The 57671-nt window shown below is 58.2% G+C and carries 54 protein-coding genes (1 of these 54 running past the window's edge); 25 read left to right on the top strand and 29 right to left on the bottom strand.

The annotated features are described in order from the left end of the window. From LAT62_RS02965 to LAT62_RS02955, 3 genes are all read right to left on the bottom strand, one after another. Positions 1-402 carry the 5' portion of an ABC transporter permease gene (locus LAT62_RS02965; RefSeq protein ID WP_293378720.1) on the bottom strand. The gene continues 558 nt to the left of window position 1, outside the view, so only the first 402 of its 960 coding nucleotides appear in the window; its start codon is at positions 400-402; its stop codon lies off the left edge, out of view. 13 nt (positions 403-415) lie between these two features. Beyond that, on the bottom strand, positions 416-1423 hold the full coding sequence (locus LAT62_RS02960) for an ABC transporter permease (protein ID WP_293378717.1): 1008 nt from the start codon (positions 1421-1423) through the stop codon (positions 416-418). 106 nt (positions 1424-1529) lie between these two features. After that, positions 1530-2471: a sugar ABC transporter substrate-binding protein gene (locus LAT62_RS02955; protein WP_293378714.1), complete on the bottom strand. Its 942-nt coding sequence runs from the start codon at positions 2469-2471 to the stop codon at positions 1530-1532. 260 nt (positions 2472-2731) lie between these two features. Here LAT62_RS02955 and LAT62_RS02950 point away from each other — a divergent pair, with 260 nt between their 5' ends. From LAT62_RS02950 to LAT62_RS02935, 4 genes are all read left to right on the top strand, one after another. Then, on the top strand, positions 2732-4495 hold the full coding sequence (locus LAT62_RS02950) for an extracellular solute-binding protein (protein ID WP_293378711.1): 1764 nt from the start codon (positions 2732-2734) through the stop codon (positions 4493-4495). Between the two features lie 24 nt (positions 4496-4519). After that, the gene (locus LAT62_RS02945; protein WP_293378708.1) at positions 4520-5188 is read left to right on the top strand and encodes an HAD family hydrolase; all 669 of its coding nucleotides are present in this window, start codon (positions 4520-4522) and stop codon (positions 5186-5188) included. Between the two features lie 192 nt (positions 5189-5380). Then, positions 5381-5845, top strand: a complete 465-nt coding sequence (locus LAT62_RS02940; protein ID WP_293378705.1) for a 6,7-dimethyl-8-ribityllumazine synthase — start codon at positions 5381-5383, stop codon at positions 5843-5845. Between the two features lie 89 nt (positions 5846-5934). Continuing rightward, entirely contained in the window at positions 5935-6258 is a 324-nt protein-coding gene (locus tag LAT62_RS02935) for a TfoX/Sxy family protein (protein ID WP_293378702.1), read from the top strand. A gap of 18 nt (positions 6259-6276) precedes the next feature. On the opposite strand, the gene LAT62_RS02930 is transcribed toward LAT62_RS02935, so the two are convergent. The 3 genes from LAT62_RS02930 to LAT62_RS02920 all read right to left on the bottom strand — a co-directional run bounded on the left by LAT62_RS02930 (position 6277) and on the right by LAT62_RS02920 (position 8058). Beyond that, on the bottom strand, positions 6277-6678 hold the full coding sequence (locus LAT62_RS02930; RefSeq protein WP_293378699.1) for a VOC family protein: 402 nt from the start codon (positions 6676-6678) through the stop codon (positions 6277-6279). A gap of 32 nt (positions 6679-6710) precedes the next feature. Then, positions 6711-7565, bottom strand: coding sequence for a helix-turn-helix transcriptional regulator (locus LAT62_RS02925; RefSeq protein ID WP_293378696.1), 855 nt, complete (start codon positions 7563-7565; stop codon positions 6711-6713). Between the two features lie 76 nt (positions 7566-7641). Continuing rightward, on the bottom strand, positions 7642-8058 hold the full coding sequence (locus LAT62_RS02920) for a nucleotidyltransferase domain-containing protein (RefSeq protein ID WP_293378693.1): 417 nt from the start codon (positions 8056-8058) through the stop codon (positions 7642-7644). A gap of 446 nt (positions 8059-8504) precedes the next feature. Between LAT62_RS02920 and LAT62_RS02915 the strand changes: the two genes are divergently transcribed. Next, positions 8505-9455 carry a LysR family transcriptional regulator gene (locus tag LAT62_RS02915; protein WP_293378690.1) on the top strand — a complete coding sequence of 317 codons (951 nt, stop codon included), beginning with the start codon at positions 8505-8507 and terminating at the stop codon, positions 9453-9455. On the opposite strand, the gene LAT62_RS02910 is transcribed toward LAT62_RS02915, so the two are convergent. After that, on the bottom strand, positions 9426-10331 hold the full coding sequence (locus LAT62_RS02910) for an alpha/beta hydrolase (protein WP_293378687.1): 906 nt from the start codon (positions 10329-10331) through the stop codon (positions 9426-9428). The genes LAT62_RS02915 and LAT62_RS02910 overlap by 30 nt on opposite strands. 105 nt (positions 10332-10436) lie before the next feature. Here LAT62_RS02910 and LAT62_RS02905 point away from each other — a divergent pair, with 105 nt between their 5' ends. Further along, on the top strand, positions 10437-11264 hold the full coding sequence (locus LAT62_RS02905) for a LysR family transcriptional regulator (protein ID WP_293378684.1): 828 nt from the start codon (positions 10437-10439) through the stop codon (positions 11262-11264). Positions 11265-11308: 44 nt separating this feature from the next. Here LAT62_RS02905 and LAT62_RS02900 read toward each other — a convergent pair whose 3' ends face one another. Further along, positions 11309-12796: a diguanylate cyclase gene (locus LAT62_RS02900; RefSeq protein ID WP_293378681.1), complete on the bottom strand. Its 1488-nt coding sequence runs from the start codon at positions 12794-12796 to the stop codon at positions 11309-11311. Positions 12797-13037: 241 nt separating this feature from the next. Here LAT62_RS02900 and LAT62_RS02895 point away from each other — a divergent pair, with 241 nt between their 5' ends. After that, the gene (locus LAT62_RS02895; protein ID WP_293378677.1) at positions 13038-15257 is read left to right on the top strand and encodes a fatty acid desaturase; all 2220 of its coding nucleotides are present in this window, start codon (positions 13038-13040) and stop codon (positions 15255-15257) included. Between the two features lie 12 nt (positions 15258-15269). Here LAT62_RS02895 and LAT62_RS02890 read toward each other — a convergent pair whose 3' ends face one another. The 8 genes from LAT62_RS02890 to LAT62_RS02855 form a co-directional block, all read right to left on the bottom strand. Then, the gene (locus tag LAT62_RS02890; protein WP_293378674.1) at positions 15270-16205 is read right to left on the bottom strand and encodes a LysR family transcriptional regulator; all 936 of its coding nucleotides are present in this window, start codon (positions 16203-16205) and stop codon (positions 15270-15272) included. 81 nt (positions 16206-16286) lie between these two features. After that, positions 16287-17921 carry an acyl-CoA synthetase gene (locus LAT62_RS02885; RefSeq protein WP_293378767.1) on the bottom strand — a complete coding sequence of 545 codons (1635 nt, stop codon included), beginning with the start codon at positions 17919-17921 and terminating at the stop codon, positions 16287-16289. Positions 17922-17931: 10 nt separating this feature from the next. Further along, a complete protein-coding gene (locus tag LAT62_RS02880; protein ID WP_293378671.1) occupies positions 17932-18732 on the bottom strand; it encodes an enoyl-CoA hydratase in 801 nt (266 codons plus the stop codon). Positions 18733-18757: 25 nt separating this feature from the next. Further along, a complete protein-coding gene (locus tag LAT62_RS02875) occupies positions 18758-19207 on the bottom strand; it encodes an OsmC family protein (RefSeq protein WP_293378668.1) in 450 nt (149 codons plus the stop codon). 117 nt (positions 19208-19324) lie between these two features. Beyond that, positions 19325-19843 (bottom strand): Lrp/AsnC family transcriptional regulator, encoded by a 519-nt coding sequence (locus LAT62_RS02870; RefSeq protein ID WP_293378665.1) that lies wholly within the window; start codon positions 19841-19843, stop codon positions 19325-19327. A 125-nt stretch (positions 19844-19968) separates the two neighbouring features. Then, positions 19969-21231 (bottom strand): glycine cleavage T C-terminal barrel domain-containing protein, encoded by a 1263-nt coding sequence (locus LAT62_RS02865; RefSeq protein ID WP_293378662.1) that lies wholly within the window; start codon positions 21229-21231, stop codon positions 19969-19971. A 297-nt stretch (positions 21232-21528) separates the two neighbouring features. Then, entirely contained in the window at positions 21529-21810 is a 282-nt protein-coding gene (locus tag LAT62_RS02860; RefSeq protein WP_293378659.1) for a GlsB/YeaQ/YmgE family stress response membrane protein, read from the bottom strand. A gap of 111 nt (positions 21811-21921) precedes the next feature. Beyond that, complete coding sequence (locus LAT62_RS02855; protein ID WP_293378656.1) at positions 21922-22107, bottom strand: hypothetical protein; 186 nt, start codon at positions 22105-22107, stop codon at positions 21922-21924. 161 nt (positions 22108-22268) lie between these two features. Here LAT62_RS02855 and LAT62_RS02850 point away from each other — a divergent pair, with 161 nt between their 5' ends. Together LAT62_RS02850 and LAT62_RS02845 are read left to right on the top strand one after the other, a co-directional pair. After that, on the top strand, positions 22269-23432 hold the full coding sequence (locus LAT62_RS02850; RefSeq protein WP_293378653.1) for an AI-2E family transporter: 1164 nt from the start codon (positions 22269-22271) through the stop codon (positions 23430-23432). 40 nt (positions 23433-23472) lie between these two features. After that, a complete protein-coding gene (locus tag LAT62_RS02845; RefSeq protein WP_293378650.1) occupies positions 23473-24093 on the top strand; it encodes a hypothetical protein in 621 nt (206 codons plus the stop codon). Between the two features lie 19 nt (positions 24094-24112). Here the strand turns inward: LAT62_RS02845 and LAT62_RS02840 are convergent, their stop codons facing one another. Further along, a complete protein-coding gene (locus LAT62_RS02840) occupies positions 24113-24559 on the bottom strand; it encodes a PRC-barrel domain-containing protein (RefSeq protein ID WP_293378646.1) in 447 nt (148 codons plus the stop codon). Between the two features lie 677 nt (positions 24560-25236). Here LAT62_RS02840 and LAT62_RS02835 point away from each other — a divergent pair. Then, on the top strand, positions 25237-25956 hold the full coding sequence (locus LAT62_RS02835; RefSeq protein WP_293378643.1) for a Crp/Fnr family transcriptional regulator: 720 nt from the start codon (positions 25237-25239) through the stop codon (positions 25954-25956). A gap of 2 nt (positions 25957-25958) precedes the next feature. Here LAT62_RS02835 and LAT62_RS02830 read toward each other — a convergent pair whose 3' ends face one another. Genes LAT62_RS02830 through LAT62_RS02820 form a run of 3 tightly spaced genes read right to left on the bottom strand, consistent with a single transcriptional unit; the run spans position 25959 to position 28377 of the window. Continuing rightward, positions 25959-27005 (bottom strand): diguanylate cyclase, encoded by a 1047-nt coding sequence (locus LAT62_RS02830; protein ID WP_293378639.1) that lies wholly within the window; start codon positions 27003-27005, stop codon positions 25959-25961. Between the two features lie 2 nt (positions 27006-27007). After that, positions 27008-27982 carry an OmpA family protein gene (locus LAT62_RS02825; protein ID WP_293378636.1) on the bottom strand — a complete coding sequence of 325 codons (975 nt, stop codon included), beginning with the start codon at positions 27980-27982 and terminating at the stop codon, positions 27008-27010. Next, the gene (locus tag LAT62_RS02820; protein ID WP_293378633.1) at positions 27979-28377 is read right to left on the bottom strand and encodes a DUF4398 domain-containing protein; all 399 of its coding nucleotides are present in this window, start codon (positions 28375-28377) and stop codon (positions 27979-27981) included. Before LAT62_RS02820 ends, LAT62_RS02825 begins: the two co-directional genes overlap by 4 nt. A 240-nt stretch (positions 28378-28617) precedes the next feature. Here LAT62_RS02820 and LAT62_RS02815 point away from each other — a divergent pair, with 240 nt between their 5' ends. Next, the gene (locus tag LAT62_RS02815) at positions 28618-29244 is read left to right on the top strand and encodes a PAS domain-containing protein (RefSeq protein ID WP_293378630.1); all 627 of its coding nucleotides are present in this window, start codon (positions 28618-28620) and stop codon (positions 29242-29244) included. Continuing rightward, positions 29244-31781 carry a chemotaxis protein CheB gene (locus LAT62_RS02810; protein ID WP_293378627.1) on the top strand — a complete coding sequence of 846 codons (2538 nt, stop codon included), beginning with the start codon at positions 29244-29246 and terminating at the stop codon, positions 31779-31781. The genes LAT62_RS02815 and LAT62_RS02810 overlap by 1 nt, the downstream gene beginning before the upstream one ends. An 85-nt stretch (positions 31782-31866) precedes the next feature. On the opposite strand, the gene LAT62_RS02805 is transcribed toward LAT62_RS02810, so the two are convergent. The 4 genes from LAT62_RS02805 to glcC all read right to left on the bottom strand — a co-directional run bounded on the left by LAT62_RS02805 (position 31867) and on the right by glcC (position 35887). Next, entirely contained in the window at positions 31867-32691 is an 825-nt protein-coding gene (locus LAT62_RS02805; protein ID WP_293378624.1) for an OmpA family protein, read from the bottom strand. Further along, entirely contained in the window at positions 32691-33068 is a 378-nt protein-coding gene (locus LAT62_RS02800; RefSeq protein WP_293378621.1) for a DUF4398 domain-containing protein, read from the bottom strand. Before LAT62_RS02800 ends, LAT62_RS02805 begins: the two co-directional genes overlap by 1 nt. A 191-nt stretch (positions 33069-33259) precedes the next feature. Then, entirely contained in the window at positions 33260-34870 is a 1611-nt protein-coding gene (locus LAT62_RS02795; protein ID WP_293378618.1) for a diguanylate cyclase, read from the bottom strand. A 237-nt stretch (positions 34871-35107) separates the two neighbouring features. After that, a complete protein-coding gene (gene glcC / locus LAT62_RS02790) occupies positions 35108-35887 on the bottom strand; it encodes a transcriptional regulator GlcC (RefSeq protein ID WP_293378615.1) in 780 nt (259 codons plus the stop codon). Between the two features lie 189 nt (positions 35888-36076). Here glcC and LAT62_RS02785 point away from each other — a divergent pair, with 189 nt between their 5' ends. From LAT62_RS02785 to LAT62_RS02740, 10 genes are all read left to right on the top strand, one after another. Next, positions 36077-38251, top strand: coding sequence for a malate synthase G (locus LAT62_RS02785; RefSeq protein ID WP_293378612.1), 2175 nt, complete (start codon positions 36077-36079; stop codon positions 38249-38251). A gap of 23 nt (positions 38252-38274) precedes the next feature. After that, the gene (locus LAT62_RS02780) at positions 38275-38700 is read left to right on the top strand and encodes a heme-binding protein (protein ID WP_293378609.1); all 426 of its coding nucleotides are present in this window, start codon (positions 38275-38277) and stop codon (positions 38698-38700) included. A gap of 16 nt (positions 38701-38716) precedes the next feature. Further along, positions 38717-40204 (top strand): FAD-linked oxidase C-terminal domain-containing protein, encoded by a 1488-nt coding sequence (locus LAT62_RS02775; RefSeq protein ID WP_293378606.1) that lies wholly within the window; start codon positions 38717-38719, stop codon positions 40202-40204. After that, positions 40201-41262 carry a glycolate oxidase subunit GlcE gene (gene glcE, locus LAT62_RS02770; protein ID WP_293378604.1) on the top strand — a complete coding sequence of 354 codons (1062 nt, stop codon included), beginning with the start codon at positions 40201-40203 and terminating at the stop codon, positions 41260-41262. The genes LAT62_RS02775 and glcE overlap by 4 nt, the downstream gene beginning before the upstream one ends. A 12-nt stretch (positions 41263-41274) precedes the next feature. Continuing rightward, positions 41275-42492, top strand: a complete 1218-nt coding sequence (gene glcF, locus LAT62_RS02765; RefSeq protein ID WP_293378601.1) for a glycolate oxidase subunit GlcF — start codon at positions 41275-41277, stop codon at positions 42490-42492. 201 nt (positions 42493-42693) lie between these two features. After that, positions 42694-43215 carry a hypothetical protein gene (locus tag LAT62_RS02760; protein WP_293378599.1) on the top strand — a complete coding sequence of 174 codons (522 nt, stop codon included), beginning with the start codon at positions 42694-42696 and terminating at the stop codon, positions 43213-43215. 85 nt (positions 43216-43300) lie between these two features. After that, the gene (locus LAT62_RS02755) at positions 43301-44272 is read left to right on the top strand and encodes an alpha/beta fold hydrolase (protein ID WP_293378597.1); all 972 of its coding nucleotides are present in this window, start codon (positions 43301-43303) and stop codon (positions 44270-44272) included. Between the two features lie 47 nt (positions 44273-44319). After that, a complete protein-coding gene (gene tusA, locus LAT62_RS02750; protein WP_293378594.1) occupies positions 44320-44583 on the top strand; it encodes a sulfurtransferase TusA in 264 nt (87 codons plus the stop codon). Between the two features lie 84 nt (positions 44584-44667). Next, entirely contained in the window at positions 44668-45855 is a 1188-nt protein-coding gene (locus LAT62_RS02745; protein ID WP_293378591.1) for a DEAD/DEAH box helicase, read from the top strand. Beyond that, complete coding sequence (locus LAT62_RS02740; RefSeq protein ID WP_293378589.1) at positions 45839-47029, top strand: 4-phosphoerythronate dehydrogenase; 1191 nt, start codon at positions 45839-45841, stop codon at positions 47027-47029. The genes LAT62_RS02745 and LAT62_RS02740 overlap by 17 nt, the downstream gene beginning before the upstream one ends. Positions 47030-47184: 155 nt before the next feature. Here the strand turns inward: LAT62_RS02740 and LAT62_RS02735 are convergent, their stop codons facing one another. From LAT62_RS02735 to LAT62_RS02725, 3 genes are all read right to left on the bottom strand, one after another. Continuing rightward, positions 47185-47646: a hypothetical protein gene (locus tag LAT62_RS02735; protein WP_293378586.1), complete on the bottom strand. Its 462-nt coding sequence runs from the start codon at positions 47644-47646 to the stop codon at positions 47185-47187. Next, positions 47627-48841, bottom strand: a complete 1215-nt coding sequence (locus LAT62_RS02730) for a pyridoxal phosphate-dependent aminotransferase (RefSeq protein WP_293378583.1) — start codon at positions 48839-48841, stop codon at positions 47627-47629. The genes LAT62_RS02735 and LAT62_RS02730 overlap by 20 nt, the downstream gene beginning before the upstream one ends. Positions 48842-48968: 127 nt before the next feature. Continuing rightward, entirely contained in the window at positions 48969-49751 is a 783-nt protein-coding gene (locus LAT62_RS02725) for a hypothetical protein (RefSeq protein ID WP_293378580.1), read from the bottom strand. Positions 49752-50096: 345 nt separating this feature from the next. On the opposite strand from LAT62_RS02725, the gene LAT62_RS02720 reads away from it, so the two are divergent. Further along, entirely contained in the window at positions 50097-50921 is an 825-nt protein-coding gene (locus LAT62_RS02720; RefSeq protein ID WP_293378577.1) for a mannosyl-3-phosphoglycerate phosphatase, read from the top strand. A 33-nt stretch (positions 50922-50954) separates the two neighbouring features. Next, complete coding sequence (locus LAT62_RS02715) at positions 50955-52166, top strand: glycosyl transferase (protein WP_293378574.1); 1212 nt, start codon at positions 50955-50957, stop codon at positions 52164-52166. A gap of 12 nt (positions 52167-52178) precedes the next feature. Here LAT62_RS02715 and LAT62_RS02710 read toward each other — a convergent pair whose 3' ends face one another. Beyond that, positions 52179-54320 (bottom strand): hypothetical protein, encoded by a 2142-nt coding sequence (locus tag LAT62_RS02710; protein WP_293378571.1) that lies wholly within the window; start codon positions 54318-54320, stop codon positions 52179-52181. A 30-nt stretch (positions 54321-54350) separates the two neighbouring features. Then, the gene (locus LAT62_RS02705; RefSeq protein WP_293378569.1) at positions 54351-55988 is read right to left on the bottom strand and encodes a methyl-accepting chemotaxis protein; all 1638 of its coding nucleotides are present in this window, start codon (positions 55986-55988) and stop codon (positions 54351-54353) included. A gap of 221 nt (positions 55989-56209) precedes the next feature. Between LAT62_RS02705 and LAT62_RS02700 the strand changes: the two genes are divergently transcribed. Beyond that, positions 56210-57671, top strand: a 1462-nt coding sequence (locus LAT62_RS02700) for a penicillin acylase family protein (protein WP_293378566.1), incomplete at its 3' end; no start/stop codon positions are given.

Genomic DNA, 57671 nt, shown 5'->3' with positions numbered 1-57671 from the left:
GAACACCAGGCCCCGTACACCTTGCATGGCGCCCAAGGTGACGATGAACGCATTGACACCGGTCTTCCAAACGATCATGCCGTTGAGAAACCCCAAGGCAGTGCCGGTGGCCAATGCGATCAGGATGGCCATTGGAATACCGACATATTGCTGAAGATCTACCGCCAGCACAGCAGACAAGGCCACAACGGCGCCGACCGACAGATCAATGTTGCCGTTGATCATGACGTAGGTCATGCCCAGTGCGATCAGGCCAATGGTGGAGGTCTGAATCAGAATGTTGAAGAGGTTGCTCGCCGTGAAGAAGTATTCGGACATGAAACCGAAAAAGACCAGCAAAACAATGACAAACAACCAGATTGGCTGCACGCGTCTTATCATGGATAGTATTGTTGAATTCATTATTCCCACCAGATCAAGAATGCGTTGTGAACAGTTTTTTGCGCTGGTTGGCCAGATCCATCCAAACCGCAACAATAATAACCACCCAGGTAACCAGCCACTGGGTGTAGTAGGGCTGTCCCATCAGCAAGAGGCCGTTCTGGATAAATCCGAGAATGAGCACTCCGATGACGGTTTTCCAGATGCCGCCGGAGCCGCCCAGCAAGCTGGTGCCGCCCAGAATGACCCCGGCCAGGACCAGCAGTTCGTACCCCTGGCCCACGTTGTTCTGTGACCCCATCACGCGGGATCCGAGGATCAGGGCCGCACAGGCGACACAGAAGGCAGAAATCAGATAGGTACTGAAGACCATTCGGTTGCTTCGAATACCGGAATAAAGTGAGCCGACAGGGTTGCCACCAATGGCAAAAACCTTGCGTCCGTAGCTGGTCATTTTCAGAATCACATGCATGATCGCGGCGAGCAGAAAGAACATGACAATCGGTGTTGCAATGCCCATTACCGAGCCACGACCAAAAAACCCGAACCAGGTGGGCCGGTTGGTGATATCCACATTCTGTCCGCCGGTGTAGATCAGCGTTATGCCCTGAATGGCAGAGAGCATGGCCAATGTCACAATGAGCGAATTCAGCTTCAGATACCCGATCAGCACTCCGTTGACGGCACCCAGCAGGAGTGTGAAAAAGAACATCATGGGAATGGCCAGTTCCGGACCCACCTTGTCATGCAGATCAACCACCAGCACGGTGGCAAACGACAGCATTGAGCCTACTGACAAATCGAGATTGCCCCCGATGACCACCACAGTCACGCCGATTGCTATGACGCCGATAATCGAGGCCTGCCGCAGAACCGACATGACGTTACCGGTTGTGAGAAATCGCTCGGAGAGGAGCGAAAAGCCGAGCAGGAACAAGATGAACACCAGCAGAATGCCGTGCTGTGTCAAGAAGGCGAGGATCTTCTCCCGGCTGAAAAAGGGAGACAAGGTCTCCCAGGCAATGACAGGCTTGGTCGCCATAATACAGATACCCCGAATGATGACCTGATTTTGTAATTGTTGGACATTTTCTGCGCGAATCATGAGCGCCGTATACCAACTTGGGTACACGACGCTCATCTGCCAATCAGAAGACCGGCTTGTCAAACTCGTGCATATTGTCCTGAGTGATCTTCGGAGTATCGAAGTAGTTCAGGAAGGGCACCTCTTCGCCGTTTGCCACGGCAATGGCGGTTGCCAGCGCGTTGCGGGCATCTTCCACCGGCGACTGGTAAACGGAACCCCAGTAGTTGCCTTCTTCCATCGCCTCGTAGCCGACTGCAAAGTTGGTAGCGCCCACAAAGATGATTTCGTCGGCACGGTTGGCTGCCAGCGCCGCATTGAGTGCACCCACACCCATGTTGTCATCACCGGAATAAACGCCGTCGATGCGATCATACTTGGTGAGGAAGTTTTCCATCACACTCTGAGAGCGCTCACGGTTCCAGTTGCCGGGTTGAGTTTCCATCAGGGTCACACCCGGGCACATTTCAGCCAGACGCTCTTCGAAGCCCTGGGCGCGCTCCATGGCGGTGGTATATCCGGGCTGTCCGGCGATCTGAACGATTTCACCCTCGCCGCCCAGAGCGTCACACATCATCTCTGCAGAGTAGGCACCCTGAGTGATATTGTCCGGGCCCGAGAATGACTGGATATAGTCGAACCCGGCGTCTGCGATCTGGGAGTTGGTGACCACCACAGGGATCCCTGCACTGTGCGCTTGACGCACAGCAGGCACCACTGCCTGGCCATCAGTCGGCCAGATGATGATCGCATCGACTTGCTGTTGAATCAGGTCCTGCATTTGACCGATCTGACGAGCCACATCACCACCGGCATCCAGCACGATGGTCTCGACGTCGGGGTTTTCTTCTGCAGCCTCGATGAAGGCGCGCTCGTAAGTTGTCTGATAGCTGTCCACGCCAACATTGTTTTGTGTGATGCCAATGCGAAGTGACTGTGCATTCACACTCGCAGACGCGACCAGCATAAGTCCCAGGCTCAATGGAATCAGTTTTTGGTTAGTCATAGCACTTTCCTGTATTGTATTTGTTGTTAAACACATTGCGTCATTGGATAGGGCCTTCGACGCAATGATTTCGATAGTAGGTTTCACTCCGCTGAACCGGCAAGCAATCCGCTGCTGAATAATATCCATATTGGATATTCTACTTGCTCTCCCAGGCAGTGATTTTTCGTGCCACACAGTCATTTCTGAAAGCCTGCCTTTACATACGGTGTGCCAATGGGCAAAGATCAGATCGTCCACATTGGTTATTCAGGTGAGTTATGTCTCAGAATCAACCCGAAGGGCCTTATGATCTGCTGTCCTCCCGGCCCCAGGCCGATATTTCGAATACCGAATTGGCCCGGCTGATACGCTTCGTCGAGCAATTCGAGTCCGAGTCGGAAGCAGCGTTGTCCATGAAATCAGGCTATCGGGAGTTGCGCATGATGGTGCATCTGATGCGCAATCATCTGGAGGGCCGTCTGACTACTCCGACCTCCCTTGCAGCAGCCAGCGGCTTGTCCTATGGCACTGCCATGCGAGGGATAGACAGTATTATAGAACGCGGGCTGATTGTTCGGCGCCCCAGGACACGAACAGGCAAGACATTTTCGCTGCACCCCTCGGATACGTTGATCAATGACTGGCAGGATTTCGCGCAACGCATCAAGACAATGATCGGCACGGCATTTGGTTTCCCGGACAGCGACGTTGGCGCCGGCTTCTTCTTTGGCGCTTCACTGCAGAGCGCGAAGATAATACCGCCACCGACCGTGCTGTCACGGCAACTGGAGCTGAGCGGCCAGTTGCGCATGTTGTTGCATGCGGACCCGACCTTCATGTCCATGCACAACCTCAAAAAACAGATCGAGAATATTTTCGGCACGCCGATCCGCAACAAAGCCCTGTCAATTGACCGATTGCACGACGAGATACGGGCCAATGCGGCCCTGGCTGAATCCAAATATGACATCATTGCGTGCGACCTGCCCTGGTTCGGTGAACTGGCGTCGCAGGATATTCTGCTGCCCCTGGATGACCTGTACGCCGAAGGCAAGCATGACCTCTCGGACTTTCACCCTGAAGCGCTTACCAGCGCCAGCTATGAAGGAAAGCAATACGGTATACCCGTGCAGCCGTCACCCGAATTGCTATGCTATCGGGAAGACATCTTTCGTGAAGCCGGACTGAATCCACCGCACACCATCGAGCAGACTGTCGAAGCCGCAAAACGTTTGAACAGTCCGTCGCGTGGGGTACATGGTATTGCCTGGAATGGCGCGCGCGGCACCCCACTCGGCCACTCTTTCCTGATGATGATGTCGGCCTTTGGTCAGCCGATTCTCAATCTGGAGCGCAGGCACCTGGGTTATTCCTACAGCAAGCTGAAAGCGGACAACTGGCGCCCCATGTTTCAGTCCGAGGCTGCCGAGATGACGCTGGAGTACATGAAGGCCTTGCTGCCGTACTCACCCAGAGGGACACTCGACATGTCCTGGTATGACAGGGCCCAGGTGTATGCTTCAGGGCGTGTTGCCATGGCCTATTGCTACAGCATACTGGCGCCGCTTTTCGAGCTGGACAAATCCTCTCCAGCCTTTGGCCATACCGGTTATCTGCCGCATCCGCATGGCCCTGGAGGCTCACCCATCGCCCCGCTTGGCGGCTATGCACTGGCCATACCGGCCAATGTTGCGCCGGAGCGCAGAAGCGCCATATGGACCGCGATGAAAACCCTGACCTCTGCCGGCCTGAGCAAGCTCTACATTACCAACGGCAGCGTGGTCAGTGCCCGTTTCAGTGTCAGCAGAGATCCTCAGGTGGCACAGGTGTCCCCGGTGATCAGCATTGTCGACAAACTGGCCAGGCAAGACCAACTGCAAGCCTGGCCAAGACCCCCGGTACCGGAAATCAACCAACTGGTACAGATTGCCGGAGAAGAAGTTCATGACGCCTTGTCTGGTAAATCCACCGTTGCCGAAGCACTGAAGAAAGCCCAGAACAGAGCCGATCAGTTGATGCGGGACAATGGGCGGTACAAGTAACTGAGGGATAGAGTGGTGCCCGACATGAACGATGCAACGACAGTGAGTTACGACCTTTATCTTTTCGATCTCGATGGAACCATCAGCGACCCGATTCTGGGCATTGGTCGCTCCTTCAACTATGCGCTCACTCACTTTGGTTACGAGCCCCTGAGCAATGATCAGATTGGCCCCTGCATCGGCCCGCCGCTGGATACGTCGTTCGCGCGGATTACCGGGACCGAGTCGCAGGCTGAAGTGCTTGAGCTGGTTGCGAAATACAGAGAGCGCTATGCGGAGATCGGGTTCGCGGAGAATACGCTGTATCCGGGTGTGAAAGAGGTGCTTGAAACCTTGTATGAACGCGGCACAAGAATGGCAGTTTGTACGTCCAAACGCAGGGATTTTGCTGAGCGCATCCTTGAGCGCTTCGAACTGGCACACCTGCTCAACTTTGTGGACGGTGGGGACGTCGGCATCGAGAAGTGGCAGCAGATTGCAGCCATGCGGGAGGACGGGCGACTGACTGGTAGTGCCCTGATGATTGGGGACCGTGCGGTAGACCTGGAGGCAGCCCGCAGAAATGACATTGTGGGTGGTGCGGTGCTGTGGGGATATGGCTCTGTTGAAGAGCTGCAGTCAGAGTCGCCCGGGCACTGGTTCCGCTCGCCGAAGGACTGGCTGGCAGTGCGTTGCGAAGATTTTCAGGTATAATTCCGGTCGTCCGGCTCAATGCCGGCAGCGTTCTCAGGGCGGGGTGAAATTCCCCACCGGCGGTATCTGACGTAGTCAGGATGAAAGAGATCGCGAACCACCTGATAATTGCCGCGCTTGCGCGGTCGTTGTTGCGTACTCGCGCGCCCTGATTCTGGTCAACCAATGTCATTGCGACTTGCAAGGAAACCCATGAATCAGTCTACCAATACCCGCAACACCTCTGTGGCCGTGATTTCGGCGTCCTGGCACGCCGATATTGTCAATCAGGCCAGCACCACCATAGAAACCGAACTTAAGCTTACCGGCACTGATGTTCTGGTTGAACACATCCGAGTGCCAGGTGCCTATGAAATCCCGCTGCATGCCAAGCTGCTCGCCCAGACGGGCCGTTATGACGCCATCATTGCCTGTGCTCTGGTGGTGGACGGCGGCATCTACCGGCATGATTTTGTGGCTCAGGCGGTAGTCGATGGCCTGATGCGTGCTCAGCTTGATACCGAAGTACCGGTATTCAGTGTGGTACTGACGCCGCATCATTTTCACGAGCATGATGAGCACCTGCAGTATTTCAGGGAGCATTTTGTCAAAAAGGGCAGGGAAGCAGCGCGCGCCTGCCAGGAAACGCTGACCAGTCTCAGAGCCATCACCGGATAAGTGAGCTGGGATGACAATTCAGCCCACCCGCGCAGTTGCCGGGTGGCGGACGCAGCGCGCGCTATGTGATTGCTTCGGAGTCGTGAATCATGAATGAATATATCGAACACCTGCAAGAAGTCTTCGCGCACTTTGGGCCGGTGAGCGCTCGCAAGATGTTTGGCGGCTATGGCCTGTATCACGACGGCGTCATGTTCGGCCTGGTGGCCGACAACACCCTCTACCTGAAGGTAGATGCGATCAACAAGCCTGACTTTGAACAGCTAGGGCTGGGCCCGTTCGAATACAACAAGAACGGCAAGCTGATGAAGATGTCCTACTATCAGGCACACGAGGAAATCATGGACGACCTCGAACTGGCCGCCCAGTGGGCAAGAAGCGCCCATGAAGCCGCGCTCCGGTCGCGAAAGTGATATCAATACCAGCCAGGCCTAGAGGCCCTCACCCGGTGTGAAATCCGGAATGGGTGAAGAGACATCGATAATGCCGCCCTCGGGGCTCTCTAACACCAGGCGGCGCTGGCCGTAGAAGGTGTCTTCCGGCTCCTTGAGTACCGTGAATCCCCGTTCCCGAGCCATTCGGAACACGGCGCCAGCATCCTCGACAACAAACGTCGTAAAAAAGCCCCCGGACTGAGGTTTGACGCCAGTCGGCAGCATGTCGCTGTCGGCACTGAGGATGCCCAGTTCGAGCTGACGTCCAGGTGAGATCAGATGCACGAACCAGTCGCTGTCATAGTCGACCTGAAAATCGAACAGGGTGGTGTAATACGCCTTACTGTTTTCCAGATTATCTGACAGCACATTCAGCAGCAGTCGGTTGATGGCTTCCATCGGGTTTCTCCGGGTCAGTGTTTGACCACAGCTTAGGGCTTTTTGCTGCGCCTTGATTGGAAAAAAGCGACCTCTCTGCCTTCACGTCGCCATCGTATGTCCGGTTTCAGGCCCTTGAAGTAGTCTCCGGGTGTTGTGCCGGACAGGCTGCGAAACTCATTGCTGAGATGGGACTGGTCGTAATAGTCCCCCCGGGTCGCAATGTCCGAGAGGGCGGGGGCCGGGTCGGACTGCATGGCGAGTTGCAGGCGCAGGATGCGCACCAGCTGTTTTGGGGTGTAACCCGTGTAGCGCTTGACCTGGCGTTGCAGATGGCGACTTGAAATGGTCGACGGGTGACTCAGGGCTTCGAGTTCGTCAGCGTCAGAGGCACTGAACAGTTGTCTCAGAAGTCCAATGACCTGTGGCTCTCTGGTCGACCGCCGGGCAAACAGGGGACTGAGCAGGTTCTGAACCAGCGCCAGCCTGTGTTCATTCCGGTCGACGCTGGCCATAGTCGCGGCCAGTTCCTTTGCCGGCTCCCCAAGCAGGTCTCCCGGGGCGAAATATCGATCAATGAAATCAGGCCCTTCAATGCCTGTCAGGTAGGGGATGCTGAAGGGGTAGAGGCAAACACCGAACAGCCCGAAATCCTCGCTGAGGCGATAGGTCAGGCTGGTGGTGGTCTGGGCAATCAGGGCGGACTTGAGTTGCTGGCTGCACTGGCTCGGGTCGGCCTGGCGACAAAAGCCACCGCGAAAAGCGAAGATCAGTTGCGTGCAGCCATCGACCGGAGTTCGGTGGAAATAGGGATCCTCTGCTGATGCGCGACCTTCGAATACCCAGATAAACTTGATGAAAGATTGCAGGTCGGCAGGCGGGGCAAGGAACTCAAAGTTGTCTATCATGTGGTTGTCCTTACCCATGAAGAAAGTGTTTTAAGGGCTTTGTTACCCCTGCCAGGAGCACTTGTTCAGTATCACATCATCGGTCATAGATGTGGCCCTGTTCTCGAATCTGATCAATCAGTGGCTGGCGCCACAAGTCGAGGTCGAACTTTTCACTCAGCACATAAAGCTCGAATTCGTCGGTTGCTGTGCCGGCGGACCAGAGCCGTTGTCCTCCGGTCAGGATCTGGTACTGCATGACGGTCGAGGCGGCTCGCAAATCCACGAGATCCAGATCGATATCCAGCTCATTGGCCAGTTTGTTGCCCAAATCCCAGAGCGTGACCTTCTCGACATAGCCCGCTACCAACACGGCCAGGTCCAGGTCGCTGTCAGGCCCTGCATTCTGTTTTGCCTGGCTTCCGAAACTGTAGATTCCCATCAGCCCGGGCAACGCCTGGCGCAGCCTATTGCAGATGATGGGTGCTGATTTCTCTGGGTTTATCACAGGCATGCCAAGGTCAGATAAGTGCATCAAAGCGTCAGGCAACTGTACCTGCTGCTATGAGTTTAGGCAATTGAAGCGCACTGCTCCTGATCTGCCACGACCAATCCGAATAGGCTGAAGAATCAGGTCTTCCAGAAAGGCTTGTTGGCCTCACGACGCAGCTCCCCGGTTGCGATGCCCACATCTTTTTCCGTGCGGGCCACATCCATCTCCTGCAGTTCCATGCGCAAGCGCGACCGAACGCTGTGGCGCCAGCGCCAAACCCTGAGGGTCGCCCTGACACGCTGCGAAAGTGGCTCCGCAGTTTTGGCCTGTAAGCCACTACTGTCCCGTAAGTTCTCCATTAGGTTGTCCTCCATAAAATATGAATTGAGGCAGGCCTGTAATTGCCATTAAACTGCTCTATAGTGGCTTGTGCCATCAGTCTTTATTGAAGGGGGCGTTCGTATAAAATGAACATAAAGCTGGATAAGCTGCGCTCGTTCGTGCTCGTTGCCGATGAGGGCAACCTGACTCGAGCCGCCAAACGAAGGCACACCACGCCCTCGGCCGTCAGCGAACATTTGCGGCAACTGGAAGACCAGTTCGGCCTGACCCTGTTTGACCGCTCCAGCCGAGGCATGGAACTCACACCGGAAGGCCGAAAACTGCTGCCACCAGCTCGCCAGGCACTGATGCAGATCGCTGAGCTGGACGAGATTGCCCGCCAACTGCGCTGTGAAGCACCAACCACACTGGTGTTGGGTCTGAATGCGCCGCCGGAGTACCTTAAGGTCGATCAGTTGTTGCGTCGGGTGGCTCAGGAAGTGCCCGAAGCCAGACTGGAACTGGTCACCAGTAATTCCTATCTGATCACCGATCAGGTGCGCGAGGGTAAAATGGACTTGGGCTTCATGTACGGCACCCCTGCGCACGAAGCGGTTAAGGCCATTTATCTGGCGGATATCGAGTTCTGTGTGGTCGGCCCGCCCGACAGCGAACTGAGTGCTCTGCCGCCCGACCCGGAAAAGCGTCGCGCTCTGCCCTGGATATGGGCATCCGACAAGTGTCCGATAACGCACTTGATGCCCAACATCATTGGCTTCGAGCGCGAACAGACGCGGGTGGTGTCCGATTCCGAAGACGAGCATGTCACACTGTCAATGATCAGGGCCGGCCTGGGGTACGGTGTGGTGGAAAGAGAGATGTCACAGCACTGGGCTGACCGGGGCAGCGTGCGCATCCTGACAGACCCGCCCATCAGGACTGCTCTCAACCTGGTGGTGCGCCCTGATAGCCGGGAACACAAGCTGATAGCCGCCATCATCGAAGTGGTTCACGGGCTCTGGCAAGACCAGGGCACGACGGCCCCGGAAACGTCGCCGGAATCGGACCTATTGGCCCGCACCTTCATCCAGAAATGACAACACCGCCTTTGCCACCAGCGCCGGCACCTCTCGGTGGGGAAAGTGGCCTATGCCGGGCAGCAGGGTGCGTTGGTAGCGGCCGCTGAAAAAGTGTTCCTTCCGGGCAGAGCTGTCAGGGTGGTTGCAGGTGTCCGTGTCGCCGTGCAAAACGAGGGTAGGGACGTCCAGCACCGGTGCCGGGTTCAGGCTGACCTCATCACCATGATAGTAGGGCATGCCCGTTTCGAATCCCCAGCGGTGGCGGTAGGAGTGCAGTACGACATCCGACCATTCCGGGTTTCTGAACGCTTGCTGGGCTTGCTGAAAGTCGGCTTCTGTATACCATCCGGCGGGCGACCAGGTATCCCACATCATGCGGGTAAAGGCCTCGCGATCCTGCCGCACGGTGTGCGCCCCCCGTTCCGTCGCCATATACCAGTGATACCAGTAGTTGCGCACCTGAACCAGCGACAGCTTTTGCTGCGGATCATTGGTGCCATAACCCACCGACATCATCACCAGATGGCGGGCAACACCGGGCACAAGGCCGCAGGCGTTGCTCGCCGCTCGCGCGCCCCAGTCGTGCCCGATGAGCACAGGCTTGTCCAACTGCAGGGTGTCAATGAACTCAAGCAGGTCTCGGCCCAGTGCCGCGAGCTGGCCTCCGCGTCGGTCCGCCGAGCGAATGGAGGTGGGGCCAAAACCACGCAATGCCGGCGCCAGGACTCGATATCCCGCATCAGCCAGCTTTTCCGCAACGCCCGCCCATCCCTCCGGACAATCCGGCCATCCATGCAACAGCACTGCTGTGTTGACCGGTTCACTCTGCTGCGGCAGCCATTCAAGATACCCGATGTTCAGTGAGTCGGTATTGATCAGATGATAGTCGTTCACTGTGTATCTCCCTTGTCGACTGACAGACACAGAGTATTGGAAAATAGGTTATCAATTGATTAATAATAGGCTCATATTAACAACGATATGTTGTGAGTGTGTTAAATGCCTTTTCATCGGGCCAGCCTGGATATCCAGTTGCTGCAAAGCTTCATTGCCGTGGTGGAGTACGGTGGGTTCGCGTCTGCGGCAGAGCAGTTGGCGCTCACCCCCGCGGCCGTCAGTGGACATATCAAACGACTGGAGCGGTCTGTTGATGTGCCCCTGCTGGCGCGCACAACACGATCTGTTCGACTGACCTCAGAAGGAGAAATGCTGCTCAGCTATGCACGCAGTATTGTTGATCTGGAGCGCGAGGCGCATCAACGGCTAAAGGGCGACACTATTGCAGGACGGGTTCGTATTGGCGCTACAGAGGATTTTGCCAGTGCCTGGTTGCCCGGTGCTCTGAAGGCATTTCATCGCCGTCATCCCAGGGCTTCGGTTGAACTGCGAGTGGGGCTGACGTCACACCTTCTGGCCCGCATGGAAGCAGGAGAGCTGGATATGGTGTTCGGCAAGCAGTGTGACACTGTGCCCAACCAGGGCAGCCTGTTGTGGCGTGAGCCCATGGTATGGGCTTTTTGCGCGAACAGTGAAGGTATTGGTCAACAGGTGGTCCCTCTGGCGGTTTTCCCCGACACCTGTGTGTACCGGCAGGCAGCCACCAATGCACTGAACCATGCTGGCCGGGAATGGCGGATCGCCTGCGAGAGTTTCAGCATGACGGCCTGCCTTGCCGCGGCGCAGGCTGGTCTGGCCGTTGCCCCTGTGGCTGCCAGCCAAATGTCGCCGGGTCTGCGCGCCTTGAGTGAGGCCGAAGGTTTTCCCGAACTACCCACCGTCGGTTTTTTGCGTTCAGCCAGGAGAACAGCGCCGCTGTCCATGCATTAATGGCTGACATAAAAGACATGAGGCTGCATCGCTGAGGCCAGCAGTCACCCCCGCCGCCTTCTGCCATCGTCGCCATACCACTGCTTTTTCTGCTCGTACATGCGCTTGTCCGCCAGTTGCAGCACTGTCTCGGCGGGCGCCTCTTCCGAACTGGCAACGCCAACGCTCAGATGCAGCGTGATGCTGACTGATTTACCCTCAGCGGTAGTCAGTTCGACCTGACGACCGTGAACGCGTGAGAGAATACGCTTCTCGAGCGCCTGGGTACTTTGGCCAGATTCATCATCACAGAGAATGACAAATTCGTCACCACCATATCGATACAGCCTGTCATTGCCTCTGCAGGTCTCCTGCAGCGCGTCTGCCGCCTCTCGAATGAGCTGGTCGCCCGCTTCATGGCCGTGCTGATCGTTGACGCCTTTCAGGTCAATCAGATCAACCAGCAGCACAGCAAAATGCTCAGCGTCATTCTTCTGCTGTCGAGATTGGGCCTCGGCCAGTTCGGCATCCAGTTGTCCGCGGTTGTAGGCCCCGGTCAGGGCATCTTGCTCCGCTGCGACCTTCAGTTCCATGGTCAGCAATTTGTTGCTGATGGCGGTGCCAAGCTGCTTTATCAGCAGCGGCAATGAGGTGTCGTTATCGTCAGGGCTCGGCAGGGCCTGGGTGATCAGAAAGCCGCGCAAGTGGCCAAACTGCTCCGGCAAGGGATAAAGCAGGCAGCGCGCCTGCCCGGCACCGATATCAATTTCGTGCCGATCCGGAAGTTCACTGCCAAGGGCAGCCACCTGAGTTCGAATCAGAGTCTGCTGAGTAGCCACAAGATCGTCTGTAAAGGCCGCAAAGTGCACATCATCTGTCATTTCCTGATCTTTCAGCACGAAACCAAAGGACCGATCGGGGTAAAGCCGTTGCAGTTCGGCCAGAGCCGAGTCCACCATGTCTTCAAAATTGTCCGCGCGATCCGTCAGTTCGGTCAGTGTCAGCATGGACTGAAACACCCGGTTCGAGCGTTCTACAGCCCGCTTGATACGCAACAGCCTCTCGCTCTGTGCGTTGAACGCGAGAGAGACACCGAAAATGTACAGCAGCAATGTCAGTAGAATATAGCCGTTGATCGCCAGGGGTGCCGTGGGTGACCAGGAAAACCCGGAGACCAGCACCACCGCCAGCATGCCCAGCACGAAAAAGCCCATGGCACGCAGGAACTGCAGGGCACCGCCCGTCATGGTGTTGTTCAGCACCACTGTGGTCAGCAGGGCAAATGAAATGACTGCCGAGAATTCCAGGTGCGCTACCCAGAACCCCAACACAAAGGAGTCGACCATCATCGCCCGAAATTCAATGGTGTTTCTGGCCCGGCGCCAGTAGTCGAACCAATAGACAAGGTGGGGGTAAAGCAGGAAATACAGGCCCGCCAGCAGGATATTCCAGTGCGACCACCCCTGTTCCAGGGTCAGCCAACTGACGGCCACAAAGGTAGCCGCGAACCCGAGCGTTCGGGGGAGTCGATTGATTCTGGTCAACAGTGGCATTCGCCAGGTCGACTGCGTTATCTCACGCTCACTCACAGTTTGCCTCTGGCAGCCGATGCAGGTTCAGGCGCTGTCCTGCTTTTTCTAATATTTGAATACGATAAAGCTTTGCACAATTGCCGGTAAAGCACAATTTGAACAGAGATCGACAAGGACTTGAAATACCAGCGATAAAGCTGCTCCAGTCCTGTTTAAGCCCTCCAGTTCGGTCTATCATGGGGTACTAGCCCTGAGGTTACGTATGCACTCTCTGACCGAGTTCCAGGCCACTATCAATGACCAGACCATCAGCGTAGGTGATCGGGAAACTGTGCTCGAAGCCGCTTTGCGCGAGGGCCTGCCCTTTCCGCACAGCTGCCGAGTCGGTGGTTGTGCCAGTTGCAAGTGCCAGCTTACCTCGGGACAGGTGCGCGAGCTGACTGAATCCGGTTACCTGCTGAGCGGACCCGAGCTGGCGAGCGGGCACATTCTGGCCTGCCAGAGTGTGGCCCGAAGCGATCTGACCATCCGCGTTGAACTGCCTGAGAGGGTTGCCGGGCGGGTCACGGCTCAGCAGGCACTGACACCGCGCATAATGCGGCTTGTCGTGCAGCTTGAAGCGACCTTTGACTATCAGGCCGGGCAGTATGCACAGCTTGAACTGGCCAGCCTGCCCGGTGTGGTCAGGCCTTACTCCTTTGCCACGTCGCCACAGGCCGATGGCCAGGTGGTCTTTCTTGTTCAGCACGAACCGGAGGGGCAGTTTTCCGGTGTGGTGCACAGTCGGGATCTGGTCGGTAAGTCGGTTACCCTGACTGGCCCGCTGGGTCAGTTTCAGTTGCAGCCGGGCACGGCCCCGTTATTGTTTTTTGCCACCGGCAGCGGTCTCGCGCCCATTCTGGCCATACTGCACCAGGCTCTGGCAGCAGGCGAGCAGCGCCCGGTGACACTGGTCCTGGGGGCCCGGCATCTGGAAGATCTCTTTGCTCTCGAAGAACTCGACGAGCTGGCCCGTGCATGGCCTGCCGAGATGCGGATTGTGCCAGTGCTGTCAGCACCCCGGGTCGCTGACCACTGGAGCGGTGCCCGCGGGCGCATTACCGACCATATTCCAGACACCATTGTGCCTGATACTCAGGCCTATTGTTGCGGCTCGCCGGCCATGGTTGACCAGGTGGCAGCCTTGCTCGCGCAGAAGGGCGTCGATGAAGACAATATTCATGTAGATCGGTTTACTCCCCAGCCCGGCGCGGCTGCTGAAGATGCCAGCAGGGGGGATGACGCTGAAACCGTCCAAGGTGCAAAGACTGCGTCAGTCTGGCACTACCTGAAATTTGCCCTGTTTCATGTTGTCGGCGTGGTCGCACTGCTCAGTATACTGGCCGGTGGTGCCGCTGTTTCGTTCGGCCTGCTGGCGATTCTCGTATTCTATGTGGCGGGTGATGCCCTGTCAGGCAACGACACCTCGCGGCCAATCTACCGCTACCCCTTTCTATTGACGTTGCAGCTCTGGCTGGCCTTGCCGTTGCTGGCGCTCATTGTCTTTGCTGCGGTTTGGCAGATAAGCCCCGGAGACCCGCTCGGTTTTGGTCAGGTGCTCACGCAGTTGACCGGCTATGACCTGCTGGTCGCCAAGGCTGCGACTGCTCCGGGGCACTGGGTGTCGATGTGGCTGCTGACAGGACTGATGATCGGAATGATCGGTACCATTACCGCGCATGAATTGACCCATCGTACCTGGGACAAGGCCTCACTGTGTATTGGTCGCTGGCTGCTTGCCTTCAGTTTTGACACTGCTTTCTCAATCGAGCATGTCTACGGCCACCACCGCTATGTTGCCACCCGTGAAGACCCCGCCACCGCACCGCGTGGGCGCCATGTCTATCACCATATGGTGGCCTCCACCTGGACGGGCAATCTCAGTGCCTGGCGCATCGAACGGGCTCGCCTGAAGCGGCGGGGGTACAGGCTGTTCGGTCATCATAATGCGGTGTTGCGCGGCTATGCCATGAGCCTGTGTCTGCTCGCCGCTGCGTGGGCCCTGGGTGGCTGGGTCGGTGCTGTGTTCTTCACGTTAGCCGCGCTTTGGGGCAAAGCACTGCTGGAGGTCGTGAACTATATGGAACATTACGGCCTGGTGCGCAATGCGACCACCCCTGTTCAGCCCCGGCACTCATGGAACACCAACAAGCGTCTGAGTTCATGGTCGCTGTTCAACCTGACGCGTCATTCCCACCATCATGCGCAGGGTGAGGCACCGTTCCATGAACTGTCGGCCTATCCCAATGCACCCATGATGATCAGCGGTTACCTTTCGACCATTCTGGTGGCGCTGATCCCGCCGCTGTGGCATCAACTGATGACCCCAAGATTGCTGGCCTGGGATGAGCACTTCGCCAATGAGGAAGAGCGCAAACTGGCTGCAGAAGCCAATGCGAGCAGTGGTGTGGCGAGACTGGTCCGAGCAAGCATCCGCCAATAGACCTGGGCCACCTCAAGTCTCGGGCACGGAGATTTCGCCCAGCAGCCACTCACGGAACTCGCGGGCGATCGGGCGTTCACTGCTGGTCTCGGCACTGACCACAAAGTAGGCCTGCTCGCAGTGAACAGGTCGATCCATGGCGACTTGCAGCTTGCCTGCGTCGAGTTCCGGACTCAGCAGGTCCCTGGAGCCCAGCAGCAAGCCCTGTCCGGCCAGGGCGGCCTCCAGCGTCAGCAGTCCATTGCCAAAGCGCAAGGTTCTGAACGACTTGGCCTGTTCAAGACCTTGCTGCCGCAGCCATTCTCGCCAGCCGCACAGATCTTCAAAGTGGGCCAGGGTGCCATCGCACAGCAGCGGGTTGTCTTTCAGCAATGCCATGTCGCGGGTCTTGGATATCAGGCCAGGCTTGCACATGGGTACCCGCTCCAATGGCATCAGCCGCTGAACTTCCAGGCCCTCATAGTCGCCATAACCCAGACGCACCGATACATCGATACCAGCCCGTTTCATATGAGCCAGTCCGAATCCGCTGCCGCGAGCCTGGTCAACCGAGTGCAGGCTGGCCTGCAGGCGCACTTCGGCCTCCGGGTAGCGGGCATAGAAGCGATGCAGACGGGGTACGATCCACTTGGTGGCGAACAGGGGCTCTGCGCAGACCGTAATGACCTTGCCTTCCTCACTGTGCAGGCGAATCTTGTCGACGGCCTGAGCCAGCGCCTGGAACCCCTCCTGCAGCTCAGGCAGGGCCGCCCGTGCAGCCGGTGTGAGGCTGACGCGGCGATGATGGCGCACGAACAGGTCTACGCCCAGATAATCCTCCAGCGCCTTGATCTGGTGGCTGATGGCCGCCGGGGTGACATTCAACTCTTTCGCTGCCAGGGCGAAGCTTTTGGAGCGGGCAGCCACCTCGAAATAGGAGAGCGCAATAAGCGGGGCGCGTTGTGACATTCCGGATACTCTTCAGGCCAGCCAGGCGCCCGGTAATGGGCGCTACCGCCTGCTACTATAGCAAGCAAAAAAGGCGGGACACTAGCTCCGTTGCCCTTCAGCCAGTCGCTGCCGCAGGACGAACTTCTGGATCTTTCCTGTGGCCGTGGTGGGCAAATACTCGAAGAAGATTTTCTTCGGCGCCTTGAAGCGGCTCATGTTGTTCTTGCAGAAGTCGATCAGTGCCTGCTCCGTCAGCTCACTGCCGTCAATCCGCTGTACGAACGCGGCAGGGACTTCACCCCATTTTTCATCGGGCATGGGGACGACCGCTGCGAGTTCGACTTGCGGGTGGCGCTGGATGATTTCCGCGACCTCCAGAGACGAAATGTTCTCGCCGCCCGATATGATGACATCCTTGGAGCGATCGGAAATCTTGATATACCCATCGGCATGCACAACGGCCAGGTCGCCGGTATGGAACCAGCCCCCCGCAAAGGCTTCTTCCGTTGCCTTCTCGTTGCGCAGGTAACCCTTCATGACAATGTTGCCCCGGAACATGATTTCACCCACCGTCTTGCCGTCCGCCGGCACCGGCTCCAGGGTGTCCGGATCAAGCACTACCACGTCTTCCTGCAGCGGGTAGCTAACACCCTGCCGGCCGTTGAGTTCCACACGCTCTTCCAGGGTGCACTCGGCCCAGTCCTTCTGTTTGGCACACACGGTCGCCGGGCCATAGGTCTCGGTCAGCCCGTAGACGTGGGTCAGTTCGATCCCGATGCGCTCCATCTTGGCCAGCACGGAAGCGGGAGGGGCGGCACCGGCAATCAGGCCGGCCACCTTGTGTTCTATCGGTGTGGACTGCACGGCAGCTTCGGCGAGCATCGAGTGGACAATGGGTGCCCCGCAATAATGAGTGACCCGGTGTTGCCTGATCAGGTGCAGAATACGCTCCGGGTCGACCTTGCGCAGGCAGACGCTGGTGCCACCCAGGGCGGCCAGCGTCCAGGGAAAACACCAGCCGTTGCAGTGAAACATCGGCAGGGTCCACAGGTAGACCACATTCGAGGCCAGCCCCCAGGACAGAATATTGCTGACCGCATTAAGGTAGGCCCCCCGATGGTGTGACACGACGCCTTTGGGGTTGCCCGTTGTGCCGGAGGTGTAGCCCAGGGTGATGGCATCCCACTCATCGATCGGGGCAGAGCAGTCAGTCAGCTCGGTTCGTCCGGCCAGCAGGCTTTCATATTCCAGATCACCCAGCGAGGCACTCTGATCAAATTCCGGGTCGGCCACAGTGATCACCAGCGGTGCTGGCCCCTGTAACTGCGTCAGCGCCTGATTCACCACGTCAATGTACTCCGGGTCTACCAACAGCAGCTTGGTGTCACTGTGGTCGAGGATAAAGGCCACAGTGGCGGCATCCAGGCGGATATTGATGGCGTTCAGTACCGCCCCAGTCATGGGTATTCCGAAATGTGCCTCATACATGGCCGGCACATTGGGCAGCATCACAGAGACAGTGTCTCCGCGACCAATACCGAAGCCTGCCAGCACCGAGGCCAGTTGGCGACACCGCTGCCAGGTCTGTTGCCACGTATAGGTGGTGGCACCATAGATGACGGACGGACTGTCCGGCCAGACCGCAGCAGCCCGCTTGAGAAAGCTCAGCGGCGACAGCGCCACGTGATTGGCAGCTGTCTTTGGCAGCGCCTCGTTGAATGCACTGGGCTCCATCATATCGGGGTCACTCCGGCAGCTGCTTCCAGGTGGGTTTGCGCTTTTCGAGGAACGCATCAATGCCTTCGGACACGTCGTCCGTCATCATGTTGTCCGCCATTACATTGCCGGCCAGCTCATAGGCCTCGGACAGCGACATCTGCCGCTGGGCGTGGAACATGGACTTGCCGAAACGAATGGCAGACGGGCTCTTGCTCAGGATCTTGTCGACTTTCTGCACCACAGCGTCGTCCAGTTCAGCGTCGTCAACAGCGCTGCTGATCAGTCCCCAGTCCTCGGCGGTTTCGGCGTCTATCAGATCGCCTGTGACCAGCATGTCGAAGGCGCGCTTGGCCGACACGTTTCTGGACAGCGCCACCGCAGGAGTCGAGCAGAAGAGGCCCACATTGATACCGGATACACCAAAGCGAGCGGAGCGTCCGGCGATGGCCAGGTCACAGCTGGACACCAGCTGGCAGCCGGCGGCGACGGCAATGCCGTGCACCCGGGCGATCACCGGAACCGGCAGTGACACTATGCTCTGCATCATGGTGCTGCAGCGTCGAAACAGGGTCTGGTAATAGGCCTGATCGGGATGGGCGCGCATCTGCTTCAGGTCATGGCCGGCACAGAACGCCTTGCCTTTGCCGCTGAGTACCACGCAGCGCACGCTGGGATCTTCCGCGATAAGATCAAGCTGGGCTTGCAATACCGTCAGCATGTCTTCCGACAGCGCATTCATCTTGTCCGGATCGTTCATGGTCAGATAAACCGCGCCGTTCCGGTCGGTTCTCTGCAGCAGGTTCGTGGTGTCAGGATGGGTCGACATGGCTTGTCTCCGCGACAGGTCAGCGCTATGAGTGATTGATTTCGACACTGGCCGTGATCGAGTTTCGGATGAAGCAGTTCTTGTGGGCGCTCTCGTGTATGCGCGCCAGTGCTGCCGGGTCCGGCTGCTTGTCGCCGCCGATGACCACTTTGGGGGAAAGCACCACTCGCGTGATTTCCATGCCGCCCTTGCCGGTTTTTTCCAGCCAGGCCTGTGGGCTGTCTTCGTAGGACTCGATGAGGTAGCCCTGATACTCGGCAATCGCCAGGAAGAACAGCATATGGCAGCTGGATACCGCGCTGAGCAGCATTTGTTCCGGATCTGCACACCGGCTGTCGCCTTTGAACTCTGCAGAGGCTGACACCTTGAGCTGCTGGTCGCCGTTCAGCGTCACCAGATGATTGCGCGAGTAGGTGGTTGGATCCGACGCGTGGGGCTGTCGTTGCCAACTGATGGCTGCTTCATGGATAGACATTGCTAAACCCCTGATATCAGTTTATTTATAATTAATTTAACAGGGCGCCATGTGGCGGTAAAACGACGATTTCTAAGCTTTCGGTAAAATAAAGCTAATCCATAATGACAGGGGGTGCTATTCGGAGGTCGTCTCTTGGGCGTCGCTGCGGTTCTTGATGTTCATCAACTGCGACAAGGTCAGTGAGGTCGATTTCACTTCCTTGATAATGACATAGATATAGTAACGGTCTATTCCGATATCTTCGTCAAGCAGCTCCTGTATTACGCATTGGAAAGCGGACAGGCTGGTTGTGACAACCTTGATCACATAATCTGAACCGCCACCCGTCGCATGACATTCGACGATTTCATCTATCGTTTGAATGCGTTTTTCAAAGCGCTCGAAATCGGACTTCTTGTGCGACTTCAGCGCAATGGTGAGAAAAACCCGGGTAAGGTCGATGATCCGGTCGACTTCGACCAGCCCTCGATAGCCCTTGATAAGGCCGGAATTCTTGAGTCTGGTCAGGCGGTTCCAGCAGGGTGTCGGCGACAGGCTGACCAGTTCGGCAAGCCGGTTTTTGCTTATTTGTCCGTGTTGCTGAACAGCACTTAAAATACGGATATCCAGAGCATCCAGTACGACTTTTTTCATATTGATACCGTACGCTTTGCCCAGTCAGTTGCCTCTTGGGAGTCTAATCACCATGGTAGGGTTCTTCAATCATTAAGTGGGCCAAGCGAGAGCATCAAATGCTCTCGCGAGCCCACTTTATCGATTTACTGCAGGCTGTGGTTGCCAGTTGGATCGTAGGTGCTGCCTGAAACGTGCACGCCAGGCAGAGTCTCTGCGGACAACTGCGCCTGACTTTGAGTCTGGGTTGCCGTGACTGCCGTCGTGGGGTTCTTCTGATTGGGTGTATAGAACGGCTTGTCGACCACGGTCGCGGTTCTTGTACCGCTCGGCATCTCAATGTCGACAGTCGTGCCAATAGCGGCAAGGTCTGCCGTCACCATTGCCAGAGCAATGTTCTTCTCCAGTCGCGGAGAATGCACCGCAGACGTCACCATGCCCACGCGCTCTCCGTCCTTTCCGATGGCCCAGAAACGGGTGTTGGGGCCCGACAAGGCCGGCCCGTCAATCACCAGGCCGACTTGCTTGCGTGCCACGCCCTCGTCACGGATGCGCATCAACGCCGCCTTGCCGATGAAATCAGCCTCCATCTCAAGGTCGACCAGTCTGTCCATGCCCAGTTCAAACGGGTTGGTGGTGTGGTCCATATCGGCGTGGTAGGAGAGCATGCCACCTTCGATGCGACGGATAGTCGACGTGTGACCGGGCTTCAGGCCAAACGGTGCACCGGCCGCCATGATCTTTTCCCACAGCTCGTCACCCCTGGAGCCATCGCGCAGATACAGCTCGTAGCCGACTTCACTGGACCAGCCGGTGCGCGACACAATCAGCGGAATGCCGTCCAGGTCATACTCACGCAGCCAGTAGTAGCGCAGATCGGCAATGCTGTCACCGAGCAGTGCTTGCATGATCTCTGCAGATCTCGGGCCCTGCAGCTGCAGTGGCGAAACATCCGGCTCGCAGATATGCACATCCAGGCCCGAGTTGATGGCGACGCCCTGAGCCCACAGCAAGATGTCGCTGTCAGCCACGGATATCCAGAAGTGGTTTTCCGCCAGACGCAGCAGGATGGGGTCATTCAATATCCCGCCATCGGCGTTGGTGATCAGTACATATTTGCATTGACCAACAGCGCACTTTGACAAGTCGCGGGGTGTCAGCATCTGGGTAAATGTCGCTGCATCGGGTCCGGTGATCTCGACCTGACGCTCTACTGCGACATCACAAAGAATGGCGTCGTTGACCAGATTCCAGAAATTCTGCACCGGGTCCCCGAAATCGCGCGGAATATACATGTGGTTATAGACCGAAAACGCGTTCGCGCCCCAACGCAGGGTCGCGTCAAAATAAGGTGATTTGCGAATTTGCGTACCAAAACCAAATTCATTCTGTTGCTGCTGCTGGATCATTGTCTCGTCCTCTTATTGTACCGGCGCGACTAACGCGCACTATGCTTCGCATCACACGCGCACTCAAATAGGTGTGATGAACTTGATAGTATGAGAAACGAGATATGCGTGCGGCCTAAAGAGTGCCGGCAAAATGAATAAAAAGACTATTTTGTGAGCCCCTTTTAGTCTGTGTGGACTTGTACGCCAATTGACCGGTTTGCTGACTGTTTTCCACGCTTTTTCATGGCATTGCCCTCAGGCTGATCTTCTGAGATAAAACCAGAAGATCAGCCCGGAAAGCCGCGCGGGGCTATCCTAGAGCTTGTTGATATTGCGGGTTCTGCCGCGGGTGAACAAGCTTACAATGGCCAGCAGAATAATCGCGCCCATCAGAGCGACAAATAGACTCGTGATGCTGAAACCCTGGCCAAGTTGACCTGAGCCCAGCATGGGGCCGAAAATCCAACCGCCAATTACTGCGCCCAGTATCCCGACCACTACATTCATGATGATGCCCTGTTGGCCAGAGGTCTTCATGATCAGGCTGGCCAGCCAGCCGATGATACCGCCCATTACGAGCCAGATAAGAATATCCATGATCCATGTTCTCCTTGTCGTGCGTTAAGAAGCGAATTGCTCGTTGTCACCTTAAACCAGTCGTTGAGTTCCATCGGTACGTCATCGTACAGAGGTGCAACAATTACCCAGCTAGTCAAAGGTATCCTCAATGGCGTCGCCGGTATCATCTACGGCATCGTCAATGGACTCACCAGCGTCTTCGGCCGGGCCACTGTCACAACCCGCAACCAGGCCACCGGCTCCAAGGGCAAGCAGGGCCGCCAGGGCAATTGCGCGCAGGGACTTCATGTTCAGAATAGTTGTCGTCGTTTTCATATTTTTCGCAGGCTCTTCAGGGAATGAAAGCTGATGATGAAATCACTTTGCACGCCCGTCTGTGCGCTCCGCCGCATAGGCCCTGTGTGTCTCGTCGCACGGACTGGCGCAGTTGCCCTCATTATTGTGGGTTGACCTGTGAACCTACTGTGGCATGACGTATGAGCGTAAACCCTGAAGACCGGCTGTTCGGAACGGTAGAGCGCCGCCTGTTTCGGGTTACGGTGATCATGTTCGTCATGGTTGCCTTCGCGGCGCTCATTGGCTTGGTAGTGTGGATTCTGGCACTGACCCTGTCGTACTTCTTCAATTTGATTGTGCCCTTGGCCGTGGCGGGCATTCTCGCGCTCATTCTCTATCCGCTGGTAGACGTCCTCGGGAAGTGGAGCGGGTGGCCCAGGATGATCGCCACCGTTATTGTTGTAACGATCTTCATGGGGCTGATTGCCGGAGCCGGGCTCCTATTGGTGCCGACTCTATATGGCCAGACCGCGAACTTTATTGAGGCGGCGCCCGGCGTGATAGAAGGATGGGACGGCTATTTGTCCCGGCGTTTTCCCGGCCTGACGGAAATGCTCAAGGCTCGCGTCGAGGATGGCACGCTGGCGGATATGCTGCCTTCCGCCGAAAACACCAGAGAGGCGGTGATGTCCTATGCGGGGCTGCTGGTGACCCTGAGTTTCGTGCCGCTGCTGCTGTTTTTCATGTTGTTGTCGGGAGGTCGGCTGCGCGAAAAGACCGAGGAAGCACTCTCGGTGGCCAGTAAGGCGGTGCAGAAGCGGGTGATGTACTTTATTGATGTCTTTGTCAGCCAGGTGACCGGCTTTTTTCAGGGTCAGCTCGTGATCGCTTTGATCATGGCGATCATGTTGTCCGTCGGGTTTACAATGATCGGCCTCAAAGGCGGCATTCTCGTTGGCCTGGTTCTGGGTTTGCTCAATATCGTTCCCTTTCTCGGCACACTCATTGGTCTGCTTGTCGTTTTGCCGTGGGCTTACTTTCAACCCGATGGTGGCCTGCTATTGCTGGGCCTGAGTCTGTCTGTGTTCCTGGTTGTTCAACTGGTGGAGAGTTGGCTGCTGACGCCGAAGATCATGGCCAACCGGTCGGGGCTCCATCCTGCGCTTATCGTGATCTCGGTCATTTTCTGGGGCATAGCGCTGGGCGGTATTATCGGCATGATACTCGCGGTGCCTCTGACCGCTTTCTTTATCGCAGTATGGAAACAAGCCAAGCCAGGGCTGAGTCGCACCATGGAGCCTGCCAGCAGTTCTCCGGAGATCAATGTGGGCTACCGCACAGAAGAGACACAGGGAAAAAAATAATGTGTGAGAGAGCCATTCTCATGCATGGGAGGGATTCTTTATGCTAATCGTATCGGCTGACGGCCTGGCCAGTGGATCTTCAGGATCCATGCTGGTTTGTGCTCCTTTCGCTGCTGTGCTCTGTTTTGTACTGCTGACTCCTGGCCATGGCATGGATCTTCAGGCGGCGTCACCCTTCTCGGACGATGCGCTCGATGGCGCCTCCAGCTCGACAGAAACACTGACAGAGTTGGCAGCCGACAGCGGCGTTCAAGGCGCCAAGGATCCTATTGATTCATTGTTGCGCAGCGCTCCCGGTGTCGATATCAATCCGCTTGCCGAGGGTGATGGTCATGTCGAATTGTGGGCTTTTTTGATGCGCGATCTGATTGATGACCGACTGAGCGCAGAAGACTACCGTCATGCCGTTCGGCTCGTAGCCAGCCAGACCGGGCTTACCGAGCAGAAGGCACAGGAACGTTTGGCCACGATAGTGACTCAGGCGAGACAGAGCGTCCCTGTTACTGTCACTGAACAGGCAACACCTGAACCAGTCGAGACGACGGCTCCTTCTTCGGCTTTGCTTGCATTCTGGATATTTTCGGCGCTGTTGTTCGGCGTACTGCTGGCCATTGTCTTTATTGTCTCGGGCAGCCGGCACCTGGTGCCCGTGCATCAGTAGCCAGCTGTCCTTTTCATGGTTAGCGAGTCAAATAGGAGTATTCGAAGACGGGTTGAGCAGGGTCCATTTCCGAGAAATTGTCGGATTCATATTCCGGACGATCCTTTGCGATAGCCTCGTTGAAATCAGCGCGCACCTGGTCGTTGTTCACTTGCGTCAATTCATCCAGCGGAATAAGAAATTCGTGAGCGCCAATGCCCATCAGGCCACCCTGCGACACAACGGCATAGACATCATCACTGGTCTTGCTACCGACTACGTTCTTGATCTTGCCGATGGTCTTGCCATCCGAGCCCACGACTTCCGTGTTCTTCAGTTCATTCGGTGTAAGATCGAAAAGAGCGTTTTCCTCTTCACTGATGCGATCAATACCATCTTTGGCGCGAAGGTCATGACTCCATTTGTCGGGTTCATCACCGGAAAGCAGGTCGTTATTCCTTACATCGTCTTCAGCGTTCGGGCCCATGAGTGAGTCTCCATCTTGATGTACTATTGGTCTTCCAAAGGGCTCAGTCATCCCTGCCCCTCTGGTTTTATCTGCGGATATCCATGGCAAGGTGACTGAGCTGTGGGAAGTCTTGCAGAAAGGAACTGGGTGCTCTGTTCGCTGCCGCACTTTCGAGTAGAAAAACAGCGCTGAGAATGGCGGCCCCTGAGCAAGATTTCACAAGCCTGGGTCAACCATATTCTGGGCTTTGCCCGCCATGCGGGACTGGTATGAAGCGGCGTTGCAGGAACCTTGGCGGGAAACCATGCACGAAGCAGAAACCGTGAAATCCGGGCGCCTCGTCGCTGATTATCGGTAGCCCTGTCTGGTGTCTGGTAGAGCCGCCCACTGTCCCTGTTTAACCGTGTTAGTGAAAGCATTTACATTTAACAATAAATTCGAACGTTCCGGCTTGATAGGTGGTACACTGAACGTCCTCCCCCTGCTTCGGTTTGAGGGTGGGTTAAGCTCTCGATGTCGGCCCAAAACGCCGAGGGAGCAAGGGGAGTCCTTCTCACATGGTTGTGAGGAGCAGTACCTGCCAATTTGTTGCATTTTGAGTCTTTCAGCAATGGTGGTGATGTGCGAAGTAAGCACTAGCCAGCAGTCCATTCGGGCAGGTTTTCTTGCTCTACAGGATTTGCCCAAGGACCAGAATGAAAGATGCACACGACCCACTAAGAAACCGCATTTTAGCGGTCCTATCGGAAGACGCCCGACGCCGCATATTACCGAAACTGACCCACGTTGAGATGGCGCTGGGTGAAGTGATTTATGAGTCCGGCCAATCGATTGACTACATCTACTTTCCGATCGACTGTATTGTTTCACTGTTGTACGAAACCATAAGCGGCTCCTCCGCTGAAATCTCGGTGGTCGGTCGTGAAGGCTTGGTCGGGGTGTCCGTGGTGATGGGCAGCGACAGTACGCCCAATCGACTGGTGGTGCAGAGCAAGGGCACCGCCTACAGAATGTTGGCCACGGACCTGAAGCAGGAATTCAACGCCCAATCCGAAATACGCATTCTTACCCTGCGCTTCACCCAGGCCTTGATTACACAGATGTCACAGACTGCGGTATGCAACCGGCACCATGCCATTGAGCAGCAGTTGTGCCGCTGGCTGCTGCTGTCACTGGATCGCCTGGATACCAATCGCCTGGATATGACGCAGGAACTGATCGCCAACATGCTGGGGGTGCGTCGTGAAGGTGTCACGGAAGCTGCGGGCAAACTGCAGCGACTGGGAATTATCGAGTACCGGCGCGGGCATATCACGGTGGTGGACCGCAAGAAGCTTGAGGCCCGCTGCTGCGAGTGCTACGCCGTGGTCAAAAAGGAAACCGATCGTCTGGAAGTTCGTCCGCTGACTCTCTGACTCTACTCGTTGCCTGTCGGTGGTTGCAGGCGGCTTCTTCTGTGACAGGCTTTGACGGTATACATGTCGGCGTCGGCATGGGGCAGGAGCTTATCCAAAGTGGTGCCATGATCCGGGAATATGCTGACGCCGATGCTGAGTTCAAGCGAAATCTCATGGCCACTGTAGTCGCGCAGTTCGGCGGCCGCATAACGGACTTTGTCCACCACGGCAAAAGCCTGCTCGTGATCTGTAAGATCGCTCAAAAGAATCAGGAACTCGTCGCCACCATATCGACAGACAAGATCTGTTGTGCGCACACATTGCACCAGTTTGCGCCCCAGAGACTTGAGTATGGCATCTCCGCTGCTGTGCCCCAGGGTGTCGTTGACCTCCTTGAAGTTGTCCAGATCGACAAACAACATCACCATTTTCTTCTGGTGCCGTTCAGCCAGTGCCGAAGCCTGTTCAAAGCGCTCGGCAAAGGAGTGCCGGTTGAGTAACCCGGTCAGGGCGTCGTGCTGGGCCAGGTAGGCCATGCGGGCTGTTGTTTCGGCGGAATAGCGCGAGTCATGAAACTTCACCAGAGCACCAACAATGACACCAATCCCGTTGCGCAGTGGCTCCGCAGCGTCTTCAATGGCCACTTCACGGCCATCGCGAGTGATCAGCAGGGCACTGTTGTGCAGCCCAACGGCAAAACCGGTGTCCATAACCTGCCGGGCAAGATTGGCTCTGGGCTCGCGGGTTGTAACGTCTATCACCCGAAAGATCTCTTGCACGGGCCGACCAATGGCTTCTTGCCGACTGAAGCCAATCAGCTTCTCGGCGGCCGCGTTCATGTAAGTGATCTTGGCATCAATGTCGGTACTCAGCACCGAATCACCAATAAAGTCGAGCAGCACATGCGCCCAGTCTTTCTGCTCGGTGGCCTTGTCCCTTCTGGTTGGGGCTTTAACCTTGGCTTTCAGATCCTGCACCAGAAAATGGCGGGCCGGAAAGACGCCGCCCTTCAATACTTTCCCGGAGTCAGGCTCCACAGAGTGAAGGTGCTTCCAGAAGTTCAGCATGGTTATTGATCCTGGTTTTCAATGATGACTTCGACACGACGGTTTTGCTGTCGCCCGGTAGCACTGTCATTGCTGGCCACAGGTCGGTCCAGGCCAAAACCGGCTACTGCAATTCGGCTGCGCGGAATACCGTGGTCTGTCAGGTATTCGCGCACAGACTCTGCGCGCTGCACTGACAGAGTCTGATTGAACGCCGCGCTGCCCACATTGTCCGTGTGCCCTTCAATGACCACGTATCGGTCCGGATACTCGTGAAGGAATGCCACCAGGTTATCCAGCGTGTGACCGGAACCACCTTCAAGAGACGAGCTGCCGGTCTCAAAAAGCACATCTCCCAGTGTCAGTACCAGACCACGAGGTGCAGGGCGAGCTTCGAGTTCATCAATCCGGCTCTGCAGGTCAGCTGCCGCCAGTGCCGAGGTTCCGAGTGCAGCGTCCATGTCTTCACGGGTTCTGTCTGATTCATCGGCACGAGCCTGCATTTCAGCGCGCTCACTTTCCGACTCCTCTGCACGGGCCTGCATTTCAGCGCGATCCTCATCCGCTTCCAGAGCTCGGGCCTCCATCTGGGCGCGGGCTCGATCTGCTTCCCGTGTGCGGGCCGCCAGGCGGGCGGCATCGCGCTCTTCGACCATCTGCTGCCGCTCTGATTCAGCCAGCCTTGAAATGGCCTTCGCCCGGGCGATCTCCACTTTCTGGTTGGCCATATAGACCCGATGTTCGCCGAGGGCCCGATCACCACTGTTCAGGGGCTGCTCGGCAAGCCGCACGGCCTCTTCCGCTTCGCGCAGTTCAGTGCGGGCACTGTCGGCTATCTGAGCATCTGATTGCAGTTCGTTCAGTCTGTCCCGAGCTTGTGCAGAGCCATCCGGGCTGACCGGCCCCATGGCGCAGGCAGTCAACAGTAAACTGGCCAGAGCCATAGTGAGTCCGGCCTTGCCGCCGGATCCGACTTTCCTGATTGATATCCTGTTCATTGCTGGTCTCCCTGCCGTTGCATTTCGGTTTCAAGGGCTTCTGCTGCGCGCCGCATGTCTCGATTGACTTCGGTGGCTCGGGCAGACTCGGTTCTGGCCATGGCCAGTTCGGCGGTTATCCGGGCTTGCTGCGCCAGCCAGTCCGCTTCGACCATGGCTTCTGCGATCACGGCCTCTTCAGCTCGGGCGAGTTGCTGCTGGGCTTCTTCAAGTTCGGCCCCAGCATGCTGACGGGCGCCGGCCTGCTCGGCACTGGCGATTGCATCGCGGGCGGCAGTCAGAGACTCGGTAGGAGCGGAGGGTGTTGACGCACAGGCGGCCAGCAGGGCAACCAGTGCCAGACTGCAAAACAGAGAAAAGGGTCTGTGCACAACAGCGGCCAGATAATGATTCATTGCAACTTGCTCCCTTGAATGCGGAGCTGACAGAGGCCCATAGGGGCTCTGCACTTGCGCACCTGAGCGGCACGCAGACTCTCCTTGTATGACGCAAATTAACAGCCGGGAGCAAGGTATTCTGTTCGCCACCGCACATAGTGGTCAAAAGTACAGTGGTTTGGCGAAAGGCTCTGTCTAATGCGGGTTGCGCAGCGTAGTATGGGCTTATCCGCAACGCTTGGTATCAAGGTAGCCACTATGACAACGCAAAAGGAACGCGCTCGCGCCGAGAGCCGGGATCAGCTCCGGGAAAAAGCTGAGAAGCTGATTCGCGAGGGTGCTGCAGTGGCCTCTGATATTGGCGGTGGTCATCTGGGTGTCGAGGCACTGGAGCTGCTCTATCGCCGCGCCAGCAACCCTGAGTTCGCTGCGGATGCGCTGAAACTGCTGCATGAATTGCAGACGCATCAGGTAGAGCTGGATCTGTTGGTAGAGCAGATTCTGGCCAGCGAAAGAGAGGCAACGGCAGAACTGGTCTACTATCGGGCTCTGTTCAGAAATGCGCCAACGGCTTGCGTGGTAGTCGATCGGGGCGGCCAGTTGATGGACAGCAACCTTGCCGCCGCTACCTTGTTGGGTATACCTCTGGACCACGCCGAGGGGCAAACTCTGGCCCAGTACCTGGCTCCGCTGAGTCGCAAAGCGCTGGCATCCATGTTGCACCGGGTGGAAACCATGAGCTCTGGGGCCACTTGTCTGGTGCGGTTGGCTGATCGCCCTGAATACCCCCTGTCCATCAATGCCAGAGTCGGTCCGACCGATGACAGTGTCATGCTGGCGATCTCCCACAGTGGAGATGCAGACGCCAACATCAATCCGTTCTGATGCGTATTGTCGGCATTGGGGCCTCTGCGGGAGGCCTGGTGGCACTGGAGGATTTTTTTCGCCATATGCCCCCGGATACCGGCCTGGCGTTTATCGTGGTGCAGCACCTGGACCCCACGCAAAGAGCGATGCTGCCGGAGCTGCTGCAACGATATACCAGAATGCCGGTAGAGGAAGCCGCGCAGGATAGCCTCATCCTGCCCAATCGGGTTTATGTGATCCCATCCAATTCAGAGTTGCGCGTCGTTGATGAGCGGATCCGGCTGAGTCAACCCCTGGAGCCCCGGGGAATGCGCCTGCCCATCAATGTGCTGTTTTCCTCGTTGGCCGCCGTGCTGAATGAGCAGGCCATTGCGGTTGTGCTGTCCGGTATGGGCTCCGACGGCACGCTGGGTATTCAGGCGATTCGTGCCACTGGGGGTCTGGTGATGGTACAGGCACCAGCCTCAGCCGAGTTTGATGCCATGCCGCGCAGTGCCATAGCCACCGGTTTCGCAGATATAGTGGCTCCAGCCGAAGAATTGGCGGAACGCCTGCTGGCGTTTGATCTTGACAGGGTCGAGTCGGCCGGGAACCAGCCGGAGGCAAAAGTGCCGCCACCGGCACGGCCCGGGCGGCCCATTGAAGCCATCATCGAGATACTGCAGCAACAGACCCGGCACGATTTTTCCCTGTACAAGCCCAGTACCCTGATGCGCCGAATCGAGCGCCGCATGCTGGTGCACGGGCTTGCCGAGCCGCTGGCCTATGTGCAGTATCTGGAAGAGAACAGCCAGGAAGTACAGCTGCTGTTTCGGGAGATACTGATCGGCGTGACGGCCTTCTTTCGCGACCCGGAAATCTGGACGTATCTGGATGAAGAAGCCCTGCCAGCCCTCGTTGCAACAACCCCGCAAGGCTCTGATCTCAGGGCCTGGGTGGTGGGGTGTTCTACCGGCGAGGAGGCTTACTCTCTGGCCATCACCTTCACTGAAGCGCTGGAACAGTTGCCGTCAGGGCACAATATCACGCTGCAGATTTTTGCCACGGACCTGAGCCAGGAGGCGATCACGGTCGCCCGTGCCGGTCGCTATCCAAAGGGCATTGAAGAGCAGGTGTCAAAACAGCGCCTGGCGCGCCATTTCATCAAAACCGCCGGCGGCTATCAGGTCAAGCCAGACATTCGGGACAAGGTGCTTTTCGCCCAGCACGATGTCATTCTTGACCCGCCTTTCACCAAGCTGGATCTTATCGCCTGCCGGAACCTCCTGATATACTTTGACCCCATGCTGCAGCGGCGACTGTTGCCCTTGTTCCACTACAGCCTTCGGGGCCACGGGCTGCTGATGTTGGGCAGCTCGGAGACTGTTGGCAGATTGAGCCATCTGTTTGAAGCCCTGAAGCCGAGATTGCGTCTGTATCGCCGGTTAAGGCATGATTCCATCAGTGGTTCGAATTTCCTGCTGAAGTCGTTTCCCCCCTTGTCCACCTTGTCGAAGGAGCAGTCTGTGCCGGCCAATTCTGTCTCGCCCAAGGGCAGCAACAACCTGCAGACCGCTGCTGATCATCTGCTGTTGCAGGTGTATTCGCCCGCCGCAGTGGTGCTGAATCAGGAGGCGGATATCGTGTATATCAGCGGCCGCACCGGCAAATATCTGGAGCCTGCGGCCGGGAAAGCCAACTGGAATATCCATGCCATGGCGCGCGAAGGGTTGCGCACCCCCCTGTATGGGGCGCTGAAGCAGGCGGCCCTGCAAAAAGAGCCAGTGATGTTGCACCGTGTGCCTGTGCAGGCCGGAGATGGCATACAGCATGTCGACGTGACCGTGCAGGCGCTGAGCGATCCGGCGGCTCTGAAAGACATGACCATTGTGGTATTCCGGGATACTGCTGTGACCGCCAAGGGCCGCCGCGGCGGCAAAAAGTCTGTACCTGCCGATGACCATGATGAGGAGATTCTGCGCTATCAACAGTCCATCGATCAGTTGACCGAAGAGGCGACTCTGACCCGGGAGGAGTTGCAGGCCTCCAACGAAGAGCTTCAGTCTACCAACGAAGAACTGCAATCCGCTAATGAAGAGCTGACCTCATCGAAGGAAGAAATGCAGTCGATGAACGAAGAGTTGCAAACCATCAATACCGAATTGCAGACCAAACTGGACGATCTGGCGCTGGCGCAGAGCGACATGCAGAATGTGCTCAACAGCATAGAGATTGCCATCCTGTTTCTGGATCAGAACCTCAACGTGCGTCGTTACACCGCCCGTGCGGCCAAACTCATCAGCCTGCGCGACAGCGATGTGGGCCGCCCGCTGGGTGAGCTGACCAGTATTCTGGAATACCCGGAGCTGGAAGAAGACGCAAAGGAAACATTGGATACCCTGAAGATCTGCGAAAAGCAGATCGCCACCAGCGAAGGTCGCTGGTTTTCAATCAGTATCATGCCCTATCGTCGGCTCGACAATGTGATTGATGGAGTGGTGATCACCATGTTCGATATCACCGACACCAAACAATTGGAATCCCGTTTGCGAAAAGAGCCCAAGGGCCAGCGTTGAGTATGCGCTGCAGGCTCCGCGCGAAGAAAAGCCACCGGAGTGGTGGCTTCTGAGGTAGCTCTTCAGTGAACTGAATGTCGAGACACTAGTCCTCTATGATCACTTCGACCCGTCGGTTCTGCTCGCGGCCAGAAACAGTGCGGTTGTTGCCCACGGGGCGCTCCAGTCCGAATCCCGAGACTACAAGCATGCTTTCCCGGATGCCATGATCAGTCAGATACTGCTGAACAGACTCGGCGCGCCGCTGCGACAGGCCCTGGTTGAATTCGGCATCACCCACATTGTCGGTGTGACCCTCCAGCAGTACATAGAGCTCCGGGTGCCCGTTGAGAAACGTCACCAGCCGATCAAGGTTCTGGCTGCCACTTTCGGAAAGTTCTGAACTGCCGAACGCAAACAGCACGTCCGCCAGTTCCAGACCCCGGTCGGTCACTTCAGCATTCAGCGCTTCGATCTCTTGCTGCAGATCGCTGTCAGTGACGGATGATGCCAACAGGTCGGTCTGTACACTTTCGTTTTCCCGCTCCTGAGCGGCTGCCAGGCGGCTCGACTCCTGCTCTTCCTCTATGCGTGTCCGGTCAGCTTCGGCGAGCCGTGTTCTGGCCTTGGCCTCAGCAATCTCCACCAGGTTGTCAGCCATGTAGACGCGGTGTTCACCCAGTTCCGTATCGCCCCGGCCTACGGCTTCCTCTGCCACGATGACGGCTTCTTCAGCTACCCTAAGCTCTTCAGCCGCGTTGTTGGCCATGTCCGGGTTATTCTGCAGTTCGGTCAGCTTGCTGCGCACATCCTGCGCGCCGGTGGGGGCAACAGGTGAGAAGGCACAGGCTGTCAGCAGTACCGTGGTCAGCGCCAGGGTGGGTCCGGCCATGCCGCCAACCCGGTGTTTAACGAGTGAAAAAGTATTCATTACTGATCTCCTTGCTGTTGCATATCAGTGCCGCCCAATCCACGGTTGAACTCTTCTGCCATGGCTGTCTCTGTTTTTGCCATGGCCAGTTCCGCAGCTATACGAGACTGCTGGGCAAGCCTGTCGGCATTGGCCATATTTTCATCTTCAACCGCTTCTTCGGCCATGACCATTCGGGCCTTCGCTTCTTCAAGCTCCGGCGCGGCATGCTGGCTTGCGCCTGCCTGTTCAGCACTGGCAATGGCGTTTCTTGCTGCGTCGAGAGAATCAGCAGGCGCCATGGGTGTTGAAGCACAGGCCGCTAACAGAGCAATCAGCATGAGCAGGCCCAGCAGAGACAATCGGTGCCGTATAACAGTGGTATTGAGGTGGTTCATTGCGTCACTCCCTGTTGATCCGGAGCTGCAGACGCCTCGCGAGGGGCGCAGCACTGCAAGCCAGGGCGGCGTGCAGACTCTCCTTGGTGTGCGTCAATCTATCAACAAGGGTGGGCGTTCTCGGTTCGCTGGCGTACAGAGCCTGCTCCTAGGACCCAGTAGATGGCAGGGGCATTTTCAGCCTGTTTGATTCAGACGGTGGAACCGTTCTCGACACGGCCCCGGCCGTTCTCTTTGGCGCGGTATAGTGCCTTGTCGGCGGCATCGACCAGAGATTTCACAGAATGGTCTTTTTGGGGAACGGCAGAGGCGACGCCGATGCTGACCGTCAAGATTTTTTCGATCGGGCTGTGTTGGTGCTCTATGGCTTCATCCTTGATGACCTGTAGCAGTCGGTTGGCAAGTTTAATGGCGGCGTCTTTTGCAGTGTTGGGCAACAGAACAATGAACTCTTCACCACCATAACGAGCGACCATATCGGAGTCTCGCAGGGCAACTGACTCCATGGCAATGGCAACGCGGCGCAGGCAGTCGTCACCGGCTTGGTGGCCATAGTGATCATTGTATTGTTTGAACAGGTCAATATCGATCAACAGAATAGAGAGGGGGGCGCCGGCTCGCCCCAATATTGCCCAGTCCCACTCCAGTTTTCGGTCCAGCGCCAGGCGATTGTACAGGCCGGTCAGCGCATCCTTCTCCGATAGTGATTTTAGCTCGAAATTGGCTCTTTGCAGTTCCTGTTGGGTGCTGATGAGGCGCGCATGTTCCTTGTTGAGCTTTGTATTGAGTTCGCTCAGTTCCTGGTGTTTCTTGTCCACCGTCCGCAGCAGATTATTGAAGTTGCCAGCCAACTGGCCTATCTCATCGTTGCTCTGCAGTGTCGATTGTTTCGCATAATTCCCGGTACTGGTGATCTGCTGAATCTCTGATGTCAGACTCTGCAACGGCGTGACCAGATGCCGGCGCAGCACCCACCATGTGACCAGCGCTGCGAGCAGGCATACCAGAACAAATGCGGTGATGACCTGCTGCAGTGTCTGAGCACCAGAGAGCGTAATGTCCCGAGGCAGATAGGTGGTGACTATAAATCCCCCTTCGTGCCCTGACAGGTAGGGTTCGCTGGCCACCAGCAGTTCACGGTTGGGACGCTCGATCAGAAAGCCGGCATTCTCTGTCAGCGCCGCATGAGAAACAAGCGGACCAATTTCAAAGTCAACAGAAACCTGCCAGCTGAAAGCTTCAACCAGAGTGGGATTGATCGTGGTACCGAGCAGTAGATAGCCGTTGGCTACGCCGATGCTGCTGCTTTGAACAATGGGGCGCATGGAAAACATGACTGGCATTTCGTTCAGCTGAAACAGGCCGCTGTGGTAGCGTTCATCCATGGGCACATCCGGACTGATACGGGGGACAAAGTCAGCAATATGTTGGAGAAGGTCATCCAGGTGGGCGTCAGTAAGGTCCATCTGCGGCGCACCGGGTGAAAAGTCGAAAACCCTTGCCCAAAGTACATTAAGGTCCAGATCAACAAATGCCACTACATCCGTACCATAGTTTTCGAAGGTGGCAGGGTAGAGGTTGGAGTCGATATACCCTTGGTTTCTGTCTTCAGCGAACTGGTAGGTATCACTCCATGCAGACCAGTCGTATACCGTGAAATCTATGGTCTCCAGCAGGATGTCAAAACGCTGCAGCACTCGATTGGTATTGGCTACAGCCTGCGTTTCTTCCAGCCTGTTGAACTCGGTGGCGACCAGTCTGCTTTGCAGAACGTATACAGCCAGAGTCAAAGTCAGACCCATGACAAGAATTGCGACAGTCATCTTGGATGATATGGACTTCATAGTCACCCCTTGCCAGAAGGCAGAACATGCAGCGAACTCCGATAGCTGCTTTCACCGAGATTGTCCCGATATCATACCCTTGACGTCATTATAGCAGGCTTACGCTGTTCGGTGTGCCATTATCCGACGCGCCGGATTCAGCTGTTCTGGCTTTCTTTAAAGCGATTTTGGTCCTGGATGTGAAATGTCTGCGGGCTACTGCAGCAGCCTCTCCCAGTCGGAAGAGCGGTCAAGGCGTTGCTCTTCCTGTTCGATCTCCAGCAGCCGCTCGCGTACATTGCGAATATGCGCTGTGGCAGCTTTCTGGGCCCAATCGGCCTGTCGACTCATGACCGCATTGTAGATCTGACGGTGATGCCGGTCGATCTTTTTCTTGGAAGCCTCTCGGTGGTAGAGGTTGTTCACCGAAGCCAGCACCGAGTTCAGCATCAGCTCCATCAGGCTCTGCAGCGTATGCACCAGCACCGGGTTGTGCGAGGCCTCGGATATGGTCTGGTGAAAGGCATGATCCAGCTTTGCGGCTTTCAGCGGGTCGGTCGATTCCTGCCCGGCCTGTTCCATGGCTTCAAAGGCATGGGTAATGCGATGAAAATCTTCTTCAGTGCCCCGGTCGGCCGCCAGATAGGCCGCTCGTCCCTCCAGCAGTTCTCGTACTTCCAGCAGATCATACAGGGTTCTGGGGTGCTCTCTGAACAGATGGGTCAGGGCGCTGCCCTGTTCCAGATTGGGCACCAGCCCTTTGACGATGGACCCGCGCCCATGCTGGGTGTCGATCACACCGCGCCCGCGCAGCTCTTTCAATGCTTCGCGCAGAATGTTGCGCGAGACGCCCAGGCGCTCGGACAACTGGCGCTCGGAAGGCATGGGTTTGCCGGACTTGAGCGTGCCGTCCAGAATCAATTGCTCTATTCGCCGGGCCAGCGAGCTGGACAGGGACGTGGTGTGTTTTCTGTCCTTTTGAACTGGTACTACCACTTCAAATTATCCTCATTGTATCTTTAGTAGGAATTCAATATCACTATGATTTAATTGATAAAATATAAAATTGAGCACTCATTTTTTGAAAAATAACTGGTACTACCACTAAAATTTACAGTGGACATGGGTGCCTTGCAATCTCATTCTTCGAGGATGCGCTGTCCGATATGACTAGAGGATGAACTGATGCAAGAGCGTGTTCAGACAGGGGGGCTGCAGGTTGCCCGGCCTCTCTTTGACTTGATCAACCAGGACGTGCTGCCCGGCACGGGCATCAGCAGCGAGCACTTCTGGTCTGCCTTCAGTGCCCTTATTCATGATCTGGCCCCGGTCAATCGGGATCTGCTGAAAAAGCGGGACGACCTGCAGGCCCGGATTGACCAGTGGCATCAGCAGCAGGGGAAGACAGACTTTGATGCCGAAGCCTACCGTGCCATGTTGTCGGACATCGGCTACCTGGAGCCCGAGGGCCCGGATTTCAGCATCGCCACTGAGCATGTGGATGACGAGATCGCCCAACTGGCCGGGCCGCAACTGGTGGTGCCGGTCAACAATGCCCGCTTCGCGCTCAATGCTGCCAATGCCCGCTGGGGCAGTCTCTATGATGCGCTCTATGGCACCGATGCCATCGCCGAAGACGGCGGGGCAGAGCGCGGCAAGGTATTCAATGAGACACGCGCCCGACGCGTGATCGACTGGACGCACGACTTTCTCGACCGCTCTGTGCCGCTGGACAACGGTAGCCACGCCGATGTGGTTGAGTACCGTATCGACGAGACCGGTGGTCAGCGGCAGGCTGTTGCCAGGCTGGCCGATGGCACTGAGAGCGGGTTGCAGCACCCGGAGCAGCTTGCGGGCTTCCTGGCGGACCCTGAGCTGCGGTCGCTGTTGCTGGTCAACAACGGGCTGCATATCGAGCTGCAGATCGACCGTCAGCACCCGATTGGCAAGCTGAGTCAGGCCGGAATCCGCGATGTGGTGCTGGAATCGGCGCTGTCGACCATCATCGACTGCGAGGATTCGGTGGCCGCCGTTGATGCCGAGGACAAGGTGGCGGTGTATCGCAACTGGCTGGGCCTGATGAAGGGCGACCTGACGGACACCTTCACCAAGGGCGGCAAGCCGATGACCCGGGCGCTGAACCCGGATCGCACCTATCAGGCGCCTGATGGCCAGCTGCTGACCCTGCACGGGCGCAGCTTGCTGCTGGTGCGCAATGTGGGCCATCTGATGACCAATGACGCTATTCTGGATCGCGACGGCAACGAAGTGCCGGAAGGTATCCTGGATGCCATGATCACCACGGCCTGTGCGCTGCACGACCTGAAGGGCCGCGGCAAGCTGGCCAACAGCCGCACCGGCAGCCTCTATATTGTCAAACCCAAGATGCATGGGCCGGAAGAGGTGGCGTTTACCGACCTGCTGTTCGAGCGGGTCGAGGACGCGCTGGGTTTGCCGCGCTTCACTCTGAAGGTGGGCGTGATGGACGAGGAACGGCGCACCACAGTCAACCTGAAGGAATGCATCCGGGCGGTGAAGAACCGGCTGGTCTTCATCAATACCGGCTTTCTCGATCGCACCGGTGACGAGATTCATACCAGCATGGAAGCCGGCCCCTTCCTGCGCAAGGATGACATCAAGGATCAGCCCTGGATCAAGGCCTATGAAGACTGGAACGTCGATATCGGCTTGACCTGTGGTCTGCAGGGCAAGGCACAGATCGGCAAGGGCATGTGGGCCAAGCCGGATGAGATGGCGCAGATGCTGGCCACCAAGGCCGGTCATCCGAAAGCGGGTGCCAATTGTGCCTGGGTGCCGTCACCCACGGCCGCTACCCTGCACGCCACCCATTACCATGAAGTGAATGTTCGCCAGCGGCAGGAGGAACTCAAATCGCGGCCACGCGCCATGCTCGCCGACATCCTGACGCCGCCGCTGATGCACAGCACCACCCTGACACCGCAAGAAATCCAGCAGGAACTCGACAACAATGCACAGGGGCTGCTGGGTTACGTGGTGCGCTGGATTGACCAGGGCATCGGCTGCTCCAAGGTGCCGGACATCAACAATGTCGGGCTGATGGAGGACCGCGCCACGCTGCGCATCTCCGCCCAGCATATGGCCAACTGGCTGCGCCACGGCATCTGCACGCAGGAGCAGTTGCTGGAGACACTGCAGCGCATGGCGGCCATTGTGGACCGGCAGAACCAGCACGATCCGGCCTATCGCCCCATGGCGCACGGTTTCGATGGTGTTGCCTTTCAGGCGGCCTGCGACCTGGTGTTCAAGGGCACCCGCCAGCCCAGTGGCTACACCGAACCTGTCCTGCACGCGCGCCGTCGTGAGCAGAAAAACACCTGATAACCTGATTCGGAGAACAACGCATGTTGACCATCAAGAGACTGAGCATTGACGAGGCGCATCACCTGATCACCGGGGCACGCCTCAAGGCAGAAGAGATCGGCGTGCCCATGTGCATCGCCGTGGTGGACGAGTCCGGAAATCTGATCGCTTTCGAGCGCATGAATGGCGGCAAGGTCACCAGCATCACCATCGCGCAGGACAAGGCTTTCACCGCCGGCGCGGCGCGCAAGGCGACGCACGAATACAACAAGGCCTGCGTGCCCGGCAATCTGGCCTTTGGCATTCATACCGCCATTGGCGGGCGGCTTTGTGTGGTTGGCGGCGGCTTGCCGGTGACAGTCGACGGCGAGGTGGTCGGCGGCATCGGGTTGAGTTCGGGCACGCCGGATCAGGATATGGTCTGCGCCCAGGCCGGCATCGACTATCTGCAGCAACAGATGGGTTGAACTGAGGAGCGTTGCCATGACCACGGCCACTGCTGAAAACGGGACTACCGACATCAAATCGGATCTGGCGGCGGAGTTTGCGCGTTTTCTGAAGCCGGGATGCATTATCGCGGACCAGGAAACGCAGAAGCCCTACGAATGCGACGGCCTGTCGATGTACTGCGAAATGCCCCTGCTGGTGGTGTTGCCGGAAACGGTCGAACAGGTACAGCAGGTGCTTCGGTTGTGCCACCAGCGCGCGGTGCCAGTGGTGGCGCGTGGTGCCGGTACCGGGCTCTGTGCCGGCGCCATGCCGCACAGTGAAGGTGTGCTGCTGTCGCTGGCCAAATTCAACCGGATTCTGGATATCGACCCTCTGGCGCGTACCGCCCGGCTGCAGCCCGGGGTGCGCAACCTGGCCATCAGCGAAGCGGCCTGGCCGCATGGGCTCTACTATGGGCCGGACCCGTCCTCCCAGATTGCCTGCAGCATCGGCGGCAATGTGGCAGAAAACTCCGGCGGTGTGCACTGCCTGAAATACGGGCTGACCGTGCACAACCTGCTACAGGTGGAAATGATCACGGTCGAAGGTGAGCGTCTGGTGATCGGCAGCGAAGGCCTCGACAGTGGCGGCCCCGACCTGCTGGCGCTGATCACCGGGTCGGAAGGGCTGCTCGGTGTGATTACCGAAGTGACGGTGAAGCTGCTGCCGATGCCGGAAAAGGCACAGGTGGTGATGGCCGCCTTCGACTCGGTGCAGACCGCCGGAGAGGCGGTCAGCGCGGTGATCAGCCGGGGTATTATTCCGGCCGGCCTGGAGATGATGGACAAGCACGCCATCGTCGCGGCCGAGGCCTTTGTGCAGGCCGGCTACCCGACCGAGGCCGAAGCGCTGTTGCTGTGCGAGGTCGACGGCACGCAGGAAGAAGTGCAGGAGCACATCCAGCAGGTGTCCGAGCTGTTCGAGGGCATGGGCGCCAGTATCCGGGTCTCGCACGATGATGCCGAGCGGGCGCTGCTGTGGAAGGGGCGCAAGTCGGCCTTTCCTGCCGTGGGCCGCATTTCGCCGGACTACTACTGCATGGACGGCACCATTCCGCGCGGCCAGTTGGCGCCCGTGCTGCTGGCCATGCAGGAGATGTCCGAACGCCATGGCCTGCGCGTGGCCAATGTCTTTCACGCCGGCGACGGCAATCTGCATCCGCTGATTCTGTTCGACGCCAATGTGCCGGGCGAGTTCGAGCGCGCCGAGGCCTTCGGTGGCGAGATTCTGGAGCTTTGCGTCGCGGTGGGCGGCTGCATCACCGGCGAGCATGGGGTCGGGGTCGAGAAGATCCGACAGATGGCCATTCAGTTCCGGGATGAAGAAATTGCGCAGTTCCATGCCATCAAGGCGGCCTTTGATCCGGTCGGCACGCTGAACCCGGGCAAAGGCATACCGGTGCTGAAAAACTGTCAGGAATATCGCGCCCTGAAGCCGGACGGCATGCAGCCCATGGCCCACGTGCACGGATCAACATCATGACGGATGCAACACAGAGCCTGATCGAGCAGGTCAACAGTGCCCGGGCCGAACAGCGCCACCTCAGAATCGTGGGGGGTGACAGCAAGGCTTTCATGGGCCGGGAGACCACTGAGGGTGAGTCGCTTGAGGTGGGTCGGCACAACGGCATTGTCAGTTACGAGCCTGTCGAGCTGGTGCTGACCGCCCGTGCCGGAACCCCACTGGCAGAGATCGAGGCCGCTCTGGCCGAGCACCATCAGATGCTGGCGTTCGAGCCACCGCATTTCGGGGGCGGTGCCACCATTGGCGGTACCCTGGCCTGCAATCAGTCCGGCCCGGCTCGCCCCTGGAGTGGTTCGGTGCGCGACATGGTGCTGGGTCTGCGACTCATCAACGGGCGCGGTGAACATCTGCGTTTTGGTGGTCAGGTGATCAAGAACGTGGCCGGCTATGATGTCTCCCGTCTGCAGGCCGGTGCTCTGGGTACTCTCGGCGTGATTACCGAGGTGAGCCTGAAGGTCATGCCCATACCTGCAGTGACCCTGACCCTGGTACAGGAGATGCCGGCCGATCAAGCCATTGCGCAGATGAACCGCTACAGCGGCCTGCCCAAGCCATTGACCGGTGCCTTCTGGCTCGACGGCAAACTCTACCTGCGTCTGGCTGGCGCCGAGAGCGCGGTCAATGGCACGGCACAGCAGTGGGGCGGCGAGCGTCTGGAGGACGCTGATACCCTGTGGCAGCAACTGAACAACCACCAGCTCGACTTCTTCAACACCGACAGGCTGCTCTGGCGATTTTCAGTCAACTCGGCCGCTCCCCACTGGCAGCCGCAGCAGAACTGGCTGCTGGACTGGGGTGGCAGCCAGCGCTGGCTGAGCGGGGACGGCGATCCGGCGGTTATGACTGAGCAGGCCGGCGCAGCGGGTGGCCAGGTATCGCTGTTTCGCGGTGGTGATCGCCAGAGCGAGGTCAGCCCGGCGCTGGCGCCACCGCTGCAAAAGCTGCATCAGCGCCTGAAAGTCGCCATGGATCCCGACGGGATCTTCAACAAGGGCCGGCTGTACGGCTGGATGTAACAGGAAAGCGCCATGCAAACCAATATTCATCCCAAGTTCGAGCAACGCAGTGACATAGACGAAGCGGAGTCCATTCTGCGCAGCTGTGTGCATTGCGGCTTCTGCAATGCGACCTGCCCGACCTATCAAGAACTGGGCGACGAGCGCGATGGCCCGCGCGGGCGCATCTACCTGCTCAAGCAGTTTCTGGAAACCGGCGAAATTACTGAGGCCTCCCAAACGCATCTGGACCGATGCCTGACCTGTCGCAGTTGCGAAACCACCTGCCCTTCGGGCGTTCAGTACGGCCGTCTGATCGATATCGGCCGTGATGTCATGGAAGAGCAGTTGGATCGACCATTTAGGCAAAAAGCCATGCGCTGGGCCCTGCGCAAGGTGTTGCCATACCCCGTCCGGTTCACGCCCCTGTTGCGTCTGGGGCAGGTGTTCAAGCCGCTGCTGCCGGGTGCGCTGAAAGCCAAGGTGCCCGAGTATCAGAAGGCCTTGCCCTGGCCTGCGACCCGCCAGCCGCGCCGCATGCTGACTCTGGCGGGGTGTGCCCAGAGTGCTGCCACACCCAACACCAATGCCAGCGCTGCGCGGGTGCTGGACCGGCTCGGAGTCAGCCTGGTGGAAGCGCCGAAGGCAGGCTGTTGCGGCGCCGTCAGCTATCACCTGGCGGCGCACGACGAAGGCCTGGAGTTCATGCGCCGCAATATCGACGCCTGGTGGCCGGAGATAGAAGCGGGTGCCGAAGCCATTGTGATCAGTGCCTCTGGCTGCGGCGCCATGGTGCAGGACTACGGTGCGCTGCTCAGCGATGACCCGGAGTACGCCGAGAAGGCGGCACGCGTCAGCGCCCTGGCGAAAGACCTGTCGGAAGTCCTGCTGCCGGAAGACCTGACCAAGCTGCAGCCGGCAGAATCACCGCTGAAGACCGCCGTGCATTGCCCCTGCACCCAGCAGCATGCACTGAAGCTGACGGGCACGGTCAAGCGGATTCTGACGCAGGCCGGCATCCCGTTGGCAGAAACAACGGATGATCACCTTTGCTGTGGCTCTGCCGGCACCTATTCCATCCTGCAGCCGGAGATGAGCCAGACATTGCTCGGCAACAAGCTGAAAGCGTTGACCGGTGACAATCCGGACCAGATAGTAACGGCCAATATCGGCTGCCAGATGCACCTGGCGACACGCTCGGACGTGCCGGTCAGACACTGGATCGAGTTGCTGGATGAGCAGGCCCATTAGATTCGTTTTTCAGGTCACCCCTTGCCCGTGAATCGGCACCGGGTTGCAAGCTCTTGCCGCTTGTTTCCGCTCCATACCGCCTGAAAAGGCACTGCCCGTCGCGATCCACCGCAAAACAGCTGGCCAGCCGAAGCTGGCCCGCATCTTGAATAGTCTCTACCACACATTGATCAACAACGGTTAACAGGTGGTGGAGTAGCCATGGAAACAATGGATATCAGCATTCTTATCGGAACCTTCAGTGCCGGCATTCTGACCTGCGGGCTGGCGGCGCTGGTGGCATTGCGTTTTCGCGGTGACGGCCAGGGTGACCCGGCAGAACAGACGCGGCGTGCATTGCTTGAATCGGTGGCGCAGAATGTCAGTGAAGTGCACCATGTCTATCAGCAGTTTCTGGCGCTGGCGCTGGAGTTTTCCCGTCAGGGCAACAGCTGGCCAGCGCACCGCAAGCAGGAACTGCGGCGCACCACGGACGAACTGGTCAAGGTGTTCCGCAATCTGACCGAAGCCGAGGCGACGCTGCTGCTGCTCGGTGAAAAGAAGCTGGAACGTGCCCTGCGCATCTATGGCGCCAAGATCGTGCACCTGCGCCGGCAGATCTATGCCGAGAAGGACAGCTTTACCGGTGATGACATTCACGGCATCGACCAGGTACGTCAGGACATTGCAGAGCTGCGCGAAACTTTCTACGATGCGCTGAGTTCGCGCTTCAAGCTGGCCTGAACCGCCTGTCTTGAAGTCTGCCTGAAATGCGGGGCCATTGGTTTAGGTAAACTGGGCCCCGTTTTTGTGTTGGAGTCCTGTTGCCTTGCCCCTGGTCGAATCCGAGTTCCGTTCGCCGCACTGGTTGCCCGGTGGCCACCTGCAGACCCTGTATCCGTTCTTTTTCCGTCGTCTGAGCCTGGCCAGCGAGCCGGTCGAGATTGCCACGCCGGATGGCGACCGCCTGGTTGCCGACTGGTATCCGCCGCCCGACAGGACGGCTCCGTTGCTGCTGATTGCCCATGGCATGGAGGGCAACTCGCAACGACCCTATGTGCTGGGTCTGGCGCAGGCTGCCCAGCGTCAGGGATTTGCCGTGCTGGCCTGGAACCTGCGCGGCTGCGGTCGGCAGGACAACCTGTTGCCGAAATCTTATTACGCCGGTTGCAGCGATGATCTGAATGCAGTGATCGAATGGGGCAGGGCGCAGCATGCCGGCCCGGTCGTGCTCAGCGGCTTCTCCATGGGCGGCAATATTACCCTGAAATGGCTGGGCGAAGCCGGAGATCAGGCAGCCAGGCTCGGGGTAAAGGCCGCAGCCACCGTGGCGGTGCCCTGTGACCTGATGGGATGCAATACCGAGCTGGAAAAGCCCACCAACACGCTTTATCGCCGCCGTTTCGTGCGCGACCTGCGCCGCCGTCTGCGGGCCAAGGCACTGCGTTTCCCGACCGAGTTCGATCTGCGCCCATTGGAGGATATTCGCACCGTGCGCCAGTTCGACGATCATTACACGGCGCCCATGCATGGCTTCCGCGATGCGGCCCATTATTACAGCGAGTGCAGCGCCAACGGGTTTCTGGAGACCATTCGTGTGCCGACACTGATGCTGAATGCGCGCAATGATCCGTTTCTGAGTGGCAGTTGCTTTCCGACGCAACTGGCGGAGAGGCATGACTGGCTCTGGCTGGAGCAGCCGGCAACGGGCGGGCATGTCGGATTCTATGCTGCCAACGGATATTTCTGGGAGAGCGAACGGCTGGCGGTTTTTCTGCGTCAGCAACTGGCGACAGAATAGTCAGAAAACAGGCTCACACCACGGAAATATGCTATCATCCGGGCGCCATGAGCGAGTCAGTAACCCCCTTCACACCACCGGACGAGTTTGTTGACCTGGATACCCAGGGGCTGAACTGTCCGGAACCCGTCATGCTGTTGCATGCCGAAGTCCGAAAAGCGGGCCCGGGTGATGTGATCCGGGTACTGGCTTCTGATCCGTCAACCCAGCGTGACATCCCGCGTTTCTGCCAGTATCTGGGGCATGAACTGTTGCGGGCGCAGGGCGATGACGGGTTATACACCTATTGGATAAGAACCGCCGCGTCCTGAGGCCCGATTTCGACTGGAATCGGGGATCTGCTCTGGCCAACTGTTTTGGGCGCTGCGGCACAGCGGATAAGAGAACGTATTGCTATGTCGACAGACCTGAAACAACCCCTGCCTTTCAAGGCTCTACCCCTGCCCGGTGCCCTGAAAAAGGCGCTGGATGAAATGAAGTTTACCGAATGCACGCCGATTCAGCAGCAGGTGCTGCCCTTTGCTTTGCGCGGCCGTGACTGCATTGGCCGGGCCCAGACGGGCACGGGTAAAACAGCGGCGTTTCTGCTGGCGGTCATGAGCGACCTGCTGTATCAGCCGCTGCCGGAGCAGTTCCAGGGCGAGCCGCGGGCGGTCATTCTGGCCCCAACGCGCGAACTGGCCCTGCAGATTGCCGCCGATGCGGAACTGCTGGCACAGTTTACCGACCTGGAAATCCACACGCTGGTTGGCGGGCTGGACATGCAGAAGCAGCGCAAAGGGCTGCAGACACGGCATGTGGACCTGCTGATTGCCACGCCCGGTCGCCTGATGGACTTCGTGCGTCAGCGTGCTGTTTTCCTTGATCAGACCGAGGTCTTTGTCATAGACGAAGCCGACCGTATGCTGGATATGGGCTTTATACCGGACATCAAGTACATAGAGCGGGCCATGCCACCGAGCAAGGAGCGCCAGACCTTGCTGTTTAGCGCTACCTTCACGCAGGACATCCTCAACCTGTCGGAGCGCTGGACAAATAACGCGGAATTTGTCGACATTGCACCGGAGTTCACGACGGCCGAGAAAGTCGAGCAGAAGCTGTATCTGACCTCCACCGACGAGAAGATGGGTCTGCTGCAGGCCATTCTCGAGCAGGAAGAAGTGACCAAGGCCATCATTTTTGCCAACCGTCGCGATCTGGTGCGCAAGCTGTTCGAGAAGCTCAAGTCTTCACCGCACAAGGTGGCCATGCTGTCGGGTGAGATTACCCAGGACAAGCGCCTGAAAACACTGGCCGGCTTCAAGACCGGCGATATCGATATCCTGGTGGCCACGGATGTGGCGGGCCGTGGTCTGCATGTGGATGATGTCAGCCATGTCATCAACTTCACGTTGCCGGAAGACCCGGAAGACTATGTACACCGCATTGGCCGTACCGGTCGTGCCGGGGCCGAGGGTCGTTCCTACAGCTTTGTCTGTGAAGACGATGCCTTTCTGGTGGAAGACCTGCAGAAGTTTATCGGACAGAGTCTGCAGATAGAGCACCCGCCCGAGCATCTCATGGCTCATGCGCATACTGGCTGACGAAAACATGCCGGCGGTGGCGGCGCTGTTCGACGATGTCGCCACCGAAATCAGAACCTGCCCCGGGCGCACCATGACGCCCGCGGCGCTGGCTGATGTGGATGTGCTGCTGGTGCGCAGCGTCACCCGAGTGGATGCCGATCTGCTCTCCCGCGCCGATCATCTGCGCTTTGTCGGTAGTGCCACCATCGGCACTGACCATGTCGATCGGGCCTGTCTTGCCGACCGTTCCATTCCCTTTGCCTGGGCGCCCGGCTGCAATGCACTGGGTGTTGTCGACTTTGTGCTGGGTGCACTGCTGCTGCAGTTTCCCGATGACCCTGCTGCGCTGCGAAAGAAACGGGTTGCCGTAGTCGGCGCCGGTAATGTCGGGGGGCGTCTGGTCAGCCGCTTGCGGGCGCTGGGTCTACAGGTGGATGTTTGTGACCCACCGCGAGAAGCCACTGGCGAACCCGGACCCGACGGTGCGCCTGAATCCCGATTTGTCAGTCTGCAAGAGGCCTTCACAGCCGATATAGTCTGTTGTCATGCGCCACTGACGGTCAGCGGCGGTTGGCCGACTCAGGGTATGGTGACTGCCGACCTGATGATGCAGATGCCGGAGCACGCTATTGTGCTCAATGCCGGGCGCGGGGGAGTGATCGCCTCCGACGTGTTGCGGGAGACTCTGCGCCGGCGACCCGACCTTCAGTTGCTGCTGGATGTCTGGGATCCGGAGCCTGACCTGCCTCTGGATATTATGGCCCACACCCGCATGGCCACTGGCCATATTGCCGGCTACTCGCTGGAGGGCCGGGTGCGGGGCACCTGGATGCTGCGCCGGGCGGTGGCCGAAGAGCTTGGGCTGGCACCACCGGTGCAGTCGGTTACCGACCTGCTGCCACGCGCTCCGACAATTTCGTTGAATGCGGCTGAACTGCCGGATGACGCCTGGCAGGTACTGCGGGAGGCCGTGCTGCGTGTCTGCGACCCGGTAGGTGATGATCAGCGGTTTCGTGAGGCTATTGGTGCGGTGTCGGCGAAGGACAGAGGCTCGGCGTTTGATGCCTATCGGCGTGATTATGCCGGGCGCGCCGCTCCTCGGCGCGAGCTGGGGTCGACGGTGATCGAGCATCAGGGGTTGGGAGACGAGGCACTGCGCCTGCTGCGCACCGCGGGCTTTATTGTGCGGTAGGAGCGCCGGTCCGACGCCTCGGCCCCGTTGCGCGATGGGGCCGCAGGCCCCTATGCAGGGCGGCTCCGCCGCCAAGCGCAGATAAATCATCGCCTACAAATGTGCCTCTATTGTAGGCGCCGGCCTTGGCCGCGCTCGGGGCCGCAGGCCCCCAATCAAACCCTGAAATACCGACCCGCCGAGGCCACCAGTACACTCTGCACCGCTGCCTCCATATCCTGCGACGATCCGGTGAGCAACGCCTGCTCCAAGGCATCGATTGGCCGCTGCGAGCTATCCTTGTGCCAGCCACACAACAACGCCAGTGACTTCTCGGTCAGCACACAGTGGTTGAAACCGACCTGCTGATCCTGCGAGGTGTAGGTCAGGTAGCCTTCCCGGGCCAACCACAGAATAGTGGCCAGACAGGCCAGATGGCGCGGGCTGTGCTGACCAAACTCGTCGAAATCATGCGGCCCGCAGATATCATCGACCCACAGAGGCTCTTCGCGCGGAAAGCACCGATACCGGTTGATCAGGATGCGCCCGGTGTCGTTGTAGAAATCGGTCATGTGAATGTCCGGCGGAATCGCCGAACGACTCAGAAAATCCGGCTGTCTATTGCTGTCGGTAGCCATCCAGAAAACGCTCCAGCTTCTCAAGGCATTCCGTCAGGTCTTCACGGTTGGGCAGGAAGACGATGCGGAAATGGTCAACTTCGGGCCAGTTGAAGGCCCGCCCGTGCACCATCAGTATTTTCTGCTCGCGCAGGAAATCGAGAATGAATTTTTCGTCGTTGTGGATATTGAAACGCCGGGTATCAATTTTCGGGAACAGATACAGGGCGCCCTTGGGCTTCACACAGGTAATGCCGGGAATCGAGGTCAGCATCTCGTGGGCCAGGTTGCGCTGTTCATACATGCGCCCGCCGGGTGCGGTCAGGTCGTATATGGTCTGATAGCCACCCAGTGAAGTCTGTATGGCCAGTTGCGCTGGCACATTGGAGCACAGGCGCATATTGGCCAGCATGCTCAAGCCTTCCATCAGGTCGCGGGCCCGGTGCTTGGGGCCACTCAGCATCATCCAGCCAGAGCGGAAACCGGCCAGGCGATAGACCTTGGACAGGCCGTTGAAGGTGATGCACAGGACATCATCGCAAAGCTCTGCAACCGAGTGATGGGGTGTGTCATCGAAGGTGATCTTGTCGTAGATCTCGTCAGCCAGCAGCAGCAGGCTGTGCTGGCGGGCCAGTTCAATGACTTCTTCGAGCAGTTCCTTCGAATAGACAGCGCCGGTCGGATTGTTCGGGTTGATCAGCACGATCGCCTTGGTGCGGTCGGTGATCTTGGCCTTGATGTCGTCTATGTCCGGATACCAGTCCTGCTGTTCGTCACACATGTAGTGGACAGCCTGGCCACCCGACAGTGTGACCGCGCCGGTCCACAGCGGGTAGTCGGGGGCGGGTACCAGCACCTGGTCGCCGTCATTGAGCAGGGCCTGCATGGTCATGACGATCAACTCGCTGACGCCATTGCCGAGAATGATGTCTTCCACATCGACATTGGCGACGCGCTTTTGCTGGTAGTACTGCATGACCGCCTTGCGCGCCGGATAGATGCCCCGGGAATCGCTGTAGCCTTCCGCCGAATTCAGGTTGCGGATGACATCGGTAATGATCTCGTCAGGTGCGTTGAAACCAAACGGGGCCGGGTTGCCGATGTTCAGCTTGAGGATGCGGTGGCCCTCATCCTCCAGGCGCTTGGCTTCCTGCAATACGGGGCCACGAATGTCATAAAATACATTGGCCAGCTTAAGGGACTTCTTGAAATCCATCTTGGGTCGATTCCACTCGGTATGTCATGGGGCGCGCTGACCAGTGCCGAACAACGTGTGGGCGACTGTCGGAAAGGCCAGAGGTATGGTGCTCAGTTGATGTCAGGCCATGTTACCGCAGGCCACGCTAGTCGTCATAGAGTTGTTTCTTCTTCCAGCCTTCCTCTTCTTCCATCCATTTGTCCATTTCCTTCTGCATGGCCGCAGTCTGGGCTTCGTTGCGCTCGCGGTTGATTTCCTTCCATTCTTCCTGCAGCTTGCGGATCTCCGATCGACATTGTGCCATGCGCTGCTGGTACTGGGCCGACAGGCGGCTCTGACCATAGGTTTCCATGGCACGGCGCCACAATGCAGTGGCTTCACGAAACCGCTTTTGCCGGCGGGCATACTGGGCTTTGGCGATGTAGAACTCGGCACCGGTCTGAACCAATCGATTCTCGATTTCGTCAAGTAAAGCCTGAGCCTCCTGACGCGTAATCTGGCGCTGTTCGTAGGCGACCTTGATATAGCGGTAGAGGGACTTGAGGCCGGCCCGGGCTTTGTTGGCGACCGAAATATCGGTAATCGGCTCGTGCTCGCTCTCACCCTGATAGTTCGCCTGCACCAGACGCCGATGCTCTATGGCCTCCTCCAGGTCCATTTGCAGAAACCGGCTGCTGTGGCGATCGAGCTCCATCATCTGCTTGAGGTTGGTGATCAGAGTGCGGTAAATGAAGTCTTTCAGGGCACGAGACAGAAAGTTGTCGGGCAGTGAGCGAAGCATAGCCTGAAGCTTCTTGTTTTCAGTGCCCAGTTGCAGGAGCTTTTCTCGGCTGGCCTGCAAGTTGCGGTACCGCACATGCATCCACGCCATGGCACCCATCAGAACCAGGGCCAATACCACCAGGCTTACCGTTATAATGAAATCCATAGACGCAAGGCGCTCCACTTGACTTCATGCAGTGTAAATAATTATCAGGGTCAGCAAAACCGCTACTTTTCCTCATTGTGAACCAGCGCGCGCTCTGCACTTGCCGAGAGTCAGGCGCTGATGAATCCCTGTATCGCTCCGAAGGCAAGTCGGCGCAACCAAAAATGCGCACTTGATGGCACCAATATAGTGCCAGATGCTGGAAATGCACCTAAATAGTGCATATTTCGGCATGAAATGGGTCCTGAAGATGGGTCAAATAGGGTGTCAGTTGCCAAAAGCGGGTATTTGCCGCAGCATGAATCGGCTTTTCAGTAACAGCAAGCAGTTTAGGGCAATCGAAATATGACTGATACCTGGCGTCGGATTTACACCGACATGGATGGTACCTTGTTGGACCATCACACCTACGATTGGGCGCCGGCCGCACCGCTTCTGCAAGCCTGTGCCCGCAACGATATCCTCGTCATCCCCAACACCAGCAAGACAGCAGATGAACTCGAAATGTGGCTGGACCGTCTTGACCTGCCCGGTTACGGCGTTGCAGAGAATGGCGGTATGATTCTGCTACCCGAATCGCATGACTATTGGCGCAGCCACGAACCCGAGTGGGAGGGCGCCCGCACACTGGGTTTTCTGATGACCCGGCCTTACGGTGCCGTTTGCCAATGGCTCAGTGAAGTGCGCACCCGGCACGATTTTCGCTTTACCGGGTTTCATGATGTTGAAGTCGAGACGGTGATGGCCTGGACCGGGCTGAGCGAAGAAGAGGCGACGCTGTCCATGCGCCGACAGTGTGGGGAACCCCTGGTGTGGGAAGGCGACGACGAGTCGTACCAGAAGTTTGCAGGCCTGGCGCGAGCAGACGGATGGAGCGTCACCCGAGGAGGGCGTTTCGTGCATGTGGGTGATGATACCAGCAAGGCAACGGCCATGCGCTGGCTGGAGTCTCACCTGCCTGAACCGGGTCATGCCATGGCGCTGGGCGACGGCGAGAACGACCGCACCATGCTGGAGAATGCCGACAGTGCAGCGGTTATACGCAACGGCAAAGGCGAGCACCTGCAGTTGGAACGCGCCGATGCCTATTATACCGATGCTGCCGGTCCCAAAGGCTGGGTTGAAGGGGTACAGCACTGGCTCGCACGCGAAGGCATCCGACTCGACTGACACCAACGATAATGAAACTGGGAGTGCAATGGTATGGGTGATTTCTTTCAGAACGGCGTGATCGCCAATCTGCACAATCTGGTCGACAGGCCACTGGAAAGCCTGGAAGCTGAGCTCAGAGGGTTTGCCCGCAGCAACCCGATGGCACTGGTACTGCCTTCGTTGTATTCCGAGCTCCAGCAGCCGGCACTCGAGGGAATGGTGGATGAGCTGAAAGAAGTCAACTACCTCAATGAGGTGGTGGTGGGCCTGGATCGCGCCAACCGGGAAGAGTTCGAGCACGCCAAGGAATATTTCGCGCGCATGAACCAGCCGCTGCGCATTCTCTGGAATGACGGACCGCGCCTGCGCAAGATAGACCGCCAACTGGAAGACCTGGGCCTGGCCCCGCAGGACCCGGGCAAGGGGCGCAATGTCTGGTATTGCTATGGCTACATTCTGGCCTCGGGCAAGGCGAAAGCCGTCGCCATGCATGATTGCGACATCAAGACCTACAATCGGGACATGCTGGCCCGCCTGATCTACCCGGTGGCCAACCCGAAATTCCGCTATCAGTTCTGCAAGGGCTATTACGCCCGGGTGGCAGACAACAAGCTGAATGGCCGCGTTTGCCGGCTCCTGGTATCGCCGTTGATTCGCAGTCTGCGCAAGGTGATTGGCCCGGATCCGTTCCTGGATTATCTGGACAGCTTCCGTTATGTGCTGTCGGGGGAGTTTTCCCTGCGCACCGATGTGCTGCCGAACATGCGTATTCCCAGTGACTGGGGTCTGGAGATCGGGATTCTCAGTGAGCTGTTCCGCAACTATTCCAACCGCAGTGTCTGCCAGGTCGACATCGCCGACATCTATGATCACAAGCATCAGCCCCTGTCGAAGGATGACGCGACAGCCGGCTTGGCCAAAATGAGTCTGGATATCAGCAAGTCTGTCTTTCGCAAGCTGGCCACTAATGGGCAGGTGCTGTCGGAAGAGCATTTCAGATCGATCAAGGCAGCCTACTATCGCATCGCGCTGGATTTTGTCGGCATGTACTACGACACCGCCACCATCAACGGTCTGAAGGTTGACCGGCATGCGGAAGAAGAGGCTGTCGAACTGTTTGCCAGCACCATCATGGAAGCCGGCAAGCAGTATCTGGAAAACCCCATGGCGACTCCGTTCATCCCCAGTTGGAACCGCATCCAGGCCGCTGTGCCGGATGTCCTCGAGCAGATCTACGACGCGGTGGAGCTGGACAACAACTGATCGCCTTCACTGTTAACCCGGCAGATCGGGTTCGTTGTGTTGCAGCAACGATACCCACTGCCGGTTTTCTGTTTCCAGCGTCTCTGTCAAGGCGCTGACCAGGCCGCGCAGCTCTCTTGTGCGGGCCCAGGCTTCTGCCTCGTCATTGATCTGGATGCCGCTCTCGGTGACATCCCGGTGCAGGGTAAGTGCTGTATCCAGCGTGCGCAGCTGGTGCAGCGTGTGCTGTGCCATGGCCGATACCCGCGCCACCTCATTCTGATTCAGCACCCCGTGGATGGCAGCCCCCCAGGCCGGAAAGAACGCTGTGAAGAACAGTATGCCGGGCAGCGTGAACAGGAAGTGACTGAGCACGGCCAGAAAGGTCATGCCGAACAGCACCAGAGAAAAGCGGTGCAACCGGTGGTGGTCTTCATGCAATTTGTGGTGCAGGTGCGCAAAGTAGCGCCGGTTGCTGGACAGCGCATGCCGGGTCAGATTCAGCGTGGCTTCGTTGTGGTGCGTGATGCGAAACCAGGGCTTGCCAGTCGCGCTGCGCGGCAGGCCCTCGGCGATCAGAATACGCTGCAGAATCCACGACTCCGGGTGCAGCGGCCGCATGGTGACGCCATCGCCTCTGCGGTCTGGTGTCCACAGGCGCTGGCGCATGCAATCGGGAAGTACCAGCAATGGAAACCCCAGGCGCAGTATGCGCAATTGCTCGGTCATGAAGCGATAGCCCATCCAGCGTCGGTGCCAGCCCTGCAGGCGCGCCCCCAGCACCTTGCTCACGATCAGGCGCAGCAGCAGAAACTCCAGGATCACCCAGACCAGACTCAGGCCGCCGATACTGGCTGGCCAGAGATAGATGGCACCCGCGACGGCACAGAAAACGGCCATGGCAGCGGCATAGAAGATCAACCAGGTATCATCCCGGTAACGCATGGCGCACCGTCTTGCCTGCTGCTCGCCAAAAGCGAAGTAGTGGGGCAGAAACTGCTCTCGGATCGGGCTATCCGGTTCTGGTTCAGTCTGGCGTGGCGGTGGTGACTGCTGACTCTGGCGCAGGCGCTCGCGGACCTCACTCGGACTGGTTTTGATCAGGCTGGCCAGAGCTGTATGCAGGCGGCTGGTAATGCGTTCATGCCATTGCGGAGGCGGAGCACTCATGGTGAGGTACTCGAGCACCTGATATCCAGGGGAGGGCCGCGGGGTATCCACCATGGCCCTGAGCCAGGCACGGAAACCTTGCCACCACTGCCACAGGTTGGGTGGTGCTGGTCCCGGATGACGACCTGAAAGATGGCGCACCCACTGCCAGCCCAGTTGGGGCAGGGTGTGTTGACGGGCCAGCACCTCGCGCTGCCGACGTTCCGGGTTATGGTCATCCAGACTGTCTGCGAAGGGCAGCAGCAGGCCCCGCATCCAGCGTTGCATCAGATGGCGGAAGGCTGCGCTGTCAGCGGGCAGCGTCGAGAACAGTTTTTGCACCATGTCGGGGGTGGCACCCAGCACTTCCAGCTCCGCCAGTGCCGTGTCGGTCAGGCGTTCCGGGTCGGTCAGGTGCACCCGTGGCGGCTGGTCGGCCCTCGGCTGAATCCATACAACCGGTGTGCGCCGCAGCAAAGCCGTGCGCACGGCCAGTGCCGTACCACTGCGCATCGGGAAGGGTTCTTCGCCGTCCCAGACGGCAATCATCAGATCGGAAAAGCACAGCGCCAGGTCATCGCGCAGACTGTAATCTTCCTGCCGCAGCTTGCGCTGCAGGTGGCGCGTGGGGCGCATGCCAAGCGCTATGGCACGGCGTGCTTCAGGTTGGGTGAAGGCGGCGTCAGCGGCCCGACCGGGAGCGATGATATTGAGGCGGTAGCCGCATTGCTCGGCCAACTGTGCGGCGGTTTCATCGGTACCCGAGGCATCACCGGTAAACAGCCGGTAGGCCGGTGTAAGGCCGCGATATACAGGATGACCATCCTTGAAGGCCTCGGCGGCGCACTCTTGCACAGTGAGCAGCACCTGCTTCAATGCTACGGCGATGTCGTTGAAGGGGGGTGTCTGGCCCTGTCGTACCAGGCGGGGCTGTCGATGGCCCGCCACCATGACGCCGAGCGCCGGCAGAAAAGCATCGCGACCGGGCTCTATGGGGGCGTCATGATTATAGGTATCAGTGGGCATGGGCTCATCATGCCACTCTGGGGCCTCCGGTCAAATCCGGAATACGCCGACCCGCGCAGTCAGTTGCTCTGCCAGATCCGACAGTTCACTGCTGGCACTGGCCACCTGCTCGGAGCTGGACGAACTGGCCTGGGTGGCCGTGTTGATCCGCTCAATGGCCTGGCTCACCTCGGCGGCGACCTGGGTCTGCTGCTCTGAAGCGCTGGCAATCTGATTGTTCATGTCAGTCAGCGACGAGACATATCCGCGTATCCGCTCCAGGGCCGACGCAGAATCCTGTGTTTTGGTCACCGTGTTCTGGGCCAGCTCACGGCTGCTTTCCATCACTTCGCTGGCCTGTGTCGAGCCGGTCTGCAACTCACCGATCATGCGGCTGATTTCTCGCGTTGATTCCTGAGTACGGCTGGCCAGCGAGCGCACCTCGTCTGCGACCACGGCGAAGCCACGACCATGCTCTCCGGCGCGCGCGGCTTCGATGGCCGCATTCAATGCCAGCAGGTTGGTCTGTTCGGCGATCGCGCTGATCACTTCAATGATGCCCTCGATTTCGCTGCTTTGCGAAGACACCTGCTGCACTCGGCGAGCCGCTTCTTCCAGCGTTTCGGCAAGCCGGTTCATGGCTTCGGTAGAGGAACGTACCGTCGAATTGCCGGTATCCACTTCCTGATCCGCAGTCTGCGTGGCTTCGGCGGCGCGGGTGGCCTGCTCGGTTACTTCACGCACCGAGGCCGTCATCTGGCTGATGGCTGTGGCAATCTGCTCGGTTTCGCGGGACTGCAGCAGAATTTGCTGATTGTTGTCACCGGCGGTAGAGCGCAGTTCCAGTGAGGCGCGGGTCAGATCATCCGCCGCCGACCGCACGTCCAGAATCGTCTCGGACAGTTGCCGGCCCATGCGATTGAGGTGATCCATGACGCTGTCCGGGTGACGGGATTCCTGGAGCTCGGTGAGATCACCTTCCGCCATCCGCCTGATGGCAGCAGAAACCGCTTCGGGCTCGGCACCCAGAGTGCGCCTCAGGTTGATGATGATGGCGGCAGAAATCACGGCACTGGCCAGCAGGGCAATGGCGGCGACCAGTACCATGGCACGGCCGAACCCGCCGGCAATGGCCTGGACACGGCTGATGTCCGTCTGGATTTCTGCTTCCTGATAATCGATGAACACATTGATCCGATTCAGCCATTCGGTATAGCGGGCTGACACATCATTCAGCAATAGCTCTCGCGCCGCATCGATGTCGCCATTGCGGCGCAGGGTCAGCAGGCGGTCGGTGGCTTCCAGAGTCTGGGTTTCGATGTCATTGATGCGGTCCATCAACTGGTGTTCTTCCGGCCCTGCGTCAGAGGCACTCATGGCCAGACTCATGGGCTGGGCGGACGCCTGATAGAAGGCATCCAATTCATCGATCTGGGCCAGAAAACCGCGCAGATCAGTGTCATTGTCCGTGAGCACCGCATCGCGGATGGCAATGGCTCTGTCATGCACGCTGCCACGGAAATTGATCGCATAGCGCTGCTTTTGCGTGGCGCCTTCGTTGACTTCGGTGAGGGTGCTGTCAATGATGCTGACCCGCTGTATGCCAAACAGCGTAATGATGACCATAAGCGCCACGACCAGGCCGAAGCCCAGGCCAAGACGCTGAGCCAGGGTAAGTTTGATGCGCATAACGACTGCTTCTCTGTCAGGGGCGCTGTGCCCCGCGCTGGCGGGACTGTTGAAGCGCGGGTTTTAGTTGCATGGGTTTACGCCGGTGTGTTCGGTTTGGTTCAATATATGTCCTGATTCAATGTGATAGTTTATTGCTATTATTGATTTGAGCTGCTGCGCGCAGCGCCATGCTATGGCACTCTGTTGCCATGAAACAGGAGCGGGAGGTCGAGGCAGGCATGAAAGCTGGAAAACTGGGACGTTGGGCAGGCAGTTTTCTGCTGCTGGTCATGGTGGTTGTTGTCGCCGGTGGCGGGTTCGTCTACTGGCAGTTGAGTGGAAGTCTGGCTCAGTTGGACGGCGAAGTGCGCCACAACAGCCTGTCGGTGCCGGTACTGGTGGAGCGCGATGCGCAAGGCATACCCCGCATCATATCTCAGGAACGCGCGGATTCGGCTTTTGCACTCGGCTTCCTGCATGCCCAGGAACGCTATTTTCAGATGGATCTGTTGCGCCGTAATTCGGCCGGTGAGCTCAGCGCACTGTTTGGCGAAGTGGCTCTGGATCATGATCGCACCATCCGCCGCCACCAGTTCAGGCAGCGCGCGCTGGCCGCCTATGAGGCATTGCCGGAAGATCAGAAGACTGTTCTGGATGCCTATGTCGAGGGCGTCAATCATGGCCTGGGCGAGTTGCGCAGCAAACCCTTCGAATACTGGCTGCTCGGTCAGGAGCCACTGCCCTGGCTGCTGGAAGATACGTTTCTCACCCTCTATTCCATGTATCTGGACCTGCAGCCCAACTTTTCAGAACAGATTGTCAGCCGTGGCGTGATGCGGGATCTGCTGCCGGCGGACTGGTTTGCTTTTCTGCAGCCGGACGGCGGCGAATGGGATGCCCCCCTGCACGGTGATGCACTGACCTTTGATGCGTGGCTACCGGAGCAGCCGCTGTCCGATTTCCGCAGCTCTGATGCCGCCGATGCCTTTCGTTATCAGGACCCCATCCAGCTTGGCTCGAACAACTGGTCGGTTGGCGGGGCGCTCACCGGCACGGGCAGTGGCATGGTGGCCAATGATATGCACCTGGGTCTGAATGTGCCCAATATCTGGTATCGCGCAACCTGGAATATACCGGGTGAAAACCGCCAGATCAGCGGGGCCACCTTGCCTGGAGCACCAGCCATGGTGGTGGGCTCCAATCAGAGAATTGCCTGGGGTTATACCAACAGCAATGCCGATTTTCAGGATGTGGTACTGCTGCAGACCCGCGACGACCAGCAGGAATACCTGACGCCTGATGGCTGGGAGCCGATGCAGGAGACTGCCGAAGTGATCGAGGTGGCAGACGGCGAACCATTTACCATAACCGTGCGACATACCCGTTGGGGGCCAGTCATCGGACGCAACCATCAGGATCAACTGATGGTGATGCGCTGGGTGGCCCACGATGTGGAAGGGGCCAACCTGAACAACATGGCACTGGAACTGGCAACGACTGTGGAAGAAGCACTGCCAATTGCCCAGCAGGCCGGTATTCCCGGGCAGAACTTCGTGGTGGTGGATGATCAGGGTCAACAGGCCTGGACCATCATGGGGCGTCTGCCGGAGCGTTTTGGTGACTTTGACGGGCGTGAACCGCGTGACTGGTCGGATGGCTCGGTGGGGTGGGCCGGTTATCTTGCACCGGAGTCCTATCCGG

Source organism: Natronospirillum sp. (assembly GCF_022565775.1).
Taxonomy (GTDB): Bacteria; Pseudomonadota; Gammaproteobacteria; order Pseudomonadales; family Natronospirillaceae; genus Natronospirillum.
Note: the sequence above shows the minus strand (reverse complement) of the source record. Positions and strands in the feature narration are given on the sequence as shown.

Bases quoted from the DNA above. Each gene is read 5' to 3' on its own strand.
- LAT62_RS02960 (WP_293378717.1), bottom strand. From the start codon at position 1,423: ATGGCGACCAAGCCTGTCATTGCCTGGGAGACCTTGTCTCCCTTTTTC.
- LAT62_RS02955 (WP_293378714.1), bottom strand. From the start codon at position 2,471: ATGACTAACCAAAAACTGATTCCATTGAGCCTGGGACTTATGCTGGTC.
- LAT62_RS02950 (WP_293378711.1), top strand. From the start codon at position 2,732: ATGTCTCAGAATCAACCCGAAGGGCCTTATGATCTGCTGTCCTCCCGG.
- LAT62_RS02945 (WP_293378708.1), top strand. From the start codon at position 4,520: ATGAACGATGCAACGACAGTGAGTTACGACCTTTATCTTTTCGATCTC.
- LAT62_RS02940 (WP_293378705.1), top strand. From the start codon at position 5,381: ATGAATCAGTCTACCAATACCCGCAACACCTCTGTGGCCGTGATTTCG.
- LAT62_RS02935 (WP_293378702.1), top strand. From the start codon at position 5,935: ATGAATGAATATATCGAACACCTGCAAGAAGTCTTCGCGCACTTTGGG.
- LAT62_RS02930 (WP_293378699.1), bottom strand. From the start codon at position 6,678: ATGGAAGCCATCAACCGACTGCTGCTGAATGTGCTGTCAGATAATCTG.
- LAT62_RS02925 (WP_293378696.1), bottom strand. From the start codon at position 7,565: ATGATAGACAACTTTGAGTTCCTTGCCCCGCCTGCCGACCTGCAATCT.
- LAT62_RS02920 (WP_293378693.1), bottom strand. From the start codon at position 8,058: ATGCCTGTGATAAACCCAGAGAAATCAGCACCCATCATCTGCAATAGG.
- LAT62_RS02915 (WP_293378690.1), top strand. From the start codon at position 8,505: ATGAACATAAAGCTGGATAAGCTGCGCTCGTTCGTGCTCGTTGCCGAT.
- LAT62_RS02905 (WP_293378684.1), top strand. From the start codon at position 10,437: ATGCCTTTTCATCGGGCCAGCCTGGATATCCAGTTGCTGCAAAGCTTC.
- LAT62_RS02900 (WP_293378681.1), bottom strand. From the start codon at position 12,796: ATGCCACTGTTGACCAGAATCAATCGACTCCCCCGAACGCTCGGGTTC.
- LAT62_RS02895 (WP_293378677.1), top strand. From the start codon at position 13,038: ATGCACTCTCTGACCGAGTTCCAGGCCACTATCAATGACCAGACCATC.
- LAT62_RS02890 (WP_293378674.1), bottom strand. From the start codon at position 16,205: ATGTCACAACGCGCCCCGCTTATTGCGCTCTCCTATTTCGAGGTGGCT.
- LAT62_RS02885 (WP_293378767.1), bottom strand. From the start codon at position 17,921: ATGGAGCCCAGTGCATTCAACGAGGCGCTGCCAAAGACAGCTGCCAAT.
- LAT62_RS02880 (WP_293378671.1), bottom strand. From the start codon at position 18,732: ATGTCGACCCATCCTGACACCACGAACCTGCTGCAGAGAACCGACCGG.
- LAT62_RS02875 (WP_293378668.1), bottom strand. From the start codon at position 19,207: ATGTCTATCCATGAAGCAGCCATCAGTTGGCAACGACAGCCCCACGCG.
- LAT62_RS02870 (WP_293378665.1), bottom strand. From the start codon at position 19,843: ATGAAAAAAGTCGTACTGGATGCTCTGGATATCCGTATTTTAAGTGCT.
- LAT62_RS02865 (WP_293378662.1), bottom strand. From the start codon at position 21,231: ATGATCCAGCAGCAGCAACAGAATGAATTTGGTTTTGGTACGCAAATT.
- LAT62_RS02860 (WP_293378659.1), bottom strand. From the start codon at position 21,810: ATGGATATTCTTATCTGGCTCGTAATGGGCGGTATCATCGGCTGGCTG.
- LAT62_RS02855 (WP_293378656.1), bottom strand. From the start codon at position 22,107: ATGAAAACGACGACAACTATTCTGAACATGAAGTCCCTGCGCGCAATT.
- LAT62_RS02850 (WP_293378653.1), top strand. From the start codon at position 22,269: ATGAGCGTAAACCCTGAAGACCGGCTGTTCGGAACGGTAGAGCGCCGC.
- LAT62_RS02845 (WP_293378650.1), top strand. From the start codon at position 23,473: ATGCTAATCGTATCGGCTGACGGCCTGGCCAGTGGATCTTCAGGATCC.
- LAT62_RS02840 (WP_293378646.1), bottom strand. From the start codon at position 24,559: ATGGGCCCGAACGCTGAAGACGATGTAAGGAATAACGACCTGCTTTCC.
- LAT62_RS02835 (WP_293378643.1), top strand. From the start codon at position 25,237: ATGAAAGATGCACACGACCCACTAAGAAACCGCATTTTAGCGGTCCTA.
- LAT62_RS02830 (WP_293378639.1), bottom strand. From the start codon at position 27,005: ATGCTGAACTTCTGGAAGCACCTTCACTCTGTGGAGCCTGACTCCGGG.
- LAT62_RS02825 (WP_293378636.1), bottom strand. From the start codon at position 27,982: ATGAACAGGATATCAATCAGGAAAGTCGGATCCGGCGGCAAGGCCGGA.
- LAT62_RS02820 (WP_293378633.1), bottom strand. From the start codon at position 28,377: ATGAATCATTATCTGGCCGCTGTTGTGCACAGACCCTTTTCTCTGTTT.
- LAT62_RS02815 (WP_293378630.1), top strand. From the start codon at position 28,618: ATGACAACGCAAAAGGAACGCGCTCGCGCCGAGAGCCGGGATCAGCTC.
- LAT62_RS02810 (WP_293378627.1), top strand. From the start codon at position 29,244: ATGCGTATTGTCGGCATTGGGGCCTCTGCGGGAGGCCTGGTGGCACTG.
- LAT62_RS02805 (WP_293378624.1), bottom strand. From the start codon at position 32,691: ATGAATACTTTTTCACTCGTTAAACACCGGGTTGGCGGCATGGCCGGA.
- LAT62_RS02800 (WP_293378621.1), bottom strand. From the start codon at position 33,068: ATGAACCACCTCAATACCACTGTTATACGGCACCGATTGTCTCTGCTG.
- LAT62_RS02795 (WP_293378618.1), bottom strand. From the start codon at position 34,870: ATGGGTCTGACTTTGACTCTGGCTGTATACGTTCTGCAAAGCAGACTG.
- LAT62_RS02785 (WP_293378612.1), top strand. From the start codon at position 36,077: ATGCAAGAGCGTGTTCAGACAGGGGGGCTGCAGGTTGCCCGGCCTCTC.
- LAT62_RS02780 (WP_293378609.1), top strand. From the start codon at position 38,275: ATGTTGACCATCAAGAGACTGAGCATTGACGAGGCGCATCACCTGATC.
- LAT62_RS02775 (WP_293378606.1), top strand. From the start codon at position 38,717: ATGACCACGGCCACTGCTGAAAACGGGACTACCGACATCAAATCGGAT.
- glcE (WP_293378604.1), top strand. From the start codon at position 40,201: ATGACGGATGCAACACAGAGCCTGATCGAGCAGGTCAACAGTGCCCGG.
- glcF (WP_293378601.1), top strand. From the start codon at position 41,275: ATGCAAACCAATATTCATCCCAAGTTCGAGCAACGCAGTGACATAGAC.
- LAT62_RS02760 (WP_293378599.1), top strand. From the start codon at position 42,694: ATGGAAACAATGGATATCAGCATTCTTATCGGAACCTTCAGTGCCGGC.
- tusA (WP_293378594.1), top strand. From the start codon at position 44,320: ATGAGCGAGTCAGTAACCCCCTTCACACCACCGGACGAGTTTGTTGAC.
- LAT62_RS02745 (WP_293378591.1), top strand. From the start codon at position 44,668: ATGTCGACAGACCTGAAACAACCCCTGCCTTTCAAGGCTCTACCCCTG.
- LAT62_RS02740 (WP_293378589.1), top strand. From the start codon at position 45,839: ATGCGCATACTGGCTGACGAAAACATGCCGGCGGTGGCGGCGCTGTTC.
- LAT62_RS02735 (WP_293378586.1), bottom strand. From the start codon at position 47,646: ATGGCTACCGACAGCAATAGACAGCCGGATTTTCTGAGTCGTTCGGCG.
- LAT62_RS02730 (WP_293378583.1), bottom strand. From the start codon at position 48,841: ATGGATTTCAAGAAGTCCCTTAAGCTGGCCAATGTATTTTATGACATT.
- LAT62_RS02725 (WP_293378580.1), bottom strand. From the start codon at position 49,751: ATGGATTTCATTATAACGGTAAGCCTGGTGGTATTGGCCCTGGTTCTG.
- LAT62_RS02720 (WP_293378577.1), top strand. From the start codon at position 50,097: ATGACTGATACCTGGCGTCGGATTTACACCGACATGGATGGTACCTTG.
- LAT62_RS02715 (WP_293378574.1), top strand. From the start codon at position 50,955: ATGGGTGATTTCTTTCAGAACGGCGTGATCGCCAATCTGCACAATCTG.
- LAT62_RS02710 (WP_293378571.1), bottom strand. From the start codon at position 54,320: ATGCCCACTGATACCTATAATCATGACGCCCCCATAGAGCCCGGTCGC.
- LAT62_RS02705 (WP_293378569.1), bottom strand. From the start codon at position 55,988: ATGCGCATCAAACTTACCCTGGCTCAGCGTCTTGGCCTGGGCTTCGGC.